Annotated in this window: 40 protein-coding genes; 27 read left to right on the forward strand and 13 right to left on the reverse strand. The window is 68.0% G+C overall.

Features of this window, described 5'->3' with window-relative positions:
* Positions 1–1,571: amidase domain-containing protein (locus tag KA419_14895; protein MBP7867222.1), on the reverse strand; the 1,571-nt coding region annotated here is incomplete at its 3' end.
* A 374-nt stretch (positions 1,572–1,945) separates the two neighbouring features.
* On the opposite strand from KA419_14895, the gene KA419_14900 reads away from it, so the two are divergent.
* Entirely contained in the window at positions 1,946–2,275 is a 330-nt protein-coding gene (locus KA419_14900) for a hypothetical protein (GenBank protein ID MBP7867223.1), read from the forward strand.
* On the opposite strand, the gene KA419_14905 is transcribed toward KA419_14900, so the two are convergent.
* Together KA419_14905 and KA419_14910 are read right to left on the reverse strand one after the other, a co-directional pair.
* The gene (locus KA419_14905; GenBank protein MBP7867224.1) at positions 2,214–3,758 is read right to left on the reverse strand and encodes a radical SAM protein; all 1,545 of its coding nucleotides are present in this window, start codon (positions 3,756–3,758) and stop codon (positions 2,214–2,216) included. The two genes, KA419_14900 and KA419_14905, sit on opposite strands and share 62 nt — an antisense overlap.
* A 223-nt stretch (positions 3,759–3,981) precedes the next feature.
* Complete coding sequence (locus KA419_14910; protein MBP7867225.1) at positions 3,982–4,194, reverse strand: hypothetical protein; 213 nt, start codon at positions 4,192–4,194, stop codon at positions 3,982–3,984.
* A 16-nt stretch (positions 4,195–4,210) separates the two neighbouring features.
* On the opposite strand from KA419_14910, the gene KA419_14915 reads away from it, so the two are divergent.
* The 10 genes from KA419_14915 (at position 4,211) to KA419_14960 (ending at position 13,688) form a co-directional block, all read left to right on the forward strand.
* On the forward strand, positions 4,211–4,594 hold the full coding sequence (locus KA419_14915) for a DUF4143 domain-containing protein (protein MBP7867226.1): 384 nt from the start codon (positions 4,211–4,213) through the stop codon (positions 4,592–4,594).
* Positions 4,595–5,133: 539 nt separating this feature from the next.
* Positions 5,134–8,901: an MBL fold metallo-hydrolase gene (locus tag KA419_14920; GenBank protein MBP7867227.1), complete on the forward strand. Its 3,768-nt coding sequence runs from the start codon at positions 5,134–5,136 to the stop codon at positions 8,899–8,901.
* A gap of 110 nt (positions 8,902–9,011) precedes the next feature.
* Positions 9,012–9,446 carry a hypothetical protein gene (locus tag KA419_14925; protein ID MBP7867228.1) on the forward strand — a complete coding sequence of 145 codons (435 nt, stop codon included), beginning with the start codon at positions 9,012–9,014 and terminating at the stop codon, positions 9,444–9,446.
* A gap of 95 nt (positions 9,447–9,541) precedes the next feature.
* Positions 9,542–9,790, forward strand: a complete 249-nt coding sequence (locus KA419_14930; protein ID MBP7867229.1) for a DUF4160 domain-containing protein — start codon at positions 9,542–9,544, stop codon at positions 9,788–9,790.
* Between the two features lie 7 nt (positions 9,791–9,797).
* Positions 9,798–10,055, forward strand: a complete 258-nt coding sequence (locus tag KA419_14935; protein ID MBP7867230.1) for a DUF2442 domain-containing protein — start codon at positions 9,798–9,800, stop codon at positions 10,053–10,055.
* A gap of 28 nt (positions 10,056–10,083) precedes the next feature.
* The gene (locus KA419_14940) at positions 10,084–11,277 is read left to right on the forward strand and encodes a tetratricopeptide repeat protein (GenBank protein MBP7867231.1); all 1,194 of its coding nucleotides are present in this window, start codon (positions 10,084–10,086) and stop codon (positions 11,275–11,277) included.
* Positions 11,278–11,444: 167 nt separating this feature from the next.
* Complete coding sequence (locus KA419_14945) at positions 11,445–11,891, forward strand: DoxX family protein (protein ID MBP7867232.1); 447 nt, start codon at positions 11,445–11,447, stop codon at positions 11,889–11,891.
* 174 nt (positions 11,892–12,065) lie between these two features.
* The gene (locus KA419_14950) at positions 12,066–12,536 is read left to right on the forward strand and encodes a 23S rRNA (pseudouridine(1915)-N(3))-methyltransferase RlmH (protein ID MBP7867233.1); all 471 of its coding nucleotides are present in this window, start codon (positions 12,066–12,068) and stop codon (positions 12,534–12,536) included.
* 10 nt (positions 12,537–12,546) lie between these two features.
* On the forward strand, positions 12,547–12,909 hold the full coding sequence (locus KA419_14955) for a TraR/DksA family transcriptional regulator (protein ID MBP7867234.1): 363 nt from the start codon (positions 12,547–12,549) through the stop codon (positions 12,907–12,909).
* A gap of 23 nt (positions 12,910–12,932) precedes the next feature.
* Positions 12,933–13,688, forward strand: coding sequence for a ComF family protein (locus tag KA419_14960; GenBank protein MBP7867235.1), 756 nt, complete (start codon positions 12,933–12,935; stop codon positions 13,686–13,688).
* 352 nt (positions 13,689–14,040) lie between these two features.
* Here KA419_14960 and KA419_14965 read toward each other — a convergent pair whose 3' ends face one another.
* Both KA419_14965 and KA419_14970 read right to left on the reverse strand, forming a co-directional pair.
* Positions 14,041–14,457, reverse strand: coding sequence for a hypothetical protein (locus tag KA419_14965; GenBank protein MBP7867236.1), 417 nt, complete (start codon positions 14,455–14,457; stop codon positions 14,041–14,043).
* A gap of 199 nt (positions 14,458–14,656) precedes the next feature.
* Positions 14,657–15,118 carry a hypothetical protein gene (locus KA419_14970; protein ID MBP7867237.1) on the reverse strand — a complete coding sequence of 154 codons (462 nt, stop codon included), beginning with the start codon at positions 15,116–15,118 and terminating at the stop codon, positions 14,657–14,659.
* Positions 15,119–15,281: 163 nt separating this feature from the next.
* Here KA419_14970 and KA419_14975 point away from each other — a divergent pair, with 163 nt between their 5' ends.
* Entirely contained in the window at positions 15,282–17,627 is a 2,346-nt protein-coding gene (locus tag KA419_14975) for a hypothetical protein (protein ID MBP7867238.1), read from the forward strand.
* Positions 17,628–17,669: 42 nt separating this feature from the next.
* Here KA419_14975 and KA419_14980 read toward each other — a convergent pair whose 3' ends face one another.
* Positions 17,670–19,364: a hypothetical protein gene (locus KA419_14980; protein ID MBP7867239.1), complete on the reverse strand. Its 1,695-nt coding sequence runs from the start codon at positions 19,362–19,364 to the stop codon at positions 17,670–17,672.
* 169 nt (positions 19,365–19,533) lie between these two features.
* Between KA419_14980 and lpdA the strand changes: the two genes are divergently transcribed.
* Together lpdA and rfbD are read left to right on the forward strand one after the other, a co-directional pair.
* A complete protein-coding gene (gene lpdA / locus KA419_14985; GenBank protein ID MBP7867240.1) occupies positions 19,534–20,934 on the forward strand; it encodes a dihydrolipoyl dehydrogenase in 1,401 nt (466 codons plus the stop codon).
* Positions 20,931–21,785 carry a dTDP-4-dehydrorhamnose reductase gene (rfbD, locus tag KA419_14990; GenBank protein ID MBP7867241.1) on the forward strand — a complete coding sequence of 285 codons (855 nt, stop codon included), beginning with the start codon at positions 20,931–20,933 and terminating at the stop codon, positions 21,783–21,785. Before lpdA ends, rfbD begins: the two co-directional genes overlap by 4 nt.
* Before the next feature lie 13 nt (positions 21,786–21,798).
* Here rfbD and KA419_14995 read toward each other — a convergent pair whose 3' ends face one another.
* A complete protein-coding gene (locus KA419_14995) occupies positions 21,799–22,140 on the reverse strand; it encodes a hypothetical protein (protein MBP7867242.1) in 342 nt (113 codons plus the stop codon).
* Positions 22,141–22,228: 88 nt separating this feature from the next.
* Between KA419_14995 and rfbB the strand changes: the two genes are divergently transcribed.
* Positions 22,229–23,320 carry a dTDP-glucose 4,6-dehydratase gene (gene rfbB / locus KA419_15000; GenBank protein ID MBP7867243.1) on the forward strand — a complete coding sequence of 364 codons (1,092 nt, stop codon included), beginning with the start codon at positions 22,229–22,231 and terminating at the stop codon, positions 23,318–23,320.
* Positions 23,321–23,925: 605 nt separating this feature from the next.
* On the opposite strand, the gene KA419_15005 is transcribed toward rfbB, so the two are convergent.
* From KA419_15005 to ccsA, 4 genes are all read right to left on the reverse strand, one after another.
* Positions 23,926–24,720 carry a DUF4261 domain-containing protein gene (locus tag KA419_15005; protein ID MBP7867244.1) on the reverse strand — a complete coding sequence of 265 codons (795 nt, stop codon included), beginning with the start codon at positions 24,718–24,720 and terminating at the stop codon, positions 23,926–23,928.
* Between the two features lie 87 nt (positions 24,721–24,807).
* Complete coding sequence (locus tag KA419_15010) at positions 24,808–25,527, reverse strand: heme exporter protein CcmB (protein ID MBP7867245.1); 720 nt, start codon at positions 25,525–25,527, stop codon at positions 24,808–24,810.
* Entirely contained in the window at positions 25,524–26,207 is a 684-nt protein-coding gene (locus tag KA419_15015; GenBank protein ID MBP7867246.1) for an ABC transporter ATP-binding protein, read from the reverse strand. The genes KA419_15010 and KA419_15015 overlap by 4 nt, the downstream gene beginning before the upstream one ends.
* Positions 26,204–28,183 (reverse strand): cytochrome c biogenesis protein CcsA, encoded by a 1,980-nt coding sequence (gene ccsA, locus KA419_15020; protein ID MBP7867247.1) that lies wholly within the window; start codon positions 28,181–28,183, stop codon positions 26,204–26,206. The genes KA419_15015 and ccsA overlap by 4 nt, the downstream gene beginning before the upstream one ends.
* Positions 28,184–28,410: 227 nt before the next feature.
* On the opposite strand from ccsA, the gene KA419_15025 reads away from it, so the two are divergent.
* Positions 28,411–31,830 carry a serine/threonine protein kinase gene (locus KA419_15025; protein MBP7867248.1) on the forward strand — a complete coding sequence of 1,140 codons (3,420 nt, stop codon included), beginning with the start codon at positions 28,411–28,413 and terminating at the stop codon, positions 31,828–31,830.
* Between the two features lie 241 nt (positions 31,831–32,071).
* Here KA419_15025 and rimO read toward each other — a convergent pair whose 3' ends face one another.
* Together rimO and KA419_15035 are read right to left on the reverse strand one after the other, a co-directional pair.
* On the reverse strand, positions 32,072–33,439 hold the full coding sequence (gene rimO / locus KA419_15030) for a 30S ribosomal protein S12 methylthiotransferase RimO (GenBank protein MBP7867249.1): 1,368 nt from the start codon (positions 33,437–33,439) through the stop codon (positions 32,072–32,074).
* Positions 33,439–34,344, reverse strand: coding sequence for a glycosyltransferase (locus KA419_15035; GenBank protein MBP7867250.1), 906 nt, complete (start codon positions 34,342–34,344; stop codon positions 33,439–33,441). The genes rimO and KA419_15035 overlap by 1 nt, the downstream gene beginning before the upstream one ends.
* Positions 34,345–34,581: 237 nt before the next feature.
* Between KA419_15035 and KA419_15040 the strand changes: the two genes are divergently transcribed.
* The 11 genes from KA419_15040 to KA419_15090 form a co-directional block, all read left to right on the forward strand.
* Positions 34,582–35,679 carry a DUF1573 domain-containing protein gene (locus tag KA419_15040; GenBank protein MBP7867251.1) on the forward strand — a complete coding sequence of 366 codons (1,098 nt, stop codon included), beginning with the start codon at positions 34,582–34,584 and terminating at the stop codon, positions 35,677–35,679.
* 10 nt (positions 35,680–35,689) lie between these two features.
* Positions 35,690–36,655: a DUF1573 domain-containing protein gene (locus KA419_15045; protein MBP7867252.1), complete on the forward strand. Its 966-nt coding sequence runs from the start codon at positions 35,690–35,692 to the stop codon at positions 36,653–36,655.
* 126 nt (positions 36,656–36,781) lie between these two features.
* Positions 36,782–38,776: a tetratricopeptide repeat protein gene (locus KA419_15050; GenBank protein ID MBP7867253.1), complete on the forward strand. Its 1,995-nt coding sequence runs from the start codon at positions 36,782–36,784 to the stop codon at positions 38,774–38,776.
* A gap of 4 nt (positions 38,777–38,780) precedes the next feature.
* Complete coding sequence (locus KA419_15055) at positions 38,781–39,425, forward strand: nicotinamide mononucleotide transporter (GenBank protein ID MBP7867254.1); 645 nt, start codon at positions 38,781–38,783, stop codon at positions 39,423–39,425.
* An 892-nt stretch (positions 39,426–40,317) separates the two neighbouring features.
* Positions 40,318–41,841 carry an aromatic amino acid lyase gene (locus tag KA419_15060; protein MBP7867255.1) on the forward strand — a complete coding sequence of 508 codons (1,524 nt, stop codon included), beginning with the start codon at positions 40,318–40,320 and terminating at the stop codon, positions 41,839–41,841.
* 265 nt (positions 41,842–42,106) lie between these two features.
* Entirely contained in the window at positions 42,107–42,388 is a 282-nt protein-coding gene (locus KA419_15065) for a hypothetical protein (protein ID MBP7867256.1), read from the forward strand.
* Between the two features lie 500 nt (positions 42,389–42,888).
* Positions 42,889–43,554, forward strand: coding sequence for a hypothetical protein (locus KA419_15070; protein ID MBP7867257.1), 666 nt, complete (start codon positions 42,889–42,891; stop codon positions 43,552–43,554).
* A 204-nt stretch (positions 43,555–43,758) separates the two neighbouring features.
* Entirely contained in the window at positions 43,759–44,421 is a 663-nt protein-coding gene (locus KA419_15075) for a hypothetical protein (protein ID MBP7867258.1), read from the forward strand.
* Positions 44,422–44,620: 199 nt separating this feature from the next.
* A complete protein-coding gene (locus KA419_15080; GenBank protein ID MBP7867259.1) occupies positions 44,621–45,760 on the forward strand; it encodes a radical SAM protein in 1,140 nt (379 codons plus the stop codon).
* A 380-nt stretch (positions 45,761–46,140) separates the two neighbouring features.
* Positions 46,141–48,630: a hypothetical protein gene (locus KA419_15085; GenBank protein ID MBP7867260.1), complete on the forward strand. Its 2,490-nt coding sequence runs from the start codon at positions 46,141–46,143 to the stop codon at positions 48,628–48,630.
* 188 nt (positions 48,631–48,818) lie between these two features.
* Positions 48,819–49,162: GxxExxY protein (locus tag KA419_15090; GenBank protein ID MBP7867261.1), on the forward strand; the 344-nt coding region annotated here is incomplete at its 3' end.

The following is a 49,162-nucleotide window of genomic DNA, read 5'->3' on the forward strand; positions in this document are numbered from 1 at the left end:
GTCGCCCCGCTCAGGTCCGCGTTCACCGAGTACTTCAGCTTGTACGTCACCCCCTCGTTGTCGTTGTGCTTCACCTGGAACGACCCCGCCCCCGTCCCCTTCGCCGCGATCCGCGTCACCGGGTCGGGCGCCGGGGAGAGGTTGCAGTGGAGCCACTCGTAGTAGGGCTTGGAACCGGACAGGTAGGTGTAGCTCACGTTCCACTGGCAGGAGGAGTGGCAGGCGATGCGAACGTCGGTGCCGCTCACGTACATCACGAAGGTGGCATGGGCCGAGTAGTCGGTGCACGAGCCGGAGTGGTAGACGATGACGTCTCCCACGGCGATGTTGGCGGGCGGCGCCTGCAGGTAGCCGCAGGTGCGGGTCCAGCCTTTCTGGACCAGGCAGTCCCCCAGGTTCTTGGCGCCGATCTCCTCCCGGCCGCACGGGTAGCCCCGGCAGGGCGTCCCGCCGCTCAGGTCGGGGTGCCCGCCGGCCAGGAGGCACTGGGAGACGAAGTTGGCGCAGTCGCCGCCCTGGCTGGGGTAGCCGCAGCACTCCCCGCCCCAGTAGGACCAGGGCGTGCAGTCGGAGTAGGCGGAGCCGCAGTCGTGGTTGCAGCCGTTCCACCAGGTGGAGGCGTACGTGTACGCCGCGTTACGGTCGTAGGCGGCGAGCGTCGTTTCCCGCCCTTCCATGGCTTCGGCGAAGCGGTCCATCAGGATGGCTTCCGGGCTGTGGTCGGCGAGTCGGGACCGCAGGTCGCGCCGCAGGGCGAAGGCTTCCGCCGCCCAGTCCGGGAACCGCTGCGGGAACGCCTGGAGCGACAGCACTGCCCGGGAGACCCAGCGCGGGTCGAGAGGACCGGCGCCGAGGGTCCCGCGAAGCGCGCCCAGGTAGCGGTCCGGCGAAACAGACCCTGCCTGAGCCAAATACCAAAGGGCCCGGACCGCCGTCGCCGGCCGGGCCCGCAGGCGGGCCATCCTCTCCAGCAGCGCCGTCGCGTCCGGTGTCCGCACCATGTGCAGGACGGCGGCGAGGGCATCGAGGGCCGCGTCGTCGACCGGGGCCCCGTCCTCGATCACGCGCCGCGGGACGGTCAGGTCCACCATCCCGGCGCGGGCGAGGCGGACGCAGGCCTCGAGCCGGACGCCCCAGGACGGGTCCGCGGCCATCGCCGCGGCGGCGAGATCCAGGCAGCGTTCCCGGTCCGGCTCCGGCAGCCCCCCGTGCTCCCACAGGGTCATCACGGTGGCCACCATCTCCCGCCGCACGGCCTCGTCGTGCTCGCCCCGGAAAAGGTCCGCCACGCCCCGGGCCGCGTTCGACGACTCCTCCACCGGCACCACCGCCAGGTCCGCCAAGTAGTGCCGGCGGACATTGGGGTCCGGTTCCACGGACAACCGTTCAAGGAGCACCCCGGCCTGACCGGCTCGGGCCGCCCGGGCATCCTCCAGAAAACTCGGGGCCTCCTTGGGATCGGGCATTCCCGGGCCTCCGGCGGCGGGAACGGCCACGGAAAGGGCGGCCGTCAGCAGGACCAGGCTGAAAAACAGGACCCGAAGGCTTGCGGACCGGTTGCGATGGATCATGATGAACACCTCTTCAATGCGGTTTCGGGCTCAGCCGGATCGCGACGGCGGTTACGGCGCCCGCGGCCGAGGCACGCGTCACACCTTCCAAAGGCAAAACACGGGAATGGCTGAAAATCTCAAGGTTGGCCCCCGTTACGGCCGGATTATCCAACCGGTGCGCGAAAATGTCAACGGGTTTGAGGTCTCCCGCCACCGGGGCCGCGAGATACGTCCAGACGAGGGCGAACCGGGGGTTCCCCACGCCGTCCACCGGGGCCAGGCGGGGCGCCGCGGTTCAGGCAGACCACGCGGGGCTCGAGCCCTGCGTCGATGGCGGGGTCGGTCGGTAAAACCCCAGGGCCGCGTCGGGTTTTCGCGGGGCCGTCGCGCCGCTGGGGGGAGGGGAGAATGGGAATTATGGGAATTATGGGAATTATGGGAATTATGGGAGGTATGGGAGGTATGGGAGGTATGGGAGGCATGGGAGGCATGGGAGGCATGGGAGGCATGGGAGGCATGGGAGGCATGGGAGGCATGGGAGGCATGGGAGGCATGGGAGATTCAAGAAATCATGGAAGGTGGGGAATGGGCGGTTTTTCGGGACATTCCCGGGCGGGTTGTCCTTTGGGTCCTCTGGGTCGTTTTGGTCTCTTGGTCCTTTCAGGCTCTCCCCTGTGCCTTCGCGTCCGCCATGGCGAAAAACGGCGCGTGGTTGGAGGTGAAGACCGGCGGCGTTCGCGCGAGAATCGGACGCACGGCCGGGTGGGCCCGGAACTCCCGGTCGAGGAAGCGCCGCACCGCCGCCCGGCCGAAGCCCCGGGGGTGGTCGAAGTCGGCGTAGAGGGAGAGGTCGCCCTCGGAGAAGGGCCGGAGGCCGAGGGCGGCCGTGTCGGGTGAGCCGAGGGGCAGGTTGAAGAGGGCCAGGTTCAGGAAGCCGACGGTCCCGGCGTGGGCGGCCGTGAAATCCAGGGTGCGCCGGGCCTCTGCGAGGGATTCCCAAGGGGTCCCGAACAGGAGGTAGACGTAGGTGGCGATGCCGGCCCCGTGAAGGGTCCTCAGCACCCGGGAGGCGGTCTCGAGACCGATCCCCTTCCCCATGGCCTCCAGCACGCCCGGGTCCCCCGACTCCAGGCCGAGCTGGAGCATTACGCACCCGGATTCCGCCAGGGCGGCCGCGAAGCCCGGCTCCGCCAGGGCCTCGGTGAACCGGGCGAAGCCGTACCAGGGTGCGCCGGGCGGGTCCGTGGCCAGGGCCTCCAGGAGGGCGGGCGAGAGGGCGTTGTCCGCCAGGTGAAAGAGGGACGGCCGCCAGCGGGTCGCCAGGGCCTGCAGGTCCGCCACAACCTTGCGGGCCGGCAGGGCGTGATGGTGGTTCCCCTCGGCGGTCTCGGGGCAGAAGCGGCACCGGCCCCACCAGCAGCCCGACGACGGGCCGTAGGGGACCACCGTCCCCGGCGCGAGGTACCGGTCCATCGGGAACCCGGACGGGTCGGAGACCCCCGGTCCGTGACCCGGCGTCAGCCCCAGGCGGGACGCCAGGGCCGGCTCTCCGGGGCCGGCCACGAAGCGCTCGGCAAGGCCCGCAAAGAGGCGGTCCAGGGGCTGCCGCGCCGACCAGGACGTCACGAGCCCCCCGCCCACCAGCACCGGCAGCCGCGGGCACTCCCGGCTTAGGAGGCCGAGGAGGGCGAAGGCCCCGAAGGCCTGGTTGCGGTAGGTCAGGGAGACCCCCGCCAACTCCGGGGAGTGGGTGTCCAGCAGTTCGCTCAGCCGCCGGCGCAGGAAGGGAGCCAACGGGAAAAGGCCGGGGTTCTCGGCCACGCGGATGAGGTCCCGGGAACGGGCCGGGGAAAGCTCCGCGTGGGTGCAGTCGGCGAGGCCCGGGGTGAAGCCGCTCCCCTCACCCGCCCGGCCGGCCAGATGCTCCAGGTCGGCCACGGCCCGGGCGTACCGCGCGCGGTTCCGGCAGCCGTCGGGGGAGCGCAGCAGGGCGAGGTGGCGTTCCCGGCTGCGCGCCGCCCGCCGGGTCCAGGTGTCGCTCCCGGCAGGCGCCGTGGCCAAGGCGTGAAGCACTCCCTCCAGGCCGGCATCCCACACGGTGACGGGGACACCGCTCGACGCGAGGAACCCGGCGAGACGCACCAGCCCCGCCGGCGGTTCACACGGCTTGGCCACGGGCGGGTTGATGAGCAGGACCGACGGCATCCGCTTTCACCCCGAAACGGGATGACGGAATTAAACCACGAACCCCACGAAAAACACGAACGGAATTCGAAGCGGACCGCGAAGTCCTTCGATGGTGAACGATCGCTTGTTCCCGTGTTCGAGGCCCTTCCCGGGACCCATCCGTGCCTGACAAAATCTCAAGGCTTTGACAAAAAGTCTTGATTTTTTCTCAAAGCATTGAGAGATCGCCACCATGAAACGACTACAGTACGAGATCATCCTCAGCGATCTGAAGGAAAAAAGGGTGTTCCTCACCGGTCCGCGCCAGGTGGGCAAGACACACCTGGCCAAGGAACTCATGGGCGCTTTCCGGAAACCGGTTTACCTGAATCATGACGTCCCGGAAGACCGCCGGGTCATCCAGCGGGGTCTCTGGCGTCCCGATGCCGATCTCGTCGTCTTCGATGAAATTCACAAGATGACGGTCGCTCCTGCGGGAACCCAAGCTCTACTTCGACGACACCGGCCTGGTCCGGGGGAACGAGGGGGTCCGGCTCGAAAACCTCGTCGCGGTCTGCCTGCTCAAAGCCTCTCCTCATTTGCACGACACCACCGGCAGCGCGGTCTCCCTTCATTACCTGAAGACGCGGGAAGGCCGGGAGGTCGACTTCGCCCTGGCGCGAGAGAACCGGCTCGAGGCCCTGATGGAGGTCAAGCGGAGTTCCCGGGAGCCCTCCCGCCAACTCCGCTGGTTCTCCGCACGATTCCCGGGGGTTCCGGCCCTGTTGCTTTCCGAGCATCAAACCCGGGAACTCCGCGACGGAGAGATCCGTGTACACCCCGTCGGCGATTACCTTGCCGGCCTGGCCCTCTGACAATCCGCAACGAAAGGAGCGTCGGTTGCCCGCTATTTTTGATGCGTTCGCAAAAAGTCCTTTTCTCTCACAGAGGCACGGAGGCACGGAGAAATGCAAATCGTATTTAATAGAATCAACAATCCTTACGATTCTTCTCCGTGCCTCTGTGCCTCTGTGAGATCACAACCAGGACTTTTTGCGAGGGCATCATTTTTAATAATTTTGTAATAAGGCGCGAAAGGAAGATTTCCCGCAAATACAACGAATGGGCACGAATTCATAACACGAATAAAATCTATTGGTTTTTGATTTCTGATTCGCGTTCATTCGCGTGATTCGCGGGCAGAACAGACTGCTTGCGGGCTCATCATTTTTCCGGGGGGTGTAATCGGAAGGCCCCGGGGAACGTCTTTTCCGGAAGAGGTGGCGGGGGATCTCCGCGCCGGGGTCGTAGAAGCCGCGAATCGTGCCGGCGGTCACCGGAACGGGAAAAAAGCTTTGTGAATACGCCCCTACCGCCTTAGAATGAGGGGAGTTCACCTCAACGGAGGCCCGCCATGCCGTTCCCTCGCCTCGTCGCCGCGCTGGTCCTGATCCCGGCCTTCTGCGCCGCCGCCGCCGCCCAGGGCGGCCCCCGCCTCTCCAAGCTCGGGGAGTGGGGGACCGGCCCTTACCAGGACGTGCAGGTCGTCGGAAACTACGCCTACTGCGCCGCCCTGGGCGCGGGGATGGACATCCTCGACGTCTCCAGCCCCGCCGCGCCCGTCAAGGTGGCCGGCGTGTCGACCCGCAACCCCACCCACGGGCTCTGCATCAGCGGCAACTACGCCTACCTGGCCGAGGACGAGGGGGGGCTGCGCATCGTCAACATCCTCGACCCGCTCCACCCCCAGGTGATGTCGAGCCTGGGCGACATCTGGGATGCACGGGACGTCTTCGTCTCGGGCCAGTACGCCTACGTGGCGGCGTGGGGTCTCCACGTGGTGGACATCAGCAACCCGCTCTCCCCCGTCCGGAAGGCGTGGTTCGAGACCGGGAGCGAACTCCTGGACGTCTTCGTGGCGGGCTCGTACGCCTACGTGGTGCAGCCCCAGGGCTTCCGCATCATCGACGTCTCGAACCCCGCCAACCCCGTCCAGGCCTCCGCCCTCCTGACGGACGGGGAAACCTCCGGCGTCTGGGTGGCGGGCGGACTGGCCTACCTCGCCGACCCCAACGAGTACCTGATCCTCAACGTATCCAACCCCTACGCCCCCACCGAGGTCTACCACGAGATCCAGATCGACGGGAACCCCAAGGGCGTCTTCGTGGAGGGGACCACCGTCTACCTGGCCGACGACGACCTCTCGGTCTTCGACGCGTCGAACCCGTCGACCTTTCACAAGATCGGCGGCGCCGCCACGCCGGGGACCGCCCGCCGGGTCTGGGTGGCGGGCGGCAAGGCCTACGTCGCCGACACCACCCACGGGCTCCAGATCTACAGCGTGTCCAACCCGGCGGCCCCGTCGGCCCTCGGGGGGTGGAACTTCTCGGGGCAGTCCCACGACCTCTTCCTCTCCGGGGGCAAGGTCTACTGGGCCCACGACAGCGGGGGCCTGCGGATCATGGACGCCGCCGACCCGGCCGCCCTGGTCCAGCTGGCGCGCTACGAGAAGCACAATGCCATCATCCCCCAGGACCTGGACTACATGCGCGGGGTCCATGTGGCGGGGAACACGGCTTACGTCCTGACCGCCGGAAACACCATCACCGAGTTCCTCTGCCTGAACGTGACCAACCCCGCCGCCCCTTCACTGACAGGGCAGACCCCCGTCCCGGCCTGGGCGTGCGACACCGTGACGGCCAGCGGGGGCACCGCCGTCCTCACCGACGACGGCAACGGCATGAAGGCGCTGGACGTCTCCAACCCCGCCGCCCCCGGCATCATCGGCACCTACACGGCCCTGGGGACCCTCAACCACGCCTGCTGGGGCGGGGCCTACCTCTACGTGGTGAACCACGACGGCCTGTATGCCCTCAACATGACCAACCCGGCCAGCCCCACCGTCGCCGGCCACTGGGAGACCGTCGACGACGTGGAAGGGGTCTTCGTCCTGGGCAACCGGGCCTTCCTGGCCATCGGGGAGGTGGGCCTCAAGATCGTGGACGTCACGAACCCGGCCGCCATGACCGTCATCGGGTCCCTGGACACGTCGGGGCAGGCCCACCGGGTCTTCGCGGACGACCGCTACGCTTACGTGGCCGACGGGACGGCCGGGGTGAAGGTGATCGACATCTCCACCCCCTCGGCGCCCTTCCTGGTGGACGCCAACGAGACCTACGACGCCCGGGACGTGGCGGTGGAGAGCGGGATCGTCTACCTGGCCGACGGCGCGAGCGGGAGGCTGGTCACCTACGAGTTCGCCGAAAAGCTGGAGGCGTGGATGCCCCACGTGGCCCCCAACTACGGCTGGCAGACCACCCTCGTCATCGACAACGGCGGCGATCAGCCCTGCAAGGCCATGATCGAACTTTACGAGAACGGGGCGACGGTGTCCTCCCAGGCCCTGACCGTGCCCGCCGGGCGGCAGGCCAGTGTCCCGCTTCTGGCGGGGACCTGCGCCCACGTGGTCTACAGCGGCAGCCGGGTGGTGGTGAAGGAGGCCTTCGTCAGCTCCGAGAACGGCATCGCCGAGTTCGAGGTGGACGGCGCCACCCACACCACCCTCCACTACCTCCTGCCCAACTACGACGCCGCCAACCTGAGCTGGATGGGCCTCGCGGCCTTCAACCCCGACGACACCGACGCCACGGCCACCTTCGAGGCCTACGACGCCAACGGGGTCCTGCTGGGCTCGGGCACCCACGTCATCGGCCGACGCAACACCTTCGTCCGCTTCATCGACGCCGTGGTCACCGGCGTGGACTTCCGGCAGGTGGCCCGCATCAAGGCCAGCTCCAGCCAACCCCTCTGCGGCCTCAACATCTCCGGCTTCAACACGGAGCGGCTCCTCTTCACCCGCGCCCAGAGCGCCGCCCCCGGCGGGCTGCTTTACATGTCCCACATGGGCGACGACCCGAACGCCTTGGCCAACCGTCTGGTCTTCGACAACACGGGGACCGTCCAGGTCCAGGCCAGCGTCCGTCTCTACCGCTCCGGGGCACTCCTGCGCCAGCTCCCGGTGACGGTCAACGGCGGCCGGACGGTGGTGCTGGACCTCAACGCCTCCTCGTCCGCGGACATGCCCGACTGCGGCACCGTGGACGCCGGCGGCGGCTTCACCTTCGTCCGCCAGAGCTTTACCCACAAGACGGAGAAGGGGACCGCCGAGTTCCTGCTCACCGGCAGCGCCGCCACCCAGCTGACCTACAACTACCCGGGCTACGTGGCGGGGCGGGTCCAGTGGATGGGGCTGGCCGTCTACAACCCCTCCGACAGCGACATCACCCTGAGCCTGACGGCGGTGAAGAACGGGGCGGTGGTCGCCGCCAACACGGTGCCGCTGGGCGCCCGCTCCCGCCTGGCCATGATGCTGGAGTATCTCTTCCCCGGCCACACCTTCCAGGAGATCGAGCGGGTGATCGTCTCCTGCCCCACCGCCAACCTGGCGGGGATCAACATCTCGGGATACGGCGTCAGCCGGCTCCTCTTCACCCCCGCCTTCCGGACGGGCGTCCGGGCGCCCGACCCCGGCCTCGACACCTTCCTGGGGACCATCCACAAGATCTACCACGCGGGGTTCTGGGTGATGTACGAGGGGAAGACCCTCTACTTCGACCCCATCAACCTTCCCCTCCTGGTGTCCCGGAAAGCCGACGTGATTTTCCTCACCCACCCCCACCCCGACCACCTCGTCGTGGCGGACCTGGCGAAGATCGTGAAGGCCGGCACCGTCATCGTGACGCCCACCGCGGGCCTGGGTTACCTCTCCCAGTTCCCCAATCTCAGGGCGGTGACGCCCGACGGGGTCTACGAGGCGGCGGGGATCCCCTTCCGGACCGTGGCCGCCTACAACCAGCCCGGCGCCGGCGGGACCCACTACAAGGCCCTGGGCTTCGTGGGGTACCGCCTGCAGCTGGGGGCCTACAGCCTCTACCACGCCGGCGACACCGACTTCGTCCCCGAGATGCTGGGGTTGCAGCCCTCGGTGGCCCTGCTGCCCGTGGGGGGCGCCCCCCAGGTGATGACCCCGGCCAAGGCGGCGGATGCCGCGAGAGCCCTCCCGGCCGACGTCGTCATCCCCATGCATTACGACCTGGCGGGCAGCGCCTTCGATGCCGAGGAACTGGAAGACCTTCTGACCGGCCAGGTGCGGGTGGTCATCAAGCCGAACGAGGCGCCGTGAGGGAAGGCAGAAGGCTGTAGGCTGGAAGGCTGAGCCTCGGTTTTGATTCCGGACAAGTCGGACATGTCGGACATGTCGGACAAGTCGGACGAGTCTGACAGGTTGGGCAAATGAACGCGACACCGACAGAACCTTGTCGATGGCTGACCCGCTTCGCCCCGGTGGCGGGCTTCGCCGTGTCCCTGGCGTGCCTGGTCACCTTCGCGGCGGGCTTCGTCCTGAAACAGGCTTATCCCCGGACCGGCCCCTACGCCCCTCCCGCCCAGACGTTCCAGGTTGGTCTGGCGGCCGGCGTCGCCCTCGTCGGCGCCATCGTCACCGGTTTTGCCGCCATTCGCCGCTCCCGGAAGGCGACCCGCATCGGCGGGGTGCTCCTGGCCCTGCTCGCCCTGGTCCTCCTCGCCCTGTGGCTTGTCAAGGGGCTCGGCGGGGACGGCCTCGGACCGACCCCCGACCTCCTCGCCCCCCTCCTCGCCGGATCGGCCGCCGTCATGGGCCTTTTCGCGGGACGCCGGCCCCCCAGCCCCGTCCCATCCGGGCGATGACACGCGCCTGGGATTCGATCTCCGGTGTATAATACTTTCAAGGCCCAAGACACCAAGATCTGAAGAAACAGGGCCTGGAAACCGAAGGAGATGAAATGCCGGTCATTTCGCGTTTCTACGGGATATTGATAAAGATGTACTTCAAGGAGCATGGGATCGCCCATTTCCATGCCATCTACGGGGAATACAACGGAGTATTCGATCTTCAGTCCCTCGAGATGATGGAAGGCGACCTCCCCCCGCGGGCCGAAAAACTGGTCCGGGAATGGGCTTCGCGTTATCAGAAGGATCTCCTGGACATGTGGACCACGCAGCAGTTCCGGCAACTTCCGGGATTGGAGTGAGCGGTAAATGAGTACCTGCCCCAAGGTCAAATCGGTGACTCCGCTCCCCGGCAAACGGCTTCTCATTACCTTCGTCACGGAGGAGCGCCGCATCTACGACTGCACGCCGCTTCTTGACGAGGCACCGTTCTCCCCGCTGAGGGACGAGGCCTTCTTCCGGCAGGTCCGCGAGGACGCCGCGGGTTACGGCGTCGCCTGGAGTGACACGGTCGACCTCAGCGAGTCGGAACTCTGGCTCCACGGGACCACGGAAACATCGTCCTGACTTTTTCACCGTTGGCGGAGGTTCCCTCATGCCCCAGAACATTGTAGAAACCGGTGTGAACCCTTGCTCGGTCTGCGGTTCCGGGCCGGAACCCGGGTACACCGCCTCGCTGTGCCGGTCCTGCCGCCGCGACCTCTCCATGCGTCCCTTCCCCTTGTGGGTCAAGGGTTTCTGCCTTCTCACCCTCCTCCTGCTGGCCTACTCGCTGGTGCAGCTGCCCTCGGTGGTGAAGGCCAACATCGCCTTCGAGCGGGGGCAGAGCGCGGAGAAACAGAAGCGCTTCCGGACGGCGTCCCGCGAATACGGCGTCGCGGCCGAGCATTTCCCCGACTGCACCGAGATCCTGGCCCGGCAGTACATCTCGCTCTTCCGGGCGGGGCGTTTCGAGGAGGCATCGGCCATCATCGAAAAGATCGGGGGCCGAAAGGAGGAAAACTCCGCCCTGGTCGGCGAGGTCAACAGGGTCTCCACGAGACTGACGGCCCTGACCACCCCGCATCCCGATTTCGAGAAATTCGCCAAGGACCACGAGAAGGACGACCGCGCAACCATCCGCTCGGCACTGAGGGTCTACGTCTCGGGCCACCCCTATGACGTCCTGGCGACATCGGCCCTCGCCAGCCTGGATTTCGACGCCGCCGACTACGAGGACGCGGAGTGGTGTCTGTCCGACGTCCTGACGGCCAACCCGGATCACCGGGAGGGTCTGCTGCTCCTGGCGGCGGCACGGCGGGAAAGGAAGGACTACGAAAACGCACTCGACCTGTGCCGCAAGGTCCTGGACATGGACGCGGAAGCCATCGACGCCTATGCCGCCATGGTCCGGATCGAGCTGAAGCGGCACCGGGACCCGGAAGCGCTCTCGATCGCCCGCAAGGCCCTGGCGCTGGACCCCGAGGCCGGCGAGGCCCAGGAAGCCCTGGCCATGGCCCTCCACTACAACGGCCTGTTCAGGGAGCGGGACGATGTCTATCGCCGGTTCCAGGCCAACCCGTCGGGTTACGTGGTCCACGAGATCCCCCGGACGCCCGGCCAGAGCATCTGGATCGGGGTGGGCCCCTTTTTCCTGAACACGGTGGTCGGGGCGTTCATCGCCGCACCCTCGTCAATCGCCGCGTTCCAGATTCCCCACGATCACCTCGTCGTCGAAAGCCGCGTGGATGACCTTCGGCCCCGCCACCCCGAAGCGTTCTCCGCTGATCGAACCCATGGCGCCTCCTGAAAAACGGGGAGAGTGTCAGGCCTGGCGCCAAGCCGCAAACCGGGACCTTCAGCGAAAAAACAGACGGGGAGGACATCGCGGGCGGTTGCACTCCGGGCCGGCGGTGAGATAAACTGAGAACGCCCGTTCACAGTGACGGGCCCCGAAATCCCCCCACGGAGGACCCCATGAAAAAGGCGAAGTCGATCTGGGCCTGGTGCGGCGCCAGGCGATTCCCCCGGCTGGAGGACGCGGGGCTTTTGGTCCTGAGGATCTGGCTGGGCTTCGGGATGCTGGCCCTGCACGGGTCCGGCAAACTCCTCAAGCTGCAGTCGGGCAACTTCGCCTTCCCCGACCCGCTCGGAGTCGGCCCGTTCGTGAGCCTTTCCCTGGCGGTGTTCGCGGAAGTCCTCTGCGCGGCCTTCCTCGCACTCGGTCTCCTGACCCGCGCGGTGGCCGTCCCCCTGGTCGTCACCATGTCCGTGGCGTTCTTCTCGGTCCACGGCGGGGTGCTCAAGGGGGAAGGAAACGGCGAGCTGGCCTTCGTCTACCTCGCCGGCTTCGTGGCCCTCTTCTTCACCGGCCCCGGCCGCTACTCACTGGACAACACCCTCCGGAAAAGCAAGGGGGATTAGCACCGCCTCCCGCGGCATTCGGCGGCCGACTCACCCCCGGGCCCCGGCTCCGCGGCCCGGGGCTGTCCCCCGGCACCCCCGCCCCTACTTTGAAACAAACTTTGGAAAACTCATTGACACCCGGGGGTCGAATGATTATATTGTCCCATCTTTCGCGGGGGCGGTCACCGGCCCATGATCGACGTCCTGACCATCGGCAGGATGAAAAATGCGCACCTGGCCTCCCTGGCGGAGGATTACCTGGGCCGGATCGCCCGTTTCGCACCCTGCCGGCACCGGGCGCTCCGGGAGTCCCGTCACCGGGACGAGAACCGCAGTGGTCGGGCCATTCTCGAGGAAGAAGGCCGGCACTTCCTGGAGGCCCTGGAGAAGGGCGCTTTCTGTGTCCTCCTGGACCGGGAGGGCCGCTCGATGAGCTCAGAAGCCTTCAGCAGGGTCCTGGACGAGCGGGCAGGCGGGTCGGGCCGTCAGACGGCGTTCCTGATCGGGGGGTTCCTGGGGGTTTCAGGGGAGGTCCGGCAGCGCGCCGACCTGGTGCTCTCGCTCTCGCCCATGACCTTCCCGCACGAGATGGCACTGGTCCTGCTGCTGGAGCAGATTTTCCGGGGTTTCACGATCCTGAACCGCATTGCGTATCACAAGTAAAGGAGAAGAAATGCCGCTGAAGAAAAAGGAGTTGGACAAGTTCATGAAGCTCCTCATGGACAAGCGGGCCGAACTGATGGATAGCGTTCAGCGGTCCGAGTCTTCGGGGCGCGAAGTCAACGACGAGCCGAGCGACCTGGCGGACATCGCCTCCAGCGCCTACAACAAGGAGTTCCTCTTCAACAAGAGCAACGCCGACCGGCATACTCTCCGGCTCATCAACGACGCCATCGCCCGCATCGACCGCGGCCGCTACGGGCGCTGCCAGTTCTGTGGCGTCAGCGTCGAGCCGAAGCGGCTGGAGATCGTCCCCTGGGCGCGCTACTGCGTCAAGTGCCAGGAGAGGAAGGAGAAGGGGTCTCTCCGGGAATAGGCCTGCCGCGACGCCGGTCAGCCATGGGAACGCTCTCTTCCGCAGCCCTCGCGATCCTGGATTCGATCGCCTCCGTTCTCTGGCCCGACCGTTGCGTCCTCTGCCAATCCATCCTCGAGACACGCCGGGAAGCCGGCGTGTGTCGTCTCTGCCTGGACGCGATCCCCGCCATCTCCCCCTCCGCCTGCTGCAACCGGTGCGGGTACCCCCTGGAGATCCGCCCCGCCGGCCCCCCGCCGGCCCTCTGCCCCGTTTGCCGCGAGACGCCCCCGCCCTACGCGGGCGCCCGTTCCTGGGCGGTCTACGAGGGGGCGGCCCGGGACCTCGTCCACCACTTCAAGTTCGAGCGCAAGGCCCGCCTGCACCTCCCCCTGGCCGGCCTGCTGGCCCGCTGCCTGTCCGGGGTCGCCGGGGACTGGGCGCCCGACGTCGTCACCGCCGTCCCCCTGCACCCCTCCCGGAGACGAGAGCGGGGTTTCGACCAGTCCGTTCTGCTGGCGCGCCGCCTCGCCCGCCTCTCCGGCTTACCCTACCGGGCCCTTCTGAAGAAAAGACGGCCGACCCCGCCCCAGTCCCTCACCGGGCCGGAGGCGCGCCGGGCGAACATCTCCGGGGCTTACGCGGCACGTGACGGCCGGCGGCCGCCCGGGTCCGTCCTGCTGGTGGACGACGTCCACACCACGGGCGCCACCGTGGAGGAGTGCGTGAAGGTCCTCCGGGATGCCGGGGTGACGGACGTCTTCGTGCTGACGCTCTGCAGGGTGAGGGTGGGGCGCTAGGCGCTTCGGCGGCTGCGTTTTCGCCAACCTGTTGTCGATCCCGGTTGCCTTCCGCGGCCCCTGTTACCGGGCGACGTCCCGGAAAAAGCCTGGCGCCTTTTCAGGATAGTCTTGACCAATCGCGCAAGATCGTGGGGTCGATCTCGTGAACCGTCGGCCAGGAGCATGATTTGCGGCCCATGCCGTCTTCCCTGGCGAGCTTTGCGCCTTGGCGAGAGCCGGTCCGGACCTTGATCCCGCCAAAGCGCAAAGCTCGCTAAGAAAAACGGATCGCCGGGGATGCAGCCAAGGGGGAAAGCACAAAAAAAAGGAGAGCCGCGAGGCTCTCCTTTTTACAGAGTGTCCGAAATCCTTACTGGGCAGGCGGCGGTTCCGGGGTGGTGGCCTCGGTCACAGCCGGGGTCTCGGTCGGCATCTCGGTGGGCATGGCGGGCATGGAGCCGTACTTCTTCATGGCTTCCATCATGGCAGCCATCATGTCCTCACCGGCTTTCTTGATCTCGGGATCAGCTTCCAGTTCCTTGGAGCCGGTTTCGAACTCGCCCTTGTCCTTGTAGTGCTTCTTGGCGATCTCTTCCATCTTGGCCTCGAGCTTGGCCTGGTCGGGCTGGCCGTTCACGAACATGTCCTTGACGGCATCGGACTTCCAGAAATCGGTCATTTCCTTGATGCAGGCAAGCATGGTGGCCTTCTTGTCCTTGGCGCAAGCGCCGGCGACCAGAAGCAGGCAAAGGGCGGCCAGGATGGCGATCACGGTTCTGAACTTCATGGAATCCTCCTAAAATGGTTTAAGTTCAATAGGTTTTCTCTTAAAGAGACGGTGAAATCAACCGGGCTCCCGCGAGAAAGCGGAATTTTAGCACCGGGAAAACAGATCTGCAACAAGTTTTCTTCAATTTTTTTCGCGGTCGCGTCACGGATCGAGGGGGGAGGCGCGATACCCCCTCCCGGCAATCGGGGGGAGACCCTTACCGGGGCGGGGCAACCGGGGCCTTCGGGGAGGCGGGGCCGGTCACCTCGGCCGGGTTGGCGGTCCCGGTCATCTCCGCGGGGGATGCGCTCCCGCTGACGGCCGGCGCCGCGGGCGGCTGGGTGCGCAGGCCGTATTTCCGGTCGGCCTGCACCATGGCAAGGAAAACCGCCTCCCGGGCCTTCTTCACCTCCGGGTCGTTGGCCAGCTGCTGCAGGTGGGACTCGAAGTCACCCACGTCCCGGAAGTGCTTGTCGACGATGGTTTCCACCTTGACGGCGATCCCGTCCATGTCCGGCACCCCGTTCGCGTAGAGGGCCTTGACCTGGTCCGAACGGAAGAAGGCGTCCATTTCTTTCAGGCAGGCGATCACGGAGGCTTTCTTGTCCTTGGAGCAGGCGCCCGCCGACAGGGCGAGGAAAAACGCGGCCAGGACGGCGATCACGGTTGCGGGCTTCATGGATGTCTCCTCCAGATCCGGTGTTCTTTCGCCGCGAGAGGTGGTAAGATGCCCTCACCGCCCCCGATAAAGGCGTAGGGTAACATCGAACGATGAAACCACCAACAATTTCGTGTGAACATTATCAAAAAGGCGGGGAACGCCGCCGCCGCCGGGGTGCCGGGTGAGCCCCCTGAAGGGTGGCCCTCAACCCGGTTCCGCCGAGATCCTCGGCCTGTCGCTCCTGACGGGGGCCTTCGCGGTCATCGGGCAGGTCCTCTTCGTCCGGGAGGGCCTGGCCGTCATGGGCGGGAGCGAGGTCACGGTGGCCTGGTTCTTCCTGTGCTGGTTCGCGGGCATCGGCCTCGGGGCGCTGGCGGCGGGCCTGGTCCCCTGGGGCCCGCCCCGCGCCCTCGGCCTGGCCCGGCTCCTGGTGCTCCTCCTGCCGCTCGCGGGCATCCTCCAGACCCTCTCCCTGCGGCGCCTGCGCGTCCGGGTCGGCATCGAGGCGGGCCAGATGCCCGGCATGCTCCCGGCGATGGGCCGTCTGTTCCTGGACATCGCCCCCTACGCGTTCCTGGCCGGGGCCCTCTTCCCGCTCCTGGCCGCCGCCGCGTCCGCCGCCCGCCGCCCCTCCCTCCGGGTCAACCCCGCGGGCTGGGTCTACGGCATGGACGCCGCGGGCTGCCTGGCGGGCGGCGTCCTTTTCACCTTCGCCCTGGCGGGACACCTCGGGTCCGTCCCGATCCTTTGGGGGTGCTTCCTCGCCGGTGCCCTGTTCCTGCTCGCGTCGGCCGGCCTGCGCCGTGAACGGGCCGCGCTGCCGGTCTTCGCGCTGGTCGCCGCCGCCGGGCTGGCGGTGACGGGCCTGGGGCTTCCCGGGGCGTGGGAGGAGGATTCCGCCCGCGAGCGCTGGGAGTCCGTCGCGCCCGGCTTCCGCCGCCTCGCCGATGGGGACTCGCGTTACCAGCGCGTCACCCTGGGGGAACGGGACGGACAGTACACGCTCTTCTTCAACGGGGTGGTCTCGGCCGTCTTCCCTGACCCGCTGGAGGAGGCCATGGCCGCCAACCTCTTCATGAACCAGGCCCGGGACCCCCGCTCCGTGCTCCTGGTCGGCCAGGGGGCGGAGGGCGAGCTGCAGCATGTACTGGCCTACCCGGGTGTCCGCCGGGTGACGCTGGTGTTCACCGACCCCGCCTACCTGGAGATGGTCCGGCGATTCCTGGACCCGGCGAGCGCCGCGAAACTGGGGGACCCCCGGGTGCGGCTGGCCCAAGCCGACGCCGGGACACTGCTCCGCGACGCTCCCGAGCCCTTCGACGTCATCATGCTCCACCCGCCCCCGCCCGTGACGGCGGCGTCCAATCGTTTCTACACCCGGGAATTCTTCACCCTCTGCCGCGACCGTCTCACCGGGGGGGGCGTCGTGGGGCTCGGCTTCCAGGGGGACGAGAACTACCTCGGCACCGACGTCGGGAGGACCCTGGGCACCCTCTACCGGACCCTGCGCGCCGTCTTCCCGGAGGTGGCGGCCCTGCCGGGAACGCGGCTCCTCTTCTTCGCGGCGCGGACGCCGGGCACGACCACCCTCGACCCGGAGGTCCTCGCCGCCCGCTACACCGCCCGGGGGATGGGCTACACCGACACCTTCACGCCCTACCACTTCCAGATCCCGCTGGAGCCCGGGCGGACCGCCTGGATCAACCGCACCCTCCGCGAGCTTCCCGGCCAGGACGTGAACACCTGCCGCGAGCCCGTTCTCTTCTTCCGGAACCTCAAACTGTGGGACATCGCCACCGATTCCGGTGTCCGCGGCCTGCTGGACCGCGTGGAATCCCTCTCCCTCGGCACTTTCGCGGCCCTCGCCCTCGCGGTCTTCGTCCTGGCGCCAGCGGCCTGGGCCCGGCTGCGCCACCGCCGGCGACCACGCCCCTGGCGCCTCGGCACCGCCGCCCTGGCAGGCATGGCATCCTTCGGCTTCGCGGGCATGGGCCTGGAGATCCTCCTCCTCTACCAGTTCCAGGTCACCGAGGGGAGCCTCTACGCGTGGCTGGGCCTGATGACGGCCTTCTTCATGGGCGGGCTCTTCGCGGGGAGCTGGTGGTTCTCCCGGGCGGGGGGACGCGGCCGGATCTCCGAGGAGGCGTGGGCCTTCGGGGTCCTTCCCCTCGTCGCCACGGCCGTGGCCCTCTCCCTGTTGTGGACCCTCGGCCGGGCCCTCCCGCTCGGGGTCCTCTGGATCGCCCTGCAGTCAGTGGCGGCCGGCGCGGCCACGGGCGGGTACTTCCCCCTGGCGTGCGCCCTAGTGGAGCGGACCGGGACGGGCCCGGCCGGGACCGCCGCACGGGTCGGGTTTCTGGACTACCTGGGGGCCCTCCTGGGCGCCGGGCTCACGGGGATGGTGCTGATCCCGGTCCTCGGGACGGCATCGACATTGTGGGCCCTCGTCGCCATCCTCGGGGCCCTCCCCGCGGCCGCCCTCCTCTGCGCCGGCGCCCCTCGCACCCTCACCCCGCCCCCGGGGTGAAATTTGTGCCGTGAAGACGGAAGGCCTCGACTCCGCCCAGGCTTACCGGCGGACCCGGACGCGGTAGCGGTACGAGAGCGTCACGACCTGGCCGGCGTTGACCGGAAGTTCCCAGGTCAGCATCTGCACCGGGTTGACCTCCTTCAGCCCCGTGCTCGGGGTTTCCACGGACGCCTTGGGCGCCGTGTCGATCACCTCGCCCTCCAACCGCTTCCGCACCATCACCGCGACGGGTTTCCCCTTCCCGTTCATCACGGTGAGCTCTCCCTTCACCGTCACCAGGTCCCACTCCCCCCGGTACTCGGTGGGGGCGTTCCGCTGGCGTTCCACCTCCTTCTCCTCGCGCCGGGCGAGGACGTCCAGGGATCGCGCCACCCGCAGGAGCGTCGGGGCCCCCGGGGGCGTGTAGCGCAGCAGGTCCTGGCCCAGCAGGTCGTCCCCCTGGACCGTCAGGGCGGGTGCGGTGGTCCAGGGGACCTTTCCCGTGTTGGTCAGGCGGAGGGCGTGCCAGACCTCCTCCGCCCGCCCCGACGGGCCGTCGAAATCCGGGGACGACTTGAAGGCGGCTCCGTCCCCCCCGGCGTCCGTCATTTCCCACAGGTAGACGTCCCGGCAGGGCACGGTGGCATCGATCAGGGGGACGTCCCCCCGATCGCCCTTCCGCAGATCCAGCCGGACCGGCGGGTAGAGGAAAAGGTCCTCGCGGAGGGTCCCGGCGGCAGGTTCGATGGTTTCGGGCGGCTCGTTGAAGAAGGCGGGCGCGTTCATCATCTGCTGGGCCATGACCGGCGCGGCGCGGCGCCCCCCGGTTTCACCGGCCGAAAGCGAGGCGAGGAAAGCGTCCAGGGTCTGGTTTGACGAGAGGGGGTCGGTGGAAGCGCCGTAGCGGACATTCGGGAAACCCGCGATGAACAGCAGTTCGGCGCCCCAGAGGTCCTCGGCGTCGTTGAGGACCGTGGCGCGGCACCGCACCCGGGCCTGGTCCCCGGGAAGGGTCTCCACCCGGTAACTGGGCGCCCAGGAGATCCCCCGGGTCAACAGGTGCACCCGAACCTTCCCCTTTCCGGCGGTCACCTCGAAGCGAAGGGCCCGGCCGGTTTCCCAGCCCGGCACCGTGGTGACGATCTCCCCCGCCGGGCACCGCAGCCCCGTCACCTCCTCCACGCGGCAGGCCTGGTCGCCCTTGTCGGTCCGGAAGACGGCGAATTCCGGGGCTGTCGGGGCCGACGCCTCGTTCCCGTCCGCCGCGGCCAGGGTGCGCGGCGGCAGGGCGGGGCGCCGGGGGGGCGCCGGGACCGAAGGGGGGCCGGGGGACGCCGGCCGGGGTGCTTCGCCGGGGAGTAGCGTCCCGGCGATCCACCCCTCGCCGCGGACCTGCAGTTCCACCCGCCGCCCGGTGTTGGCCTGGAGCAGCTCCGCCATCCGGCGGACCGCCTGGGGGCTTTTCCGGCGGGATTCACGGGCCGTGACCTTCTCGACGCGGAGCCCCTCGGTGACCGGTTCGAGCCAGAAGGTCCCGTGCACCGCCGCGGGAAGGTCGCGGATCTCGTAGGTCCCCGGACCGGGGACCTCCGTCTCCCGCGCTTCCCAGACCATGCCGTTCTTGAAGAGGGTCGCCCGGGCCACCTCGGACAACACGGGTTCCGCCGCGTCCCACCGGTCCGGCCCCGCCGCCGGGAGCAGGCTGCAGACCGTTGCCGTCAAAGCGATCAGCAGGCTCGCACATTGCCTTTTCATGATGACCTCCTCCCTATCCATCCGTGTGAATCCGTGTTCATCCGTGGTTCGTCATCTCATTGTATCCTCACCCGGCGGAAAAATCCATGCCGCCCGCCGGAGTTTCTGCTACAATGCCCCTCCCGCCGCCGGACCCGCGGCGGACCGTCAACCCCTCACGGAGGCTCCCATGAACGAATTCGACGTCATCGTCATCGGCGGCGGGCCCGGCGGTTACGTGGCCGCCATCAAGGCCGCACAGCTCGGCCTGAAGACCGCCCTCGCGGAGAAGGCCCCGACCTTCGGCGGCACCTGCCTCAACGTGGGGTGCATCCCCACCAAGGTCATGGTCCACAGCAGCGAGCTCTGGGAACACATTGAACGTCTCGGCGAGCACGGCATCGTCGTGGAGAAGGGGTCGTACCGCTTCGACATGGGCGCCCTGATGAAGCGCAAGGAGCGCATCGTCGGCGGCCTGACCCGCGGGATCGGGTCCCTGCTCCGCAAGAACGCCGTGACGACCTTTCGCGGTACCGCCGCCTTTACAGACCCCCACACCGTGAAGGTGGGGTCTCCCGAGGGCGGCGAGGAGCTGCTGCACGCGAAGAACATCGTCGTCGCCACGGGGTCCGTGGCCAAGGAACTGCCCCACATCCGCTTCGGCGGGCCCGTGCTCTCCTCCACGGAGATGCTCTCCCTGGACGCGCCCCCGAAACGCCTCGCCGTCATCGGCGCCGGTGCGGTGGGCGTGGAGTTCGCCTCCATCTACGCCGCCCTCGGGAGCGAGGTCACGGTGGTGGAGATGCTCCCGCACCTTCTCCCCCTCGAGGACGAGGAGGTGTCCGTCGAACTGGAGAAAGTGTTCAAGCGGCGGAGGATCAAGTACCGGCTGAACTCCGCCGTGGACCGGCTGGACACCCTGGAAAACGGCGCCCGCCTCCACATCCGGAGCGCCACGGGCGAAACCGCCGAGGCGGACTTCGACAAGGTGCTCCTGGCGGTGGGACGCGCCCCCTTCACCGAGGGGCTCGACCTGGACAAGGCCGGCCTCGCCACGGAGCGCGGCTACATCCGGGTGGACAACTACTGCCGGACCTACGTCCCCCACATCTACGCCATCGGGGACGTGATCCCCACCCCCCAGCTCGCCCACGTGGCGTCCGCCGAGGGGATCACCGCGGCCGCCCACCTGGCCGGCCGGCCCGTCCGCCCCATGAGCTACAAGAGCATTCCCGCCTGCACCTACTCCGCGCCCCAGGTGGGCTCGGTCGGCATGACCGAGGCCAAGGCCAAGGAAATGGGCTACGCGGTGAAGGTGGGCAGGTTCCCCTTCATGGGCGTGGGGAAGGCCAAGATCGAGGACATGACCGACGGGTTCGTGAAAATCGTGTCGGACGCCTCCACCGGGGAGATCCTGGGCGTGCACATGATCGGCGCCGTGTCCACCGAACTGGTCGGCGGAATGGTCCTCGCCCTTAACCTCGAGTGCACCGCCGAGGAGCTGGCCCAGGCCGTCCACCCGCACCCCACCGTCTCCGAGGCGGTGATGGAGGCGGCCCACGCCGCCCACGACAAGGCGATCCACCTGTGAAACGCGTCCTCCTCACCGGGGCCGATGGGCAGTTCGGCCGCGACTTCACCCGGCTCTTCGCCGGGCGGTACGCCATCGTCCCCTTCCTGGAGGCCGAAACCGACCTGCGGGACGCCGACGCCGTGTCGGCGGCCGTGGGGAAGGCCGAGCCCGACGTCGTCGTCCACGCCGCCGCATGGACCCGGGTGGACGACGCCGAAACGGAGGTGGACGCCGCCTTCGCCGTCAACGCCCTGGGGACGCGCCACGTGGCCGCGGCGACCGAGGCGGCGGGGGCCCGGCTGATCGCGATCTCCACGGACTACGTCTTCGACGGGGCCCTGGACCGGCCCTACCACGAGTTCGACGAGCCGTGTCCCCGGACGGTCTACGGCGCGTCCAAGCTGGCCGGCGAGCGGGAGGCGCTGCGGCTCTGCCGCCGGACGACGGTGGTGCGGACGGCCTGGCTCTACGGCACCACGGGGGTCAACTTCCCCGCCACCCTGGTCGGCCTGGCACGCCGCCGGGGCCCCGACGCGCCACCCCTGCGGGTGGTGGATGACCAGCGGGGCAACCCCACGACCACCTTCGCCCTGGCGCGGCTCGTGGCCGACCTGATCGAGCGGCCGACGGAGGGTGTCGTCCACGGCACCTGCGAGGGGGAGGCCACCTGGCACGCGTTCACGGTGGAGGTGTTCCGGCTGCTGGGCCTGGGGCCGTTGCCGGATCCCTGCACCACGGCCGAGTTCCCGCGCCCGGCTCCCCGACCCGCCAACTCCCGGCTGGACAAGATGGTCCTTCGCCTGCAGAACCGCCCCCCCATGCCGCACTGGAAGGACGCCCTGCGGGAGTGGGTGGAGGGGATAGGCTGAAGGCTGAAGGCTGTTAGGGTGAAAGCGCAGAGGTGAAGGTGGTTGGAGTGAAAGTGGTTGGGGTAAGATCGAAGATCACGGGGCGGGTGCTTGGGCCGCAAGGTGTCTGTCGAGCCGCCAGGTGCAAAGGGTGAAGGTTCAAGCCATGCACAATGCTCACAATTCCACTAACTCTCATGATTCCCATTACTCCCATCACTCCCATAATTCCCATTACTCCCATCGCTCCCATCACTCCCTTCACTCCCTTCACTCCCAGCACTCCCATCTCACCCATCGCTCCCTTCACTCCCTTCGCTCCCTTCACTCCCAGCACCCCCATTCCTCGGGCGGCCTCCTCCCCTGCTTTCGCCATGCCTTCCCCCCGCCCCTCCCCCCGACCTTCAGCCTAACAGCCTTCAGCCTATCAACCTTCAGCCTAAACCCCTCTCCGGAGATCGATCATGACTTTTAACCCCTCGAACACCCTCGTGACCGGCGGGGCCGGCTTCATCGGGTCCAACTTCATCCGTTACCTGCTGAAGACCCACCCCGACGCCCGGGTCTGGAACCTCGACAGCCTGACCTACGCCGGCAACCTGGCCTCCCTGGCGGACGTGGAGCAGGACCACGGCCGGGAGGGCTCCGGCCGTTACACCTTCGTCCGGGGCGACGTCGCCGATTTCACCGCCGTCCGCGCGCTGCTGGAGGCTGAAGCCATCCGCTGCGTGGTCCACTTCGCCGCCGAGAGCCACGTGGACCGCTCCATCCTGGGGCCGGAGCCCTTCATCGCCACCAACGTCACGGGCACCTTCCGGCTCCTGGAGGCCTGCCGCCAGGCCTGGGCCGGGGATGCGGACACCCGCTTCCACCACGTCTCCACCGACGAGGTCTACGGCAGCCTCGGCGCCGAGGGGCTCTTCACCGAGGAGACGCCCTACGACCCCTCGAGCCCCTACTCGGCCTCGAAGGCCGCCTCCGACCACCTGGTCCGGGCCTGGCACCGAACCTACGGCCTGAACGTCACGATCACCAACTGTTCCAACAATTACGGCCCCTTCCAGTTCCCCGAAAAGCTCATCCCCCTGATGATCCTGAACGGCCTCGAGGGGAAGCCCCTGCCCGTCTACGGCCGGGGGGAGAACATCCGCGACTGGCTCTTCGTCACCGACCACTGCGTCGCCATCGACCGGGTGCTCCGCGCGGGGCGCACCGGGGCCACTTACAACGTGGGCGGCGAGGGCGAGCGGACCAACCTCTTCATCGTGGAGACCCTCTGCCGGCTGGTGGACGAGGCGGGCCTCACCCCCGCGGGGCTGTCCTCCTGCCGCGAACTGGTCACCTTCGTGAAGGACCGTCCCGGCCACGACTTCCGTTACGCCATCGACTTCGGCCGCCTCCGCAACGAGCTGGCCTGGCAGCCTTCGGTCACCCTCGAGGAGGGCCTCCGCCGCACCCTGCGCTGGTACGCGGAGAACCGCCCCTGGTGCGACGCCGTGCGGTCGGGGGAGTACCGGTCGTATTACGAGGCGTGGTACGGGAGGAGGGGGAGATAAAGGCTGTAGGCTGTAGGCTGTAGGCTGTAGTCCCTACGAAGTAAGATCTTTGGCAAAATGAGCGCGATTTGAGATCGACGGTGGGCTCCCACCGCTTTCAGAGCGGGGAAACCCGATGCGGGGACGGAGGAGGGAATCCCGGCCGCGTCGTCCGGCATGCCCCAGGGCTAAAATGCCCCACTGGTGCTGATCCGGTTCCGGAATCGACGTATCCGGTCTCTCGCAAAGACGTCCGGACGCAAAGCCTCGCAAAGGAATCCCCCTTTTCCGGTTCCGGCTTTGCGAGGCTTGGCGTCTTTGCGCCTTTGCGAGAGGTAAAGACCGCCTGTTATTTTTCTGGAGCGTCCGGATGATCCGTGTCCATCCGTGTCCATCCGTGTCCATCCGTGTCCATCCGTGTTCATCCGTGGTTTCTCTCCGGTTTATCCGGGTTGGGCTGTAGGCTATAGGCCCGGAAGGATTCCCGTCGGGGTCGGAATCGGGATCGGGATCTCTATCGGGATCGGCACGGTAGCGGGATCGGGATCAGGCTGGTGACGGGCTTGGGGCCCCTCAAGGGAAGAGCTTTCCCCTTCCCCCCTGAATGATGCTCCGCGCTGAGGCCGTCACAGGAGGATCTGGCAGGTGATCTCTCGGTTTCCAAACCGGGATTTCCTGTGAACGATCCGGTGGCGCTCCTCGTCGGTGGCACCGATGGTCTCGCCGCGGCCGATCTGAATGCCGCTCGAAAGCTCGTAGTGAGCAATGTCCGCGAGCATTCCGAGCGATTCGGACGGTTTCATGTTCGTGTCGTGAACCTCCAGGTCGAGGAAACCGAGCATCCGCATCCCGGTCGTGTAGCCCGAGAGCCCTTTCTTCTCCGGAACCGGGTGAAATCCGAGCCAGAGAAAGAGGGGGAGGCTGGTCTCGGAAGCCTCGGAGGCCTGTTCAAGGTACCGATCCGGGGGCACGACGATGGATGCATTCCCGTAGTAGACCCCCAGGCTCTCGACCGAGGCCAGGACGCTGGCGATGGCCCGGGTCAGGCAAAGCGAAAGCCGCACGGGAGCCATTTTCTCCGACGAGGCGTACACCACCACGTGTGATCCGTGCCCCGACAGGGACGAGCGCGCTTCAGGCCAACTCCACGCAGTGCATACCGGCCATTCGAGGTCACCCCACGGAATGGGCATCGGCATGAATACGAAACCGGCCATCCCGCCCTCAATGGTCACCACGGCGGCCTCGTCGCGAACATTGATTTCCGAATCATCCACAGCCAGATTCAGGGATTCACGGAAGTGGCCTGCGATCCGGCGAAGATCGGGCAGTGCGTTCCCTCGAAGGGCTACCATGCCCAAGTTCGTCCCCCTCCTGGATGCTGATGTGGTTGAACTGCGTCGCACAAGTCTCTTGATCATCCCCACAACTCGCCTCTTTTCCATGATTTGCAATGCGACTAAACAGGCTCCCCTGTTATTGCCTCCTGTCTCCTGGCTTCCTTCCCCCTATTCCCCCGCCTCGAGGATGTGCCGGAAGAGCACCGCCCCGGCGAGCAGGAAGAGCAGGTCGAAGCCGGCGGCGAGCTTGACGGCGCCCCAGAACGCCGGGCCGACGGGGCCGCGGAAGACGGCGTCCAGGGCCCGGGCGCCGGCGAGCACCCCCGGGACGGCCAGGGGGAAGACGAGAACGGGGAGCAGGAGGTCCCGCGATCCCCCGCCGGTGGTCAGCGCCGCGCAGAGGACCCCCGCGGCGACGAAGCCCGCGTCCGCCGCCACCACGCACAGCAGCAGCGCCGCAACGCCTCCCCGGCTCTCCAGGCCGAAAAAAGCCAGGAAGACGGGGAGGGAGAGCAGTTCCACCGAAAAGAGCAGCGCCATCCCCGACAGCCACTTCCCCGCAAACACCGCCGACCCCGACACGGGGGCCAGGCACAGCCCCGCCAGGCAGCCGTCGCGGCGCTCCCGGTCGAAAGTGGCGCCCAGCTGCATCAGCCCGGCGAAGAGCCAGGACGTCCACAGGGCGGCGGGGGCGGCTTCCCGCAGGCGCGGGCCCGGCTCCAGGACGAACTGGAAGAGGACGGCGACGACCAGGGCGAAGAAGAGGGTGGTGACCAGCCGTCCCCGGGACCGCCACTCCACCCGGAGGTCCTTGCCGGCCACGGCCAAGGCCTGGTGCAACCAGGGGCCCGGCCCCGGCGTTCCCTCGCGGTCGCCGGGGCGGCTCACGACGCCCCCTCCCGGCACGGGCCGCCGGGCGTCCCCTCGCGGAGCACGCCGCCGCACAGTTCGAGCACCCTCCCGGCCGCCACGGGAAGCCGGCCGGCGTCGTGGGCGGCCACGAGGATGGTCACCCCCTCCCGGTTCAGGGCGGTGAGCCGCTCCGCCACGACACCCGAGGAGACGCTGTCCAACCCCGAGAACGGCTCGTCCAGCATCAGCAGCTCCGGGTCGTGCAGGGTGGCCCGAACCAGGCCCAGCCGCTGGCGCAGGCCGCGCGACAGGGCAACGGCGCGGTGTTTGCGCCAGGGGAGCAACCCCATCGCCCCGAGACGGGCCGCGATGCGGTCTGCAGGGAGGACGAGCCCGTAGAGGCGGCCGTAGAACCGCAGGTTCTCCTCCACCGTCAGTTCGTCGTGCACGAAAAGATCGTGAGACAGGAAACCGAAGCGTCGGCGGTTCGCAGGCCCCGCTCCCCGGGCGTCCTCGCCGAAGCGGAGGAGGCGCCCGGCGGACGGCGCCACCAGGCCGGCCGCGCACCGGACGAGGGTGCTCTTGCCCGCGCCGTTGGCCCCGGTCAGCGCCACGAGTTCCCCGGGACCGACCTCGAAGGACACGCGGCGAAGGACGGTATCCCGTCCGTAACGCACGAGGAGGCTGTGGGCGGAGAGCACCGGCGCGGGGTTCACGGTCCCCTCCCGTCGTCGTCCTCGCCCCGGCGGGGCCGCGGGACCGCCAAGAGGGCGCCGATCACCGCCAGCGCCGCCCCGAACCAGATCCAGGACATGCCGGGGATGACCCGCAGTTGCACCGCCACCTCGCCGCGCTCGGGGTTCATGGGGAAAAAGGCCAGGTAGAGGTCCCGAACGAACCCGGTCCGGACGTCCACCTCCATGCCGGTGCCGCCCGTCCGCCGGTAGAAACGGACCTCGGGGGCGAAGTCCGGGGGGGCCCCGGCGCGGGGCGGGACAAGGGAGAATTCCGCCCGGTAGACGGCCTTCTCCGCGTCCGGGTCCTCGACCACCAGGCGGTTGAAGATGAGGCGGAACTCCCCGTCCGTGAAGGTCTCTCCGGGGCGGGCGACCACGCGGCTCTCCCGGGCGAACCAGCCCGAGGCGCCAATGCCGGCGGCGACGACCACGAAGCCGAGGTGGCAGAGGGCCGCCGCCAGGCGCGGACGCGTCGGGCCCCCGCGCAGGGTCCCGGCGACGACGGCGGGGAGCGCCGCGGCGCACAGGGCGAAGAGGACGGCCGCCGGCACGTTCCCGTCCAGGAGGTTCACCAGCGCCCCGGCCACGGCCGCCGCGGGCAGGAGGAGCGCGGCGAAGGCGACCAGCTTCCCCAGGGGGTCCCGCGGCCGCCGCAGGACCTGGTGGATGCCGAGCAGCGCCACGAGGGCAATTCCGAGGGGGACCACTGCCCGGTTGAAGAAGCGCGGGGGAAGGGCGGACACGAGGTTTGTGGACGGCGAGGGTCCCGTCCCGTCCGCGGTAGAAACCCTCGCCGGGACATCCCCCGGGGCGCCCGGGCCCGACTGCATCCACCCCGGGAGGATCCCGTGGACGGTACCGTAGGCCACCACGATCAGGAAGGCGATCAAAAAGCCAGCGGACAAGGTCACCGCCGCGTCCCCCGGGCCGGGTTTCCACGCCCCGGCGGGCCTGCCCTTCCGGCGGCCGGCCGCCAGGAGGACGAGGGTGACGGCCAGGGCGACTCCCATGAAGGCGAGGAGCCATCCACCGACCCCGGAACGCTGGAAGGCGTGGACGGAGTCCAGGGCGCCGCTTCGGGTGAGCCAGGTCCCGAAGATGCAGAGGAGGAACGTCGTGACCGCCAGGAAAGGGACCAGGCGCGGGAAGGCCCCCCGGCGCCGGTGGAGGGCGGACAGGTGGACGAAGGCCGTGGCGCCAAGCCAGGGGATCAGGGAGGCGTTCTCCACGGGGTCCCATCCCCAGTACCCGCCCCAGCCCAGTTCCACGTAGGCCCACTGGGCACCGAGAACGATCCCCGCCGTGAGGGCCGCCCAGGCAAAGAGGGTCCAGGCGCGCGCGCGCCGGGTCCAGTCCCCGGGCCCCTCCGGGTCGGCCAGGGCGGACAGCGCCAGGGCGAAGGGGACCGCGAAGGCGGCGTACCCGAGGATCAGCAACGGCGGGTGCCAGATCATGGCGGGGTTCTGCAGCAGAGGGTTCATGCCGGCCCCGTCCGGCGGTGGAACGGCCAGGGTCCCGAAGGGATTGGACACCCGGAGCGCCAGGAGGGCGAAGAGAAACTCGGTGAGGGACATCGCCAGGAGGTACCGGCCGAGCCCCCCCCCGTCGGTTTTCCGGGCTGCCCGCAGCGAAACGGAACTGCAGGCCGCCATCAGGAGCAACCAGAGCAGCAGCGAACCCTCGGCGCCGGCCCAGAACGCCGTCAGCCGGTAGACCACCGGGAGGCTGCGAGAGGTGTGGTCCGCCACGTAGCGGAACGTGAAATCGCCACGGACAAGCACCACCGCCAGGACGGCCGACGCCGTGAACACGGCGGCGGTGGCGGCGTGGACGAAGGCGGCGGCGCGGTGTGCCCAGGGGCCGGCGCCCCGGCGCCGGGAGAGGGCCGCGCAGACAGCCCCGCAGAGCAGGCACGCCGCGGCGGCGAACAGGGAGGCATTCCCGAGAAACGACATGCGGGACAGTTCTCCTTTGCCGGGGGGTTCCGGGATCCCGCTCCCCGCGGGGCGGCAACGACGACGGGCCGATTCTTGCACGAAGTGACCCGGCCGTCAACGAGGATCCGGAGGGCCCGGGACCGCCCCGCCCTCCCCCGGGCCCTCCTTGCCCCCCCGGGCGCCGCCCTTCGGCGGGCGGCGCGAAAACCCTTGCCCGGCGGCCGGCATGAGGCTAAAATCGGCCCATGGCCATCGACGACACCGAACCGGTAATGCGAATCGAAACCGCGCTCTGGGACGAAACCACCCGGATCATCCGGGGGGTCTGGCAGTCCACCGCCTCGGACGACCCCTCCCAGGACCGGACGATCCGCCCTCCCCAGGGCGCCGTCCCCTCCGACCGGGAAACCACGCTCAAGACCCGCCTGCTGAAGCCGCCGGTGGCGGACTTCGACCTTCCCAACGCGGACTACGACCTCCTGGAGATCGTCGGACAGGGGGGGATGGGCGTGGTGTACGAGGCCCGGCAGGTCTCGATCCGGCGGCCGGTGGCGGTGAAGATCCTCCGCCCCGAGGCGGCGGCGGACCCCCACAACCGGGCATCCTTCCTCTCGGAGGCCGTCGTCACCGGGAACCTGGACCACCCCAACATCGTCCCCGTCCACGAGCTCGCCCAGGATCGTGACGGCCGCCTCTTCTTCGTCATGAAGCGGATCTGCGGCACCGCCTGGCGCTCCACCCTCACGGCGCGCCCGCTGGAAGAAAACCTGGACATCCTCTTCCGGGTGATGGACGCGGTGGCCTTCGCCCACTCCCGCGGGGTGATCCACCTGGACCTGAAACCGGAAAACGTCATGCTCGGGGACTTCGGGGAGGTCATCCTGACCGATTGGGGCGTCGCGGTCGTCCTGGAGGGGAACCCGCACCTGGACCTGCCCCCGCAACCCCCCTCGCTGGGCGGGACCCCGTCCTACATGGCGCCGGAGATGGCGCGCGGCGAACTGGACCGCCTGGGCACGCACACCGACATCTACCTCCTGGGCGGGCTGCTCTACGAGATCATCACGGGTCTGCGACCCCACGGCGGGCACACGGTGGCGGAGTGCCTCGTGGAAGCCGCGCTGAACCACATCCAGCCCACGCAGCAGCGGGGCGAACTCCTGGACATCGCCCGGACGGCCATGGCCACCCGCCCGCGGCACCGCTTCCGCTCGGTGGCGGCCTTCCGCCAGGCCCTCAAGCACTACCTGTCCCACAGCGAAAGCCTGGCCCTGAACCGCCGGGCCGTGTCGGACCTCCAGGCGGCGGACATTTCGAAAAGTTACGACGATTTCTCCCTCGCCGTCTTCGGCTTCCGGCAGGCCCTGAAAGTCTGGCCCGACAACGCGGAGGCCGCGGAGAACCTCTCCCGCGCCGCCCTGGCCTACGCGGAGTGTGCCCGGGAACGGGGCGACCTCGACCTGGCCCTGGACCAACTCGACACCGGCGACCCCCGGCACGCGGACCTGCGGGCGAAGGTGGAGGAGACCCGGGCGGAACGGGTCGCCCGGAAGCACCGGATCAAGGTCCTCTCCCGTCTCACCGCCGCCCTGGTCGCCGTGGTTTTCGTCGTCCTCTGCGCGGCCTTCTTCTGGATCCGGCTGGAGCGCGAGGGGGCCATCGAGGCGCGGAACGCGGAAGCCTTCCACCGGTCGGCGGCCGAACGGGAGCGCGACCGCGCGCAGCGGGAGCTCTACCGGTCCGGGATCCGGGAAGCCGACCGCCTCTCGGCGGGGGGGAGGAGTGCCGACGCCCTGGAGGTCCTGCAGGGGCTCTCCCCGCGGTTCCGCGGCTGGGAATTCGGCCACCTGGCGGCGCGCTGCCGCCAGGTGGAGGCCGTGTGCCGGAGCGTCCTGAAGGGGCACGGGGCCCCGGTTTTGGGACTGGCGTTCTCCCCGGACGGGAAACGCGTTTACTCGGGCAGCGACGACCGGTCGCTCCGGGCCTGGGACCCGGAACGCGGCGCCGCGTTGCAGACCATCCCCTCCCGGATCCGCTGGACGGGCGTGCCCGTGGTGGACCCGCGGGGCGCCTGGCTGGCCTCGGGGAGCGGCGAGGTCTGGGACCTTCGCAACGGGGCGGTCCGCGTCGTCCTCGAGGGCACGCCGAGCGGGGTCTTCAACCTCGCGGTGAGCCGGAACGGCCTCCTGCTCGCCGGAATCGACTACGACGACAAGGTCTGCGCCTGGGACCCCTCCACCGGGAGGAAGCGATACACCGTCCCGGAGAACGGGAAACCCGGTCCCGGGATCGCCCTCAGCGGGGACGGCCGCTTCCTGGCCTACGGCACGCGGGACGGCCACCTGCGCCTGTGCAACGGCGCCGACGGCACCCGTCTCCGAACCGTCCCGGTGGACCCCGGGGAGATCGTCGGGCCGGTCTGCTTCAGCCCCGATGGCGCCTCCGTCGTCGCGGGCAGCCGGGGGGGGTGCATCAAGGCGTTCGGGGCCGCCGACGGCGGGGTCCGTCTCGAATTCGACCGGGTCGGCGCGGCGGCCACCGTCCTGCTCTTCACCCCCGACGGGCGCTGGCTGGCGGGAAACTGCAGCGACGGAACCCTCCGGTTCTGGGACGCGCGGTCCGGGAAGCTCGCCGCCGAGGCCAAGGGCCAGTCCAGCGTCGGTATCGCCCTGGCGATCAGCCCCGACGGACACCGGCTCGCCTCCGGAGGCTACGACCTGGCCGTCCGGGTCTGGGACCTCCGGGAGCGCCGGGCAAGCTCCGTGCTGCCAGGCCCGCGGGACGTGAGCACGCTGGCGCGTTTCCTCCCGGACCGGCAGGGGATCGTCACCGCCGGCGAGGACGGCGTCGTCCGCGTGCGAAAACCCGGTCCCGCCGCGCCGGAGGAGCTGATGCGCATCCCGGGGGGCGCCCGGGTGCTGGCGGTCGGTCGCCGGACCGGGTGTGTCGCCGCCGCCGGGGCCGCGGAGCCGATCGTCTGGTACCGCGAACCGGGAGCCGGGAAGCCCGTGCTCCGGTTCACCCTCCCGGCCTACCCGGACCCCCAGGCGAGGGTTGTGCCCACCGCCCTGTTCTTCCTGCCCGGCGATACCCGCCTGGCCGTCGGGGACTCCGCCGGCCGGGCGTTTCTGCTGGACCTGCCCGCCCACCGGTGGGCGAAGTGCGGGCGTTTCTCCGGGCGACCCCTGACCCAGGTCCGGGCCAGCGGCGACGGCGCCCTCCAGGCCTGGGCGGACGACACCGGGAACGTGTTCCTGCTGGACAGCCGCACCGGGACCTTTTTCCAGTGCGCCCCCGGGGGGAAGAACGCCCACGTTTCCCTGGGCGGGCTGGACTTCAGCCCGGACGGCCGCCGGCTCGCCGCCGCCCGGTGGGACAAGACCATCTCCCTCTACGACATCCCGACCCGCAGTGAAATCGCCTCGCTCAAGGGGCACACGGGCTGGTGCACCCCGGTCTTCAGCCCGGACGGCCGCCGGTTGGTCTCCGCCGACGTCGACGGCCGCCTGATCGTCTGGGATTGCGACAGCGGGCAGACCCTGCTGACGATCCGGGGGGAGGACGGCCGGTTCACGTCCCTGGAGTTCAGCCCGAACGGCCGCTGGCTTCTCACCGCGTCGTCCACCGGCACCGTCCGGATCTGGGATTCCTCCCCGGCCCGCTGACCCACCCTCCATGCCCGCCAGGGATGACGTCCCCGCAAAACGTCAATTCAGCCACATAGAACGCAAAGAAGAACAGGCCTTCAAAATCCATTGAAATCAAAGATCTCAGACCTTCTTTGCGTTCTTCGTGTTCTTTGTGTTCTTTGTGGTTAGACGAATCCGGCCTTTTTCGGGTTCGTCAGGTATAGACGCAGAAAAGCGGGAGCGGCGGCCTTGCCGGAGTCTTCGTGTGTCTCCTTGTTCACCCGTGGTTCGGGTCGGCTTGACCGGTCTCCCCGCCGGGAGGAACCACTTCCGCCTCGACGTCGTACTCGACGGCCCGGGTGAGCCGGGCATCCACGAACCGGCCGGGGACGAGGGTTTCCACCGGGCCCGTGGTGAGGTAAACCACGCTGTCGATATCGAAGGCCTGCCCCTCGGTGCGGGCCTGGACGAGGAAGTCGGCGTCGTCGCGGACGCCGTCCACCAGCACGCGGACAGTCCGGCCGACCCGTTCCCGGTTGCGCCGGCGCACCAACCTTCTCTGGAGCCGCATCAGCGACCCGGCCCGGGCCGCTCCCTTCTCCGCCGGCACCTTCTTCGGCAGGTCGAAGGCGGGGGTCCCCTCCTCGTCGGAGTAGCCGAAGACGCCCAGGTGCTCGAAGTCCGCCGCCCGGACGAAATCCCGAAGGGCGCGGTACTCGGCTTCCGTCTCCCCGGGGTAGCCTGCGATGAGCGAACTGCGAAGGGCGACGCCGGGAAGGGCCTCCCGGATGCGCCCGAGCAGGGCGAGAAAGCGTTCACCGTCGCCCCCGCGGCCCATTCGGCGCAGGGTCGCCGGGTGAGCGTGCTGGAAGGGGATGTCCAGGTAGCGGCAGACCCGGGGATTGGCTGCCATCGCGTCGAGCAGGTCGTCCCCGATGGCGGCGGGGAAGGCATACATCAGGCGCACCCGGTACTCCCCCCCGAAGCCGGCGAGCCGGCGCAGCAGCGGGACCAGGGCGCCGGGACGCCCCCGGTCCCGGCCGTAGGCCGTGGTGTCCTGCCCGATGACGACCAGTTCCCGGACCCCCTCGGCGAGCAGACCTTCCACCTCCTCCAGGATGTCGTCCTCCGGGCGGCTGCGGAGGGGCCCGCGGATGGCCGGGATGGCGCAGAAGGCGCAGCCGTGCGAACACCCCTCGGAAATCTTCACGTACGCCAGGTGGGGCGGGGTCACCCTGAAACGGGGCGTCCGGCTCGTGGGGAGGTACCGGGGCCCCGCGGTCTCCACCGGGCGGCCGTCGAGCTGCCGGAGGATCCCGGCGATGCGGGGAAAGTCGTTGACCCCGACGAAGGCGTCCACCTCCGGCATCTCCGCGGAAAGCTCCCGGGGATATCGCTGGGCGAGGCAGCCCGCCATCACCACACGGAGGCCCGGCCGCTGCCCCTTGAGCCGGACCAGTTCCATGACGGCGTCCAGGGACTCTTCCTTCGCGGGCGCGATGAACCCGCACGTGTTCACGATCGCCGCGTCCGCTTCCTCCGGGGATGGGACCAGGGTGTCCCCCGACCGGAGCAGCGTCCCGGCCATGATCTCGCTGTCGACGGTGTTTTTGGGGCACCCCAGGCTGAGGAGATAGACCCGCATCAGCCGCGCCCCGCCCCGGAGTCCTCGGCGGGTTTTGAAGCGTAGAGCCCCGAGGTGAACCCCCCTCCCCAGGCGAGGTAGGCGGGCAGGGCCAGCAGGAGGACGGCCAGCCGGCAGCAGGCCCCCGCGCTTCGGTCCCGGGCGAGCCTCGGCAGGAGCCGGACCCAGCGTTGAAGGGAGACGAGGGGGATGAGGAAGGGGCACCATCGCAGCCACCCCCCCCGCATCCGGGGGTAGTGACGGCGAACCCGGCCGCTCCAGAACCCCAGCCGCCCGAAGTGCCGGAACACCACCCGGAAGTGGGTTCGGTTCAGGTGGAGGACACTCCACTCCGGGATGAACTCGATGTCGAAGCCCTTATCCCGGAGGCGAAGGCAGAACACGAGGTCCTCCGCCGAGAGGTAGGCGCCGGGGAAGCCGCCGCAGGCCAGGAAGGCCTCCCGGGGGACCAGGAGGAGGTACGACGGGGCGAACTGCCGCGCGCCCCGCGGGGTCAGGGGCGTGAACTGCGAGAACTCCACGTAGAATTGCAGGCTCCCGCGCAGGCTGCGGGGCGTGCCGTTCCGTACTGCCCCGGCGAAGACCTTCCCCCCGCCCTCCACGGTGAGCCGGCGGAGGGTCCCGCCCCACCCCTCGGCGGGGAGGCAGTCGGAGTCAATGAACAGCAGCCACGGGTGACGGGCCGCGGCCGCCCCGGCGTTCCGCGCCTCGCCCGGGTACATCCGCCGGGCCGACTCCAGCACCCGCACCGTGGGAAAGGCCTGCGAAACCCGGCGGGCCTCGCCGTCCCCGGAGCTGTCCGCCACGATGATCTCCGCGCCGGTCCCCGCCAGCTCCGATTCCAGCGCCTCGAGCAGCCCCCGAAGCGTCTCGTGGCTCCGGTAGCACGGGACGATGACGCTCACGCCGTGCGCGTCTCCGCTCCGCTCTGGGTTTTCCGGTGCAACTTTTTCCATTCTCTCCGCATCCTCCGTGAACGGGAAGCGTATTATAACCCCGCGGGCGGGAATTTCAACCGCCGGTTGTTTTCCGTTCGTATCCCTTGAAAAGACGTCCGCCCCGGGGTAAAATGGCAGGCTTGTCCGCGGGCCCCGCCGCGCGGGCGACATTTTCCGGAGTTCACACCCTCGACAGGAGGCAACATGAAAAGGTCGGTTCGTTGGACCCTGATGGTCGGGCTCATCCTCACTCTCTCCCTCGGCGTCCTCGCCCAGGGCGAAGCCGCGGCGACGCCGCAGGCCCCGCCCGCCGAGCAGGGGGCACCCAGAATAAAACTGGACCGTCTGATCCACGATTTCAAGGACGTCAAGCCGGCCCTCGAACTGAACACCGAGTTCACCCTTTCGAACACCGGCACCGCGCTCCTGGAGATCCGGGACGTCCGCACCACGTGCGGGTGCACCGTGCCCGCCCTCGCCAAGCGCATGCTGGGGCCCGGCGAGTCCACGACGATGACCGTCAAGCTCCGCCCCCCCAACACCGCCGGCCTCGTGGACAAGAAGATCAACATCACCACCAACGACCCCAACCTGCCGCAGGTCCAGCTCTCCCTCCTGGCGAACGTGGTGGTGGACGTGGTGGTGGAACCGCAGTTCGTCCGTTTCGACGGCGTCAGCCGCACGGAACCGGCCCAGATGGACGTGTGGCTGACCCCGAAAGTTTTTGAAAAGTTCCAGATCACCGAGCTCAAGTCGGAATCACCCTACGTTACCGTCACCCAGACGTCGGAGAACAGCCGGATCCACCTGGTGATCAAGCTGGACGCCCCTGCCGTGCCGCCCAGTTCCAGCGAGTTCATGAACACCCTGATCCACCTCAAGACGACGAGCGAGACCCACCCGGACATCCTGCTCCCCGTGAACATCCGCTTCACCCCCGAGTTCTCCGCCATTCCCCAGCGCCTGCAGGTGTACATGAAGGCGACCGACAAGGTGATCACCCGGGACATCATCGTCAAGCACGCGAACGAGAAGCCCTTCAACATCAGCGCGGTGCGCTCCAGCAACGCCTTCGTCAAGCCGGAGGTCACCAAGAACGACCAGGGGTCCAACGTCATTTCGGTCACCATCGAGGCCCAGCCCAACGTGCCCCTGATCCAGGGGATCGTGACGGTGGAGATGGCCGCCAAGACCATCGCCGTCCCGTTCCGGGTGAACGTGGATTCCGGTCAGGCCGTTCCTCCGGGCCCGCGGCCCCAACCCGTCGTTTCTCCCGCCCCGCCCCCCGCGCCGGGCAAATAGGAGTTCGTCCATGCACCGCTTCCTTCCCCTGCTGATCCTCTCGGTCGCGGCCGGCTTCACGGGAATCGCGCAACAGCCCGACCTTCCCGTCATGTTCGTGCACCGGGACGTGGTCACCCTCAAGGACATCCGCCCCAACAGCGTCGTTCCCTGCCGGTTCACCTTCTCCAACTTCGGCGGCAAGCCCCTGGTCATCGAAAAGGTCATGACCTCCTGCGGCTGCCTGTCGGCCGTGCTCTCCAAGGACACGCTCCAGCCCAAGGAGGAAGCCTTCCTCGACGTCGTCTACCGCGCGGAGTCGCGGCGCATCGTGACCTCCCACAAGATCACCCTGATCACCAACGACCCCACGCGGCAGGAGGCGCTCCTCACGCTCCAGGTGAACGTCGAGCCCGACCTGGAGTGGGAACCGAGCGTTTTCGAGCTGGACTGGCCGCCGAACGTCTCCTACACCGGCCAGATCACGCTGCGCTCGAGCCACGGCCCGCTGAACATCAAGCGGGTGGCGTCCGAGAAGGACTACCTGAAGGTGGAGGTGGCCCGGAAGGAAGGCAACACCGCCATCGTTCAGTTCACCGTCCCCACCGGCAAGGAGTACGTCTCCAGCAACTACGTCTTCATCGAAACCGACAGCAAGGACTTCCCCGTGGTCCAGGTCCTGGTCTACTTCAAGAAACCCCCCGAGTACCTCTTCGAGGGGGAGAAGGTCGATTTCGACCTCTTCGAGAACACCCCCCCGCCCGTCTACAAGGTGACCATGTCCCGCGCCGACGGCTCGAAGATCAAGATCGATTCCATCTGGTGCTCCCAGAAGGAGTTCCTGGTGAAGATCCTCAAGAACGACGCCAAGACCTGCGAATTCGAGATCACCATCGACAAGGGGATGCGGGCAGGGCCCTGCGACGGGTACCTCAACATCATGACCGACAAGGGGAAGGTCCATTTCGCCGTCCCCTGCAACATCCGCAAGCAGTAGCGCCGGCCCCTCCGAACGACCCGCGACTGCCGAATGGTCTCCCGCAAACCCCGAAAATCGGAACGACCCCGCCCCGGTGACCCCCGGTCACCGGGGGCGGGCCCGGACCACCCGAAACGCAGGGGGGTGGACGGCCTCTTCCTCCTGGTCCTCCTGGCCGGTTTCTGCCTGTTCCTCCCCAGCCTCCGGTACGACTTCGTCTTCGACGACCATCAACTCGTCACGGGAAACCCCGCCGTCAAGGAAATCAAGTGGGCGGCGCGGGACCTGGTCAAGATCGGTTACCGCCCGGTCCGGACCCTGAGCTACTCCCTGGACTACCTCGTGGCCGGCTTCAGCCCCTGGTTCTTCCACCTGAGCAACCTCCTCTGGCACCTCCTGGTGATGGGGATGGCCTGGCTCGTCCTGAAGGAGATCGTGGAGGACCGGTGGGTCGCCCGGGTGGCCATGCTTCTCTTCGCCGTCCACCCGGTGCACATCGACGCCGTGGCCTACGTCTCGGGACGCCGCGACCTCCTGTCGGCCTTCTTCACCCTGCTGGCCCTCTACGCCTACATCCGTTTCTATCGGGACCGGCGCGTCCGATGGTGGCCCCTCATCCTGGTGGCCTCGGCCCTGGCTTTCCTGTCCAAGGAGATGGGCATCGTCATCCCGCTCCTGATTTTCCTCTACGACTGGAGCCGCCGGGTCGCCGACACCCCGACCGACGGCCGATGGAAAGCCCTCAAGGCGGTCGGGGCCGCCCTGCGCCAGGGGTGGTGGTACTACGGCCTGCTGGCCGTCGGCGGGCTGTTTTTCGTCTGGAAGGTCCTCAGCGGGACGTACACGGGCCGGGTCGGCTGGTGGGGCGGGACGGTCGTCACCAACGCCCTGACCAGCGCCAAACTGCTGTGCAACGACGTGTTCCTCATGCTCTTCCCGTTCCGCCTCCGGGCCGACTACTCCTACGACGCCTTCCCCGTGGCGCGAACGCCCTTCGACCTCCTCGGCTGGCTGGCGGTCCTGGCGGTGATCGTCCTGGTGTGGCAGGCCTGGCGGGTCCTGGCCGGGGGCCGGTTCACCCCGGGGTTCTGGGGCCTGTGGTTCCTGGTGTCCCTGCTCCCGGTCCTCCACCTGGTCCCCCACCACGAGCTGTTCGCCGAGCACTACCTCTACCTCCCGTCCATCGGTTTGTGCGTCGCCGCCGCCTGGTACCTCCGGAAGGCCGCCCGGCGCGCCCCCGGGTGGGCGGGCGCCCTGGTGTGCGGTGTCACGGTGGCCTTCACCATCGCCACCCTGGCCCACATGGGGGTGTACGCCGACGAGGAGAGCCTGCGCCTGGACGTTCTCTCCAAGGCCCCCGCCTGCGTCCGGGCCAACCTCGCCATGGGCGACCGTCACTTCAACGAGGGGAAGAAGCTCTTCGAGGAGAACAACCCGTGGGGGGCCCGCCAGGCCTTCGAGAAGGCGGCGGAGTTCTACGAGCGCATCGCCGCCGTCCCCCCCGAGTACGTCCTCGAGGGTCTTCCCCCCGAGAAGATCGCCCGCCTCCGGAACCTCGGCACCGAGAGCGGGTACGAACGGGTCCACCGGGAGGTGATGTACCACGCCCGGGCCTTCATCAACCTGGGCAACATCCGGGAGTCGCTGGGCGACCGCGTGAAAGCCCGCGAGAACTACCTCCGCGCCCTGGACCTGGGGTCGCAGACCGACCTGATCTACAACCGCCTCGGCAGCCTCACGGCCGAGGAAGGGAAACTGGAGGAGGCCCTCGACTGGTTCCGGAAAGCCATGGCCCTCAAGCCGAACAACCCCGACCTCCTCACCAACATGGGGGTCGCCTTCTGCGGCCTCAAGCAGTGGGCCCAGGCGCGGCGCTACCTGGAGCGGGCCGTCGCCGTCGACCCCGGGTACGCCCTGGCACACTACTACTTCGCCATGGTCCTCGTCCAGACCGGGGAGACCCCGGGAAGGGCCATCTACCACCTCCGGCGAGCCCTCGACCTCAAGCTCGACCCGCGCGTGGCGCCCGACGCCCGGAAACTGCTGGAAACCCTCCGCGGAAAGGCGCCGAAACCCGCGCCCGCGGCCACGCCGGGCCCGTTGGCCACCCCCGCGCCCCCGCCCCCGTCCGCTCGCTGAGACCATGGAATTTCTCTTCACGGTCAAACTGGCGGGCCTCCCCCTCATCGAGGTGGCCGCTTTCGTCCTCGGGGTGGGCAACCTCTGGCTGATCGTACGGCAGAACATCTGGAACTGGCCCGTGGGCCTGGCCCTGGTGACCCTCTACTTCTGGATCTTCGGGTACCAGCGCATCTACGCCAGCATGGGCCTGCAGGTCTTTTTCTTCGCCCTGCAGATCTACGGCTGGTACCAGTGGCTCCACGGGGGCGCCGGCGGCGGGGCGCGGACCGTGACCCGGCTGGACGCGCGCCTGGCCCGGGTCCTGCTGGGGATCTCCGCCGCCGGGACGGCGGCCCTTGCCGTGCTGCTGGTCCACACCGCCGACCCGGCCCCGATCCCCGACAGCGCCGCCACGGTCCTCAGCCTCGCGGCCCAGTGGATGATGGCCCGGAAGATCCTGGAGCACTGGCTGGTCTGGATCGCGGTGGACGTCCTGACCATCGGCTTCAGTCTCTACACGGGCCTGTATCCCACCGCCGCCCTCTATACCGTCTTCCTGGTCCTCTGCGTCCGCGGCTTCGGCGAGTGGCGTCGGACCCTGCCGGCACCGGGACCGCCGACGCCCGCGATGGGTCCCGAAGGTCTCGGGCGGGAGCCGGGACGCTGAATCGCAGCGGGGGTTTCGCCCTGCACGCCACACTCCGCACGGCGAACCCGACCGGGACTGAGGCCAGGAAGACGACCCGACCCAGGCGGGAAAGCCTATTGGATTTATAACCCAACCCGAATGAGCCCGGTGAACCACGAAGTGCACGGAATCCGCAAACGGGATACCAGGGCCGGGGCATGATGTTCACGACGGCTGCGATTCGCCGAGTCGGGCCCTGAACCCCTTCCGCCTGACCGCTAAAAGCCTCTTTAAACCAAGAACCACACGAATGATTTCAGATCTTCGTACCTCTCGGCCGCATTCGAGGGCTGTCCGTTCTCCTTTGCGATCTTTGCGCCTTTGCGTGAACAGGATCCGGATTGATTCTCACCAAGACACGAGCTCGCAAAGGAAAATCGCGAAAGCGCCTGTTTGTGCGGCATGCCCCATCCGCGCCCTCTGCCGCGCCGGTTCAACTGGTCCTTCAGGTCCCTTTGTCCCTTCGCGCCTGTGCTTGATCTTCCGGAAGACGCGCGGGCGGCGTCAGGGCCGCGCCGCTCCGGCGGCCTGCGCGGGGCGGTCAAAGCGGCGCTCCGGCAGCCTGCGCGCCGCAGTCCACAGTGCAGGGGGAAGATCGGGGGTTGCGAGCTGACGTCACCAAGGGGGCCGCCGACCCCGGCTGTGACCGCGGTCCCGCTCGACTGCGATGGCGATGGCGAAGGCGACTGCATTTGCGACTGCGACTGCGATGGCGATACCGATACCTATGGGAATCCCTCCGAACCTACAGCCTACAGCCTGCAGCCTACAGCCTATCGCCTACAGCCTTCTTCCCGCAAAGACCTCCTTGCCTTTCCCCGATCCCGTGGTATCATTCCTTTTCTTCTGATCATTTCAACAGGAGGTCTGTATGGCAATCGTATTGGACGGCTCCGGCCTGAGCGTGGAGAAACTGGTTCGCATCGCCCGCCACGGCGAAAAGGTCGAACTGGCCCCCGAAGCCCTCGGGCGGATTCAGACCTGCCGGGCCATGCTGGAAGAGAAAGTCAAGGCTCACGAGATCATGTACGGCGTCAACACCGGCATCGGCGAGTTCTCCGAGGTGGTCCTCAACGACGAGCAGGTGCTGCAGTTCCAGAAGTACCTGATCTACAACCACGCCGCGGGAATCGGCGACCCGGCGCCCATCGAGTACGTGCGCGGCGCCATGGCGGGCCGGATCAACGTTCACGCCCACGGCCTGTCGGGGTGCCGCCCCGAGATCACCCAGACCTTTGTGGAGATGCTCAACAAGGGCGTCACGCCGGTGGTCTGCCAGAAGGGCTCGGTGGGGGCCTGCGGCGACCTCGCCCCCATGTCCCAGATCGCGCTGCTGCTCATGGGCGAGGGCGAAGCCTACTACCAGGGCGAGAAGCTCCCCGGGCTCGTCGCCATGCAGCGGGCGGGGATCCCGGTCCCCGGGCTCCAGGCGCGCGACGGCCTCGCCGCCATCAACGGCTCCAACCTCCTCACGGCCATGAGCGCCATCCACATCTTCGACATGAACCGCCTTCTCAAGCAGGCGGAGATCGCCTGCGCCATGACCCTGGAAGCGCTGCTGGCCAACCTCAAGCCCTACGACCTCCGGCTGCACGAGGTTCGCGGCTTCCCGGGCGCCGTCCGGTGCGCGAAGGCCCTCATGAAGTGCATCCAGGGAAGCGACCTCCAGACGGGCAAGCTCAAGATCAAGGTCCAGGACGCCTATTCCATGCGCTCCACCCCGCAGGTCATCGGCGCCGCCCACGACGCCGTGGCCTGGGCGAAACAACAGGTGGAGATCGAGCTGAACGGCGTCGGCGACAACCCCATCTTCCTCCCCGAGTTCAAGCTGACCCTCACGGGGGCCAACTTCCAGGGCTCACCGGTGTCCCTCCCCATGGACCTGGCCGGGGCTGCCCTCACCATGGTCTGCGTCATCTCCGAGCGGCGCCTCAACCGCCTCACCAACCCCGCCCTGAGCGTGGGGCTCCCCCCCTTCCTGACCAAGGGCGCGGGGATGTTCTCCGGGCTGATGCTGAGCCAGTACACCGCCGACTCCCTCATCGTGGAGCAGCGGATCCTTTCCATGCCGGCGTCCATCCAGTCCATCCCGGCCGCGGCGGACCAGGAGGACTTCGTCTCCATGGGCATGAACACCGCCATCAAGAACCACCAGATCATCGACAACGCCTGCGGCGTGCTCGGGATCGAGTTCATCGCGGCGGCCCAGGGCCTCGACTTCCGTGACTTCGGCCACGGCAAGGGCGTGGAGACCGGCCGCCAGGTGGTTCGCAAGCACGTGGCCCATTTGGACGTGGACCGTCCCCTCTACCCCGACCACACCGCGATGAAGGGTGTTGTCCGCTCCTGCGAGATATTGGAGGCCGTCGAGGAAGCCGTCGGGAGCCTGGAGTAAACGAAAGACAGCCGAAAGGACCAAGGGACCAAAGGGACCAAAAGGACATAAAGGACGGCAGAGAGCGACGGCACAGTAGATCCGGTGGGTTCTGTCATGCCCCAGGCTCCCCTTGCCCGTTGGTCCTCTTAGTCCTTCGGGTCCTTTGCCCTTTGGTCCCTTTGGTCCCTTTGGTCCCTTTGGGTCCTTTGTCCTTTGTCCTTTGTCTTTTGCCCTTTGGCGCCGAAGGGTGTGAGGGGTGTCCCGAACCCGAAAAGGAGGGCCGATGGCTTCGCCCGAGTATGGCCGCCGCCCTGATTGCAAAGAGCTTGTCCATGCCAACGACACCGCCTGCAAAAACTGCGGCGCCCCGCTGTCCCCGGAGCTGGTCAAGGTCGAATTGCAGTCGGACGGGTCCTACACCTGCATGAAGAGAATTCTTTGCTTGCGGTTCGTCCTCCCGACAGCTGTTGCGGTCGCGGCCGTCTTTCTGATTGCTCACTGCATTCAGCACGAGACCTGGCTCTCGGAGCATTTCTTTCGGTTCATCCGGGAATCGTGCAGATGAAAGGCATTCGGTTGGTGAGATCTCATCCTTGATGGGGATGATTTCTTCAGCCTGGAGGGCTGAAGGATATTAGCCTGCAGGTGGCGGCCCGGCAGGGTCGACTCCTGCAGGACAGAGCAAGGTTTTTCGGAGACAGGCGCCCGGGAAGGGCGCGGGAGTGATCGCGGGTGATGCGGGATTTGCGGCCCATGGGGTCTTCCTTTGCGAGCGTGGCACCTTGGCGAGAGCCTGTCCGGATCTTGATCTCGCAAAGGCGCAAAGCTCGCAAAGAAAACCGGATGGCCGGGATGTGGCCAAAGGGTACGAAAGTCCGCCTTCACCGGGTCGTTGTACCTCCGGGAGAGACCTTCCGGAGTATCTCTCTCACAGGCAAGGAGAAGAGGCGCCTCCGATTATGGTCAACGGGCCACATCCCTGATCGGCCCGCAGGGATTTTCCCTTGACGCCCCCGCGGCGGCGCGATAAGGTAAGTGAAGATCCGTTCTTCCGCGAGGTGCTTCATGGCGTGGATCCTGTCGCTGGTGTCCCTGGCCCTCCTGGTGTTCTTCCTCCTGCTCCCCGCCTGCCGGGGTGCCGGAAAGGATTCCGGAAACCCGCCCGCCCTGCCCGGTGCCGCGCCCCAGGCGGGAAAGATCGCGGGCGCGCCAGCCCCGGCCACGGGCGGCCTCACCCGGGAGCAGATCGCCGAAAAGCTCCGGACGCTGCGCCAGTCCCCAAAACCCGCCGACCTCAAGATGGGCGCCATGTGCTACGAGATGGCGGCCCCGCCCGACCGGGCCGAGTACGTCTGCCCCGTCTGTCACGAGAAGACCCTCTACGCGGTCAAGGAGGGGGGCGCCAGCTACACGGAGATCGACACCGTCCTCCACGAACTCGACGGCTGCCGGCGCCTGGCCAAGAACCTGCCCGGCCTCGCGGCGTCCATCGACGAGCGGGAGTTCTGCCGGAAGTGCTCGCCGAAGCTCGAGCACCCGGCGATGATCCTGGTCTTCCGCCTCGCGGGGGAGACCTCCGAACGGCGCTTCCGCGGCATCAGCCCCGAGGACCTGACCATCCTGGCGGCCTTCCTGGCGGGGAAGGACCGCTACGATGACGGCCCGACGGGGGAGGTGGCCATCCGGGACTGCGCGGCGCGGATCGAGGAGATTCTGATGAAAGGCCAGTAGAAACCGGGCGCGGCGTTTTTGGCGATAACGAGAGGCGGAGGAAATGGGAGTAATGGGAAGAATGGGAATTATGGGAATTATGGGAGTAATGGGAATGCCTGGAAGCAGGAGATCTTCTCGGTGATGACTCCCAGAACTCCCATAATTCCCATTCTTCTCATTCTTCTCATTTTCTGACACCCCACCACCCTGGAGGTATTCTTCATGCTGTGGCTTGTTTCCATGGCCGTAGCGGCGATCTTCTTCCTTTTCCTCTTCTTCCCCTCCTGCAAGGCGGCGGGCCACGGCGGGGCGCCCGCCGGCCCCGGCGACCCCGGGCCCGGCGTCGCGGGGGAGCCGGGCGGCGGGCAAACGGCGGCCCCCGTGACCGGGAAACTGACCCGCGCGGAGATCGAGGCCCGGCTCCGAAAGCTGGCTGAAAGCCCCCCGCCGAAGAACCTGGGGATGGGAGCCGAGTGCTACAAAATGGCCTCGCCGCCCGCGCGGGTGGAGTACGTCTGCCCGGCCTGCGGCCAGCGGACCCTCTACGCGGAGAGCGAGGGCGTCCCCTGGGCGGTGATGCAGGCCGTCCGGGGCGGCATCGAGGCCTGCCGGCGGCAGGTCGGCGACATCGGCGGCATCCGCTTCACCCTGGACGAGCACGCGTTCTGCCGGAAGTGCGCCCCCGGGGTCAAGGAGCCGGCCCTGGTGCTGGTGTTCCGCCTGCAGGGCGAATCCGGGGACCGGCGCGTCCCGAACGTGACCCCCGAGGACCTGCGGCTCCTCCGCGAATTCCTCGCCGGCAAGGACCGCCACCAGGGCGACAACGACGCCGAGACCCCGCTGCTCGACCACGTCGACCGCCTGCGGGAGATCCTGGTGAAATGACCCGAACCGGGAACAGCGACCCAGCAGGAGGCCTCACGCAAAGGCGCCAAGGCGCAAAGCCTTGCAAAGGAAGGCTGCAGATCATGGGAGGGTTCCCGGTGGCCGAACCCCGCTACCAATCTTCGACCCCTATGGCGGGGCCGGGAACGCCAAGGGCAAGGCTTTCGTCTCACGCTGTCAGGCAATCAAGAGGTCGCCGATGACGATTCAGAACGACAAAACATACGGGGCCGACCCCTCCCCCGCGCCGCTCACCAGCTGCCTGGCGCCTTCGTTCCTGCCGGCCACGGCGGTCCTTGAGATGACCTACCGGTGCAACCACGCCTGCCTCTTCTGCTCCTGCCCGTGGTTCGCCCCCGGCGGCGCCTACGACGTCCGCCCCGAGCTGGACCCCGAGGCGTGGAAGGCCCTCGTCGCCCGGCTCTGCCGCCTCGGCGTGATGAACCTCGCCTTCACCGGCGGCGAGCCCCTGCTCAAGGAAGGCCTCCGGGAGGTCCTGGCGTTCGCCGCCGGCTGCCCGGCCGTCCACGTGGAGACCCGGGACGGGGCCCTGGTGACGGAGGAGAAGCCTCCCAAAGTCCACCTCCTCACCAACGGGAAGCTCCTCACCGACGCGTGGCTGGACTTCTGCGCCGACCGCGGCATCCACGTGGGGATCAGCCTCCCGGGTCTCTCCACCTTCGCCGAGCACACCGCCGGCGGCGACGTCGCCCGGACCGCCGCCCTCTTCGCGAAGACCCGGGAGCGCGGCATTTCCTCCCACGCCGGCGTCACCGTGACCCGGCGCAACCTCCCCGAACTCTACGAGACCCTGGCGGAGTGCCTCCTGAGCGGGGCGGACAGCCTCCTCCTCAACCGCTTCCTGCCGGGGGGCCGCGGCCTGGCGAACGCCGAGGCGCTCTCCCTGGACGCGGACGGCATCCGCCAGATGCTGGAGATCGCCGAGGACGTCCTGGCCGCCGCGGGCCGCTCCGGGAACACCGGCACCGAGATCCCCCTCTGCCTCGTCGACCCCGCCCGCTACCCCCACGTGAAGGTGGGTGTCCGCTGTTCCGCCGCCCTCGACTTCTTCGCCGTGGACCCGTCGGGATACCTCCGGGTCTGCAACCACTCCCCCGTCCGCCTGGCTCATGCCGATCATCTGGATAGCGTCAAGGACCACCCCTGGTGGCGCCGCTTCGTACTGCGGGACTACCTCCCCGCCGCCTGCGCCCCCTGCCCCGACGCCGGCCGTTGCGACGCCGGCTGCCGCGAGGCCGCCCACATCGCCCGCGGGGCCGTCGACGCCCTCGACCCCGTCCTCGCCGACCCGCCGCCGGGCGTCTCCAAAACCCCATGAATTTCACGGAATAGCCTCTCGCAAAGGCGCCAAGACGCCAAGCCTCGCCAAGAAGGGTACAAATCTGACAACCTCTTCACAATCGCGAGAGGATATCGCGTCGCCCTGGTGAACATAACATCCCTGTTTTACAGAATTTCCTTGCGAGGCTTTGCGCCTTCGCGTCTTTGCGTGAGACGGGGAAGGACGACCTCTGTTTGTTCCCGGATTGCGAACAGTGTTCGTGCGGTTCGTGGTTTTTATCCGGTTGAGAAGAAATGAATCCCCGGACGAATTCGTTGCATCGAAGGGGGGCTGACGCTATACTGCGATCGCTCCCCGGGGTTTGTCCGTCGATGTAACGCCCCGGAGGTCCGATAAATACCACCCGGGAGGCCCTTATGGAATCGAGTGCGCCCGCCTTCACACCCCGCGAGATCCACGGCCGGCCGTCCAACGAGCGGTCGGCCTACTTCAAGAAGCGCTACCTCGAGGCGCCCCTCCGGGTGGACATCGAGTACATCCGCGCCCTCACGGACTCCCACAAGCTCACGGACGGGATGCACCCCCTCGAGCGCCGGGCGGAAAACCACGCCGCGGCGCTGGAGAAGATCACCCCCGTCATCCACGAGCGGGACACCCTGGCGGCCAACAAGACCCGCTTCATCCGGGGGGCGATCCCCTACACCAACTACGCCGCGGGGCCTTTTCTCAACGAGATCCGCCGGGAGGAGCAGGACGCCCAGCAGCACCACGCGACCCAGGGGACGGGCGGCGGGATCGAGCGGACCCGCCGGGAAGCCGCCGAACGCGGGGAGGTGGTGGTCTCCGGGAAGTTCCTGATCTCCCGTGACGAGTACGAGGACTTCAAGGACATTTGCGCCTACTGGGAAGACAAGAGCATGATGGCCCAGGGGGACCGCCTCTGGAAGACCGACTTTCCCCACGCGGACTTCATCCGGAAGGGCTGGAACATCGGCCTCTACACCGCCCCGCACGAGCCCTGCCCCGAGGGACGGCTGATCCTCGACTTCGAGACCGCCGTCGCCAAGGGCTACCGGCGCATCATCGAGGAGATCGACGCGCGGATCCGGGACTTCCGCCCGGCCGGGCCGCAAGACGGCGACCGCCTCGCCTTCTGGCGCGGGGCAAAACGGGTCCTTCAGGGCGCCCTGGCCTTCGCCGGGCACTACGCCGAGGAAGCCGAGCGCCTCGCGGCCCGGGAGAAGGCGCCGGGGCGCAAGGCCGAGCTGCTGACCCTGGCCGAGACCTGCCGGCGCGTCCCCGCGGAGCCGCCGCGGAGCTTCCGGGAGGCGGTCCAGTCCTACTGGTTCACTTACCTGCTGGGCCACCTCGAGGGCTCCCACCTGGGGTACTCCCCCGGCCGGGTGGACATGACCCTTTTCCCCTACTACGACGCCGACCCCGCCGTCACCTTCGACGAGGCGGTGGCCCTGTTCGAGGAACTCTTCGTCAAGATGACCCAGATCGAGTACATCGCCAGCCTGAGCTGGCAGGGGCTCGGCCACGGGAACCTCTACCAGAACCTGATCCTGGGCGGCGTGGGCGCCGATGGCCTGCCCGCGGACAACGAACTCTCCCTCGCCATCCTCCAGGCCCAGATCAACATGCAGATGACCCAGCCCACCCTCTCGGTCTGGTATGACGAGCAGCTTTCGGAGAGGTTCCTGCTCAAGGCGGCAGAGTGCGTCAAGACGGGCGTGGGCTACCCCGCCTTCTTCAACCAGAAAACGTACGTCGCCCACGAGATGAACCTGGGCGGCTTCCCCGTGGAGGTCGTCCGCAAGCACGCCGCCATGGGCGGGTGCACGGAGCCCACGCTCGCCGGCCTCTCCTACGGCGTGGTCCAGGCGGGCTTCGTCAACCACGGGAAGGTCCTCGACCTCGCCCTCAACGGCGGCGTCGACCCCAAGACCGGCACCCGCCTGGCGGAACCCCGCGAGCTGGCCACCTTCGAGGACGTGAAGACCTACTACCAGGCCATCCTCCACGACGCCATCCGCCACTGGCAGCAGTACTGGAACTACGCCATGGCGGCCCACCAGTGGACCGTGCCGCTGGTCTTCTGCTCGGTCTTCGTGCAGGACTGCCTCGAGACGGGCTTCGACATGGACCGCGGCGGCGCCCGGAACAACCGGACCCCCACCACCCTCTCCTCGGGCCTCGTGAACACCGCCAACTCCCTGGCGGCCATCCGCAAGCTCTGCTTCGAGGACGGCGCCTGCTCGCTGGAGGACGTCCGCAAGGCCGTGGCCGCCAACTGGGCCGGCTACGAGGACCTGCGGAAGAAGGCCCTCGCCGCGCCCCACTGGGGCAACGACGAGGACGCGGTGGACCGCCTCTTCCTCGACCTGTTCGACGACTACTGCCGCTGGGTCCGGGGGCAGGACAACTACCTCGGCCAGCCCTACGACCCCTCCATGCTGGCCATCTCCACGCCGGTGCCGTTCGGGCGGGTCTGCTGCGCCTTCCCCGACGGCCGCCGCGACGGCGAGCCGCTGGCGGACGGCGTCACCTCCCCCTTCCCCGGCACGGACGTCAAGGGGCCGACGGCGGTGATCCGCTCGTCGTCCAAGGTGGACCACACCCGCATCCGCGGCGGGCTCCTCAACCTGAAATTCCACCCCACGGCCCTCGCCGGCGAGCGCGGCTCGCGCAACCTGCTGGCCCTCATCCGGACCTACTTCGAGGGGCCGGGGTTCCACGTGCAGTTCAACGTGGTGGACTCGCAGATGCTGCGCGACGCCCAGGAGCACCCCGAGAACTACCGCGACCTGGTGGTGCGCGTGGCCGGCTTCTCCGCCTACTGGGTGGAGATGAGCCGCGCCCTCCAGGACCAGGTCATCTGGCGCACGGAGCACGAGATCTAGCGAACCCGGCCTCGCGCAAAGACGCCAAGACGCCAAGCCTCGCAAAGGAGCTTTTTCAGGAAGGGATTTCAGGATCGCAAAGGTTATATGAGGTTCTTTCACGATCGGTGAATTCTACCGGATCTGCGGTCAGGCATATTTGTGCTATTCTTTGCGAGGCTTGGCGGCTTGGCGACTTTGCGTGAGGCATGAAACGCCACGCAACTCCCGCCTCGCGCAAAGTCGCCAAGGCGCAAAGCCTCGCAAAGGAGGGCCCCTTTACGGAGAACGAGATTGCATCCGTTATCGTCGATGTCGCCTATCAAATCCATGTCAAACTTGGGCCGGGTCTGCTCGAATCGGTCTACGAGATTATTCTGGCTCATGAGCTTCGATCGAGAGATCTCAAGGTCGAGCGGCAATCTCCTATCCCTACAACGTCACATGAGGATAAACAGCTGTTGAATAAATCAGGGCACTTCAATTATAATACCTCCAGTCCAAGGGGAGGAGGTAACCGAAGTGCTGCCCGAAATCAGAACCGAACCCGACT

This window comes from Acidobacteriota bacterium (genome assembly GCA_018001935.1).
Classification (GTDB): Bacteria; Acidobacteriota; JAAYUB01; order JAAYUB01; family JAAYUB01; genus JAGNHB01.

Coding starts and splice junctions, on each gene's coding strand:
- KA419_14995 (MBP7867242.1), bottom strand. CDS start 22,140: ATGGCGAAAGCAGGGGAGGAGGCCGCCCGAGGAATGGGGGTGCTGGGA.
- KA419_14925 (MBP7867228.1), top strand. CDS start 9,012: ATGAACGCGACACCGACAGAACCTTGTCGATGGCTGACCCGCTTCGCC.
- KA419_15045 (MBP7867252.1), top strand. CDS start 35,690: ATGCACCGCTTCCTTCCCCTGCTGATCCTCTCGGTCGCGGCCGGCTTC.
- KA419_15070 (MBP7867257.1), top strand. CDS start 42,889: ATGGCGTGGATCCTGTCGCTGGTGTCCCTGGCCCTCCTGGTGTTCTTC.
- KA419_14920 (MBP7867227.1), top strand. CDS start 5,134: ATGCCGTTCCCTCGCCTCGTCGCCGCGCTGGTCCTGATCCCGGCCTTC.
- rfbB (MBP7867243.1), top strand. CDS start 22,229: ATGACTTTTAACCCCTCGAACACCCTCGTGACCGGCGGGGCCGGCTTC.
- KA419_15040 (MBP7867251.1), top strand. CDS start 34,582: ATGAAAAGGTCGGTTCGTTGGACCCTGATGGTCGGGCTCATCCTCACT.
- KA419_14905 (MBP7867224.1), bottom strand. CDS start 3,758: ATGCCGTCGGTCCTGCTCATCAACCCGCCCGTGGCCAAGCCGTGTGAA.
- KA419_15075 (MBP7867258.1), top strand. CDS start 43,759: ATGCTGTGGCTTGTTTCCATGGCCGTAGCGGCGATCTTCTTCCTTTTC.
- KA419_14950 (MBP7867233.1), top strand. CDS start 12,066: ATGATCGACGTCCTGACCATCGGCAGGATGAAAAATGCGCACCTGGCC.
- ccsA (MBP7867247.1), bottom strand. CDS start 28,183: ATGTCGTTTCTCGGGAATGCCTCCCTGTTCGCCGCCGCGGCGTGCCTG.
- KA419_14945 (MBP7867232.1), top strand. CDS start 11,445: ATGAAAAAGGCGAAGTCGATCTGGGCCTGGTGCGGCGCCAGGCGATTC.
- KA419_14970 (MBP7867237.1), bottom strand. CDS start 15,118: ATGAAGCCCGCAACCGTGATCGCCGTCCTGGCCGCGTTTTTCCTCGCC.
- KA419_15055 (MBP7867254.1), top strand. CDS start 38,781: ATGGAATTTCTCTTCACGGTCAAACTGGCGGGCCTCCCCCTCATCGAG.
- lpdA (MBP7867240.1), top strand. CDS start 19,534: ATGAACGAATTCGACGTCATCGTCATCGGCGGCGGGCCCGGCGGTTAC.
- KA419_15080 (MBP7867259.1), top strand. CDS start 44,621: ATGACGATTCAGAACGACAAAACATACGGGGCCGACCCCTCCCCCGCG.
- KA419_15005 (MBP7867244.1), bottom strand. CDS start 24,720: ATGATCAAGAGACTTGTGCGACGCAGTTCAACCACATCAGCATCCAGG.
- KA419_14930 (MBP7867229.1), top strand. CDS start 9,542: ATGCCGGTCATTTCGCGTTTCTACGGGATATTGATAAAGATGTACTTC.
- KA419_14960 (MBP7867235.1), top strand. CDS start 12,933: ATGGGAACGCTCTCTTCCGCAGCCCTCGCGATCCTGGATTCGATCGCC.
- KA419_14955 (MBP7867234.1), top strand. CDS start 12,547: ATGCCGCTGAAGAAAAAGGAGTTGGACAAGTTCATGAAGCTCCTCATG.
- KA419_14965 (MBP7867236.1), bottom strand. CDS start 14,457: ATGAAGTTCAGAACCGTGATCGCCATCCTGGCCGCCCTTTGCCTGCTT.
- KA419_14940 (MBP7867231.1), top strand. CDS start 10,084: ATGCCCCAGAACATTGTAGAAACCGGTGTGAACCCTTGCTCGGTCTGC.
- KA419_15065 (MBP7867256.1), top strand. CDS start 42,107: ATGGCTTCGCCCGAGTATGGCCGCCGCCCTGATTGCAAAGAGCTTGTC.
- KA419_15060 (MBP7867255.1), top strand. CDS start 40,318: ATGGCAATCGTATTGGACGGCTCCGGCCTGAGCGTGGAGAAACTGGTT.
- rimO (MBP7867249.1), bottom strand. CDS start 33,439: ATGCGGGTCTATCTCCTCAGCCTGGGGTGCCCCAAAAACACCGTCGAC.
- KA419_15085 (MBP7867260.1), top strand. CDS start 46,141: ATGGAATCGAGTGCGCCCGCCTTCACACCCCGCGAGATCCACGGCCGG.
- KA419_14935 (MBP7867230.1), top strand. CDS start 9,798: ATGAGTACCTGCCCCAAGGTCAAATCGGTGACTCCGCTCCCCGGCAAA.
- KA419_14980 (MBP7867239.1), bottom strand. CDS start 19,364: ATGAAAAGGCAATGTGCGAGCCTGCTGATCGCTTTGACGGCAACGGTC.
- KA419_15025 (MBP7867248.1), top strand. CDS start 28,411: ATGGCCATCGACGACACCGAACCGGTAATGCGAATCGAAACCGCGCTC.